Consider the following 57,671-nt stretch of genomic DNA (forward strand, 5'->3'; position numbering starts at 1 on the left):
ACTCATTGGTGCCGTACTGGTGGCCACGGGCGCATATGCCGTGTACCAAGTCTCCGGCAAGATCCAAGAGCGTGTGCAGAACTTCCTTGATCCAGTGGCACACTATGACACCACCGGCTACCAGCTTTCCCAATCACTCTTTGGCATGAGCTGGGGTGGAATTACCGGAACTGGCATTGGCCAGGGTTATCCCAACATGATTCCGGTTGTGCACTCTGACTTCATTTTGGCTGCCATCGGCGAAGAGCTGGGATTGATCGGACTTGCTGCCATCATTGTGCTCTTCGGAGTTTTTGTTACTCGTGGTCTGCGCACCGCTACCCTAGCCCGCGATAGCTATGGCAAGTTAGTTGCCTCCGGTCTGTCCATGACCATTATGATTCAGATCTTCGTGGTAGTTGCTGGTATTTCAGCCCTAATGCCAATGACCGGTTTGACCACTCCATTTATGTCCCAGGGTGGTTCCTCCCTGATGGCTAACTACATTTTGTTAGCTATTATCTTGCGCATCTCCGATAGTGCTCGTCGTCCTGCCATGATCAAGCAGCTGGAAAAGCAGGGCATCGATCCAGAGATTGTGGGAAACACCGGCAACCCAGGAAACCAAGGCAACCCAGCCTATCCAGGCAACCCGGGGGTTAACGCATGAACCGCTCAATAAGAATCACCTCGCTATTTTCGCTGCTGTTGATTGTGGTGCTTATTGCCAACCTCAGCTGGATCCAAACCTTCCGGGAAGATGACCTGGCCCAAAACCCACTTAATGGACGCGCATTCTTGGAAATGAAGTCCACTCCACGTGGCCAGATTTCTGCTGGTGGCCAAATCTTGGCCCAATCCACCCAAGATGCCAATGAGCTCTACCAGCGTGAATATGTCACGGAGCCAGAAGCTTTTGGTCCTGTGGTTGGTTATCTCTCAGATATCTACGGTGCCGCGGGCCTGGAATCAGGGCTGAACTCCGTGCTTAATGGCACTGATTCTTCCCTCTTTACCTCGCAGTGGCTTGATGTTATTTCCGGCAAGGAAACCCAGGGTGCCAATGTGGAATTAACCCTGGACCCAGCTGTGCAGGAAGCTGCCTATGAGCAACTGAGCCAAAGTGATTATGAAGGTGCTGTAGTGGCTTTGCGCCCTAGCACCGGCGAGATTTTGGCCATGGCCTCCTCCCCTAGTTATGACCCCAATCAGATTGTTAATTCTGATACCGCGGAGTCTGCATGGGAGGAATACACCTCGGATGAGGGTGCGCCTTTGCTTAATCACGCCACCCAGGAATCGCTGCCTCCAGGATCTATTTTTAAGATCATCACCACCGCTGCTGCGCTGGAAAATGGCTACTCAGCTAATTCCACGGTGACCGCAGCCTCGGAAGTAACTTTGCCAGGCACCAACACCACCTTGACCAACTACGGTGGCCAAACCTGTGCTGGTGGCGGTACCACCACCTTGATTACGGCTTTCCAACTTTCCTGTAATACCGCTTTTGTGGAAACCGGAATTGATGTCGGAGCAGATGCCCTGCGCGCTTCCGCAGAAGATTTTGGCGTGGGTCAGACTTATGACCTCGGACTGGACAATGTCCCTGGCGGCTTGGGCGAAATCCCGGATGATGCCGCTTTGGGTCAGTCCAGCATTGGCCAGCGCGATGTGGAAATGACCGTCTTGCAGGCTGCTGTTATGGCCGGCACCGTGTCCAATGGAGGTGTCCGTATGGAACCATATTTGGTATCCCGCGTAACCGGACAAGACCTCAGTGAACTCAGCACCCATGAACCAGAATCTGTGGGTGGCATTGAGCCAGAAATCGCCGAGCAGCTCACCGAGTTGATGAAGGCTTCAGAGCGCAACACCTCCGGCTATGCTGGCGTGGAAATTGCATCCAAAACTGGTACTGCTGAACATGGTGATGAAAACACCCCACCTCACACCTGGTACGTGGCATTTAATAATGACGTTGCCGTAGCTGTGTTGGTTAAAGATGGTGGCGGATTTGGTACCACTGCAACCGGTGGCAAGGTGGCAGCGCCCATTGGCCGTGCGGTGCTTCAGGCAGCGGGAGGATTTTAAATCATGAGTGCAGAAGACAACACCGGAATCGAACGCCTCCAACAACTCATCGGCGATGACTATCGCCTGCAGTGGATTATTGGCCATGGCGGCATGTCTACGGTGTGGTTGGCTGATGACGTGCTCCACGACCGCGAAGTAGCCATTAAGGTGCTACGCCCTGAGTTCTCTGACAATAGGGAGTTCTTAAGCCGATTCCGCAATGAGGCGCAGGCAGCGGAAAATATTGATTCTGAGCATGTTGTAGCCACCTATGATTATCGCGAGGTTCCAGACCCCGCCGGCCACACCTTCTGCTTTATTGTGATGGAGTTTGTGCGCGGAGAATCCCTGGCAGATCTGCTGGAGCGCGAGGGCAGCCTGCCCGAAGATCTAGCCCTGGATGTGCTGGAACAAGCAGCCCATGGACTCTCGGTGATTCACCGCATGGACATGGTCCACCGCGATATCAAACCGGGCAATATGCTCATTACCGCCAATGGCATTGTGAAGATTACGGACTTCGGCATTGCCAAAGCTGCAGCTGCCGTTCCGCTTACCCGCACCGGCATGGTGGTGGGAACTGCGCAGTATGTTTCCCCGGAGCAGGCGCAGGGCAAGGAAGTAACGGCTGCCTCTGATATCTATTCTTTGGGTGTAGTCGGTTATGAGATGATGGCGGGCCGCCGTCCTTTTAGTGGAGATTCTTCAGTCTCGGTAGCAATTGCGCATATTAACCAGGCACCACCGCAGATGCCCACCAGTATCAGTGCTCAATCTCGTGAACTTATTGGTATTGCGCTGCGTAAGGATCCCGGTCGCCGCTTCCCCAATGGTAATGAAATGGCACTTGCCGTTTCGGCAGTGCGGCTTGGTAAGCGCCCACCGCAACCGCGCACTGAGGCCTTGATGGTGCAGGCGGAGGCGCCGTCGCCAAGCGCCTCAACGGCAATGCTGGGCAAGGTGGCCCGGCCTGCCACGATTACCCAAGAAGCAGCCCCGCAACGCGGTTCGGGTGTGGGCATTGGGCTTTTTATAGCTGCTTTGCTGGCAATAATTATTGGTGCTGTAATTTATGCTGGTGCCACGGGTATGCTTTTCCAAGAAACCCCAGAGGAAACAACAACTCCGCAAACGGTTACCCACACCATTACACCAACGGTGGAAGAAACCACCTCAGTGTATGTTCCACCCAGCACCACCTCACGGGTACCAAGCAGTGTTCCAGCCCCAACAACCCGTTCCTCAACTACAAGTGAAGAGCCCACCACCCCAACAACCTCGGAAGCAGAAAGCCCATCTACCACAAGTTCTAGCCCCCGGTTTACTACCTCCATCCCGCGTACCAGTGACAATGCGCCAGATGAGACTAGTGCTGCCATTGAGGACTTGAATGATGCGGTGAGTCAATTAATGGAAGTAGGAGAAGCGCAGTGACCTTTGTGATCGCTGATCGTTATGCGCTCGGTGCCAATATCGGCTCCGGCGGCATGAGCGAAGTGTTCGCGGCCACCGACACCCTTATTGGGCGGGAGGTCGCAGTGAAAATGCTGCGCGCTGACCTGGCCAAAGATTCCAATTTCCGGGAACGTTTCCGCCGCGAAGCCCAAAATTCCGGGCAGCTGAGCCACCCTAGTATCGTCGCAATTTTTGATACCGGCGAGGTGGAACGCGATGGAGTTTCTGTTCCTTTTATCGTGATGGAGCTGGTGCAGGGCCGAAACCTGCGCGATATTGTGTCCGAGGATGGCGTTTTTAGCCCCACCGAAGCAGCTTCTGTGATGATGCCAGTGTGTGAGGCACTGCAGGGTTCCCACGACGCAGGCATTATTCACCGCGACGTCAAGCCCGCAAATATCATGATCACCAATACTGGTGGCGTGAAGGTGATGGATTTTGGCATCGCCCGCGCGCTTAATGATTCCACCTCTGCTATGACTCAGACCTCTGCGGTTATTGGCACGGCGCAGTATCTTTCCCCGGAACAAGCCCGTGGCAAACCTGCCGATGCGCGTTCCGATATTTATGCCGCTGGCTGCGTGATGTATGAACTTGTCACCGGTAAACCACCTTTTGAGGGCGAATCTCCCTTTGCGGTGGCTTATCAACATGTCCAAGATGATCCCACTCCGCCCTCGGATTTTATTTCCGATCTCACGCCTACGGCAGCCCTCAACATTGATGCCGTGATCCTCACCGCCATGGCTAAGCACCCCGCGGACCGTTATCAAACAGCCCGCGAGATGGCCTCTGACCTGGGACGACTTTCCCGCAATGCGATTTCCCATGCAGCCAAGGCGCATGTGGAGAAGCCTGAAGAGCTCAACGATTCCGCACCAACACGCGTTGCGACGCGCACCTCCACGGCCATCGCCGCCGGTGAGGCGGCTGCGGCTGGTGGTGTGGCTGGCGCTTATGGTTCTGGTTATGGCTCCGGTTATGGTTCCGGGGAGCCAGGTTTTGAGTCCCGCACGGAATCGCGTTCAGAGGCCCGCGCCCGCAAGCGTCAAAAATCCCAGCGCAGAAACCGTTGGCTGGCAGCGCTTGCCTTGGTTTTGGCGCTGGGTGCGGTGGGTATTGCAGCTGCTTTTACCTATGATTTCACCAAGGAAAGCGCTGCTCCCACCACTCAAACCATCCCCAATGTGCAGGGTCTGCCCCAACAAGAAGCGCAGGCACAGCTGGAGGCAGCGGGCTTTAAGGTGAGCATTGTCCAAGAGGCCAATGCCGATGTTGCCAGCGGTTTGGTCATCCGCACCAACCCCAATGTGGGTTCCGATATCCGCATTGGCGCGACTGTTACCTTGACTGTGTCCACTGGCCGCCAAATGGTGGAGGTTCCTGATGTATCCCGGCTTTCTTTGGAAGCTGCGGCTCAGGCCATTGAGGCTGCCGGGCTGACGCTGAACCAAAATGTCAGCGAAGAATACTCAGACAGTGTGGCTGCCGGCGATGTCATCGAACAAAACCCAGCACCAGGCCAAGAGGTTTCCATTGGTACCGCCATTACCTTGACGGTGTCCTCCGGCGTGGAAAGTGTGCGAGTGCCCATTGCCACCGGCATGAAATGGGATTTGGCTAACCAAAACCTCACCTCCTTGGGCTTTGTTACCCAGGTGACCGAGGTTGATAGTTCCCTGCCCGCCGGCGAAGTAATTTCTGTCTCCAACGAAGGTACCGAGATGCCAAAGGGTTCCACTATTTCGGTGCAGATCTCCAATGGCATGCTTATCGACGCGCCCGACCTGGCACGACTCAATACCCAAGAGGCGCTTGCGGCTCTGCGCGCCGCAGGGTGGACTGCCCCTGATCAATCCTTGATCATTGGCGAACCAATCCCCACCGGCGCTTTGGTGGATCAAAACACCATTGGCTTCCAAAGCCCAACGCCCAATACGGAATTCCGCAAGGATGCAGCAGTGACGATTAGGCTCTATCAATTTAATCTCACTGCGCTGGTTCCTAGCCCTTAAGCTACCCCTCCCGGTAGCTGGTGCATTAAGCTCACAATGAGAAAGTACCGGTTGCCGGGCTCCGACTAAATCAAGTAAAAGAAACATGAAGGTGTGAACAATGCCAAAGGCAAAAGTTACCAATAACGCAGCAACTCCGGTTTCCAGCAATCCCAGTGCTAACCGCACCCCAGTAAAGATCAACTCCACTGGTACCCCAATGTGGTACAAGGTGATCATGTTTGCCTTCATGATCGTTGGCTTAGCCTGGTTGATTACCAACTACCTAGTGGGCGAAGACATCGCATTCTTGGCACAGCTTGGCGCCTGGAACTACGGCATTGGCTTTGGTCTGATGATCATCGGCCTGTTGATGACCATGGGTTGGCGTTAACCCACACCTTAAATGATGGACTTCCACTACGGTGGGGGTCCATTTTTATGCGTTTTTATTGCGCTTTGAGAACTTGCCTAATGATCTCCAGTCCACGTACGAGTTCGGTCTCAGAGATAATCAGAGGCGGGGCAATGTGGATGCGATTTTGCTGAATCATAGGCCACAGACCTGCAGCTTTAAGAGCCGCCCCAATCCGCAACATAGGAGCATTTTCCTCCGAGCTGGGATTAAAAGGAACCAATGGTTCCCTAGTGGTACGATCTTTCACCAACTCAATTGCCCAAAAAAGACCCAGCCCTCGCACCTCACCAACCAGCTCCACCTCGCGAGCCAATTTTTCAAGGAAAGGCCCGACTATTTCCCGGCCCAAATATTGAGTGCGCGCCAAAATATCTTCATCCTCAAACACTGCAAAGGTTTCCACTCCTACTGCACAAGCCAAAGGATGCCCGGAATAGGTCAGTCCACCTGGATAAACAGTATCGGCAAATGTAGCGACGATAGCATCAGAGATAATTACTCCACCAAGTGGCACATAACCGGAGTTCACACCCTTGGCAAAGGTAATCAGATCCGGTTCCACCCCGAAATTCTCCACCGCGAACATAGTGCCTGTTCTACCAAAACCGGCCATTACTTCATCTGCGATATAAACAATTCCGTACTTATCGCACAGTGCCCGCACTCCCGGTAAGTACCCTGCCGGCGGCACTAAAATTCCGTTGGTTCCCACCACAGTTTCAATAATGATGGCAGCAATCGTAGCTGCACCTTCCAGCACAATCTGTGCTTCTAGATGCGCTAAGGCTCGTTCACATTCCTCTTTTTCACAGCTTGCCCAGAATGCTGAACGATAAGTATAAGGACCGAAAAAGTGAACTACCGAGCTATCGCTTGGTTCATTTGGCCACCGCCTGGGATCTCCCGTCAAACTAATAGCAGTTGCAGTTGCGCCATGATAAGACCGGTACATTGACATGATTTTCCTGCGCCCGGTATGCAGACGAGCCATCCGCACTGCATGTTCGTTAGCATCGGCACCGCCATTAGTAAAAAAGACGTGATTGAGCGCTGGCGGTGCCGCTTCTGCGATAAGTCGTGCCAGCTCTGATCGAGCATCGTTAGCAAACGCTGGTTGAATTGTTGTGAGTGTCTCTGCTTGGGTTTTGATCGCTTTAATGAGTCGCGGATGCTGGTGCCCCAGATTAAGGTTGACCAGTTGGGCTGCGAAGTCGAGGTATTCTTGCCCTTTATCATCTTGAAAACTTGCGCCTGAGCCGGCGACAGCGTGTAGCGGATCAACGTGTTCTTGGGCCGACCAAGAATGAAAAACATGAGAAGTTTTAGTGGCTACCGATGTCATGTGTGTGCTCCTTTGTTGATTACCGGGGCTACCGAAAATGACAGTGTGTTAAATCTTTAAATTCACTGCCTTAAAGTCCCCTAAAAGCTCACCTCAGAGCGTTTTTAAGGAAAGGTATCTGGGGCTGGGAGGCTCCATAAATCCCAGTATGTCAGCTATTTTTGTAGCTTCATAGGTTCATACTGTGGCTGGTCCTTGGCGGAAAGTAACACTTTGTTCACCCTTTTGGGAGGTAATATTCGACAGCATTAATCTTTTTCTATTGGTTGACAGTTAAGATGGTTTTTAAAGGCACCACTAGCTGATGCTCAACCTTGATTCCGAAAGTGAAGTCCATGCCTGTCCCAATGAATTCTTCCTCCGTGGGCCGAAGCACCGGGCAACAGCCTAAACTCCATCCTCGTGCACGCACACCTCTTTCCGCTGTGGACCCACTGTCCACTATTACCCTGAAAGAAGTACTGGAACTGCCCGTTTTAAGACGGTCCCAGGTGGAAGTCTTATATGGTCATGAGCAGTTAGATCGCAATGTGCGCTGGGTGCACGTAGCCGAATCACCTCGGGCTGGAAAACTACTCAGAGGCAATGAGCTCTTATTAACCACGGGACTCGGGCTCGGCGATAATGACACCGAGATCCGCATGAATATTGACCTCTTTGCACAAGCCGATGCTGCTGGCCTTCTGGTGGAATTAGGTATGCACTGGAAAGAACTACCTCCAGCGGTTCTTAAAGAATGTGAAAGGCACCGTCTTCCGCTTTTTATTACTCACCGGGAACTGCGCTTTGTCAGTGTTACTGAAGAGGTCCACACCCGCATTTTGAATGAGCAGTTTGCGCAAACTGCTGCCATGCGCGATATTTCAGAATCTTTTTGGTCACTAATGTTTAATGGTGCTCCCACTGAACAACTTGTTATTCATGCCTCCCGTTTGCTTGGTTGTCCCGTGGTTTTAGAGGATCTTTCCCACCGCGTGATTTACTATGCCGAAGGCCATGAACTACCTTCGGACCTTTTAGCCGACTGGGAAAAGAAGTCCCGTTTGTGGTCTTTGGAAAACCGCCACCAGGGTCTCATTGCCGAGCCTATTCGCGTATGTGATCCTATGGATCCCACCATCACCTGGGACTTTATTGATATCCAAGCCCAAGGCAGTCATTGGGGTCGGCTCTATTTCCGTGGAAATACAGAAAACCCAGCCCATGGTTCCTATATTTTGCGCCATGCCGCGATGGCCTTAGCAATTGAAAGAGTAGCTTCAAGCAATCCACACTCATGGAATGAGCTGGTTGATCGTGTTTCTTTACAAAGGCTTATGGATAATCGCTTCACCACAGTTGATGGGGAAAGAACGGTCCTTGAAGCAGCAGGTTTCCCAACTCGGGAAAGGCAGATTCTTGCACTAGATATCCGATTTCACGGCACCCGAAATTCAGCGGAGGATGTACGCCGAATTTTGGAATCTACAGCACCGCGTTCATTCGCACTAGCAGCAGTATCTCCTGAATATCCCGATCGGATTAACTGCGCATGGTCACTGACTGCCGATACCAATATTGCACAACGCTGCACTCAGTTAATGGAACGGTTGCGATCTTTAGCTATTCGGATATCCATCATTTTGGCCAGTGATTTAAGTGGCCCAGTTGACCTTTCTTCTGCTTTACACCAGGTCAGACGCTCCGATTTTCTTAGCAGTACTGATGGTGTGCACCTGTTTAGGGTTTCCCGTGACCGTATCGATGGGCTTATGCACTCCCTAAGTGGCGATGTGCGGGTGCAAGCATTTGTGGATTCCACTCTAGAACCACTGTTGGTTCATGATTCCCGCCATGGCTCAGATCTGTTGGAAACGCTGGAAACTATTCTGCGCTTCCCCACTTCTCGCTCTGCAGCTGCTGATGCAATGTATCTCTCCCGCACTGCGCTTTATTCACGTATTGCCACCATTGAAAGATTATTGGGAGTTGATCTTAATGATGGTGATACCCAATTCACGCTTTCTTTAGCGGTGCGCGCGCGAACATAGCTATGAAAAGTGCCACCTCCAGTAAAGGAGGTGGCACTTTTGTCATTTCTAAAGGTGGTTTTAAACCTGTGCAGGTACTGTTTCTGCCACAAAGGCTGATTCAGGAGCTGAATCCTCGTGTTCTTCGCGGAATGGAACATCCTTTACGGTTTTGAAGGAACTGAGGTTTGGTACGTTGAGCAGCAGGTAGACGGCCATACCGACGATAAAGCTAACAACCCAGTTGTAATCATAAAGTGGCTGGAAAATTGGGATGAAGCCATGTTCTGGGAAAGGTCCGGTGGCTACGCCGTCCACAATCTCGGAATAAGCTCCGCCTACGGCAGCAATTGCGCCGGCAAAGAAGGCGATAACTGCTTTGTAATTCCAGCCCTTGTTGTAGCTATATTCACCTTCACGTTGGAAGAGTGCAGGTACATTGAGCTTGGTCTTGCGCAGCAGCCAGTAGTCGGCGATCAAAATACCGCCGATGGCGCCGGTGACGCCGCCATAAAAACCGAGCCAAACGAAGATATAGGATTCTGGGCTGGCGAGGAGTTTCCAAGGCAGCATGCAGGTTCCGATGACCATAACCAGGATAACGCCGGTGCTGCGGCTGATGTGGCGAGGGAAGATATTTGTAAAGTCCAGTGCTGGGCCCACCATGTTGGCAGCCACATTGGTGGAGAAGTTAGCCAGGGTAATAATCAAGGCGCCGATGACAACAACGATCGGGTTGCCCAACACAGCGACCAAGGCGTCAGGGCTCCAGAGGGTATCTGGAAGAGCATCAAAAACATAAGCTGCGATGGAGGTGGTGAGTACTGCCAGCAGGGAGAAAGCCAGCATCGAGGTAGGAAGGCCCAAAATCTGGCCACGGATTTGGGATTTCTGGTCCTGTGCAAAGCGCGTAAAGTCTGGCATATTCAGAGAAAGTGCAGCCCAGAAGGCGATATTAGCCATGAGGCCGGGAGGGAACGCACCGAGCCAGAATTCCTTGCCCCAACCAAGTTGAGAAGGCTGGCTAACAACTGGACCGAAGTTGCCACCACTGCGGATGAGCAAATAGACCAGAAGGATAACGATGGCGGCGGTGATAATCGGGCCGGAAATCTGCTGGATTTGCTTCACTGCTTCAAAGCCCTTGGCGATAACGATGACCTGCAGGATTGCGGTAACGAAGAAACAAGCCCAAAGGGTAATTCGCATTTCGCCAAAGAAACCTAAAGATAGTGTTGGTGCATCGGTCCAGGCTGAACCAACAACTACGCCGATGGCGAGGTCCAGAGCTAGTGCAGTGAACCAGGTTTGAATACCAGCCCAACCGCAACCGACAGTGGCACGAAGTAGCGCGGGCAGGTTGGCACCGCGAGTACCAAAGGCAGCGCGGGAGAATACGGGAAAACAGATTCCGTGTTTGGCGCCAGCGTGGCTATTGCACACCATGGGAATGAGGATGATCATATTTGCCACCACAATGGTCATGACGGCTTGGATCCAGTTCATGCCCATGGCGATTAGGGCAGCTGCAAGTGTCCAGGTAGCGGCGTTAATACACATGCCGATCCAGAGTGCCATATATGCCCAGCTATTCCAGGTGCGGGCCTTCTTGGGGATTGGACGTAGATCAGCGTTATATAACGTGCTGTCATAATAAGTGCTCGTCACAGTGGTACTCATGACAGTGGCTCCTTCGGGTGCGTTTTAAGAATGTGGTGGGACTCAAGCGGTATGAGAAATTCAAGGTTTTAGGTGTTTCCAATGTTGAGAGGTAATCATTTTTAGAAGCGCATACTCAGCCACTGGCCTCAAGGAGGCAGGGACAGCTGAGTGACATCAATGGATTTCAATGCCAACCTCCCTTCGCCATTTCTCCATAACATCCCAGTCATTGGCGATCTCTGGGTTAGCGGCAGTGAGTTGATTCCAGGTCACGGACTCGCGACCCGAGGGCACGGAAACCATGTCAATGCAGTCAGTTACGGGGCACACATTGGCGCAAAGGGCGCAGCCCACACAATCAGATTCCCGAACCTGTGGGGTGGGCCTGATATCGAGGGTGATTTTGCCGTTGAGATCAGGGTTAAAACCAGGATTAACCACGGTGCCATTGGGTTTAACCAGGTCAATGCACTGGTGTGCGGTGTCATGACAGGCTGTGACGCAAAGGTTGCAGCCAATACATTTGGAACTGTCAATGCGAGCAACTGATTTAAAGGCAAGATCCAGATCATTAAAGTCACCATGGACACCCAGGGCTTTTCCGCGGAATTCGCCAATCGTTGAGAATCCTTTGGAATCCATCCAATTGGAAAGGCCATCACAGAGATCGTCAATAATGCGGAAACCGTAGGTCATGGCTGCGGTACAAACTTGCAGCGAGGTCGCGCCCAAGAGCAGGAATTCAGCAGCATCTTTCCAGGTGGAAATTCCGCCCATACCGGAAATCGGTACACCATATTCACCGATGGCAGGATCGTGCATTAACTCTGAGAGCATATGTAGAGCAATGGGCTTTACAGCTGGTCCAGCATATCCGCCGTGGGTGGATCGACCCCCGATTGTTGGCGATACGGTGAAGGTATCAAGATCCACGTGAGTAATGGAATTAATGGTGTTGATCAGTGATAATCCCTGTGCTCCACCTCTGATGCCGGCGCGCGCGGCCAGCCTCACATCGGTGATATTGGGGGTTAGTTTTTGAATCACCGGAATGCTGGAATACTCGGTTGCCCAGGCAGTATTCATTTCACAGGCTTCTGGGGATTGCCCCACTGCAGATCCCATGCCACGCTCGGACATTCCCTGCGGGCATCCATAATTTAGCTCAATGCCATCAGCGCCAGTATCTTCAATTTGTTTAACAATGGTGCGCCATGCATCGGGGTCTGCGTCCACCATGGCTGAGACAATGACAGCGCGGTCAGGCCAACGCTTTTTCACGGCGGCGATTTCAGCAAGATTGGTTTTAAGCGGACGATCGGAAATTAACTCCACATTGTTAATGGCCATCATGCGCTGGCCATTCTTGCTAAATGAGCCATAACGGTTGGAGATATTTTGTACCGGTGGACCAATGGTTTTCCAGACGGCTCCACCCCAACCAGCCTCAAAAGCCTTATCAACTTGGTAACCAGAGTTGGTGGGTGGCGCAGAAGCTAACCAAAAAGGATTCGGGCTCGAAATTCCCTGAAATTTAATACTCAAATCAGCCATTGTCTCGCTCCTTGTCCAAGAAGGCGCTAATAGAACGCGCTGCAATTTTTCCGTCTTGTACTGCCATAACGGTGGAGGCATCGCCCGTAATGCGGGTGGCGTCACCGCCGGCGAACACATTGTCCAGCTCTGTGGCAATTACTGCTAATTCTTTGGTGACATCCATATATCCTGCGTTAAGGGGCAGGCCAAAGCCGGTTTCCGCATCGAACTTTTCTTGACCGATTGCTGCGATCACGGCATCACAGGGCAGGATGAGGTCGGCTTCGTCTGCAGGTATCGCTTGTCGACGTCCCTCCGCATCAGCGGGTCCCAGTGTCATTCGGGTGCACCGCAATCCGCTTACCTGGCCATTTGTAGTGATAACTTCTGCGGGACTTGCCAAAAATACAAAATTAATTCCTGCTTGCGCCGCAAAAAGATATTCATCTTCAAATGCAGTCATCTCGGCAGCGGTTCGTCGATAAGCAATGGTTGCCTGCGCACCCTGGGTGCGCGCGGTGGTGGCGGCATCAATTGCGGTGTTGCCCGCACCAATAACCACCACGTTGTGGAACTCAGGTGCCTGTGGCGAGGCCGTTTTCACATCTGCGATATAACGCAAACCATCCATGATGTGCTCCGCACCGGGGATATTGAGCGCGGGCACCGCACCCAGTCCGAGGGCCAGAAATACGGCATCATAATGCTTTGCGACGTCGCGCAGCTGCTCCCCGTCTTTTAAAGCGGTATTAGTTTCGATTTGAACGCCCAGCTCACGCACCATATCTACTTCCCTTTGCGCAATCTCAACTGGTTCGCGCAAGGTGATAATTCCATAAGTAGACAGGCCGCCGGCGAGTTCGCGACGCTCCCATACCGTAACCTCGTGACCGGTTTTGGCCAGTTCCGCCGCAGCCGATAAACCTGCTGGTCCAGAACCGACAACCAGTACCTTCTTGCCAGTTTTTGGGCCTGCTTGAAAAGGCTTAATTCCCTGCTCAATGAGGTGATCGGTGGCAAAACGTTGGAGTCGTCCGATCTCAATGGGTTTCTCCGCCATCTTGTTCATCACACAAGCACCCTGACAGAGTTCAGCGACCGGACACACTCGAGCACAGGTAGCACCTAAGAAGTTTTCTTCCAAAATGGTGGTGGCTGCGCCCGTGGTATTTTCCGTAGAAATTTTGTGGATAAACTCCGGAATATCAATATGGGTGGGGCAAGCTTGCACACATGCGGCATCTGCGCAGTATAAGCAGCGATTTGCTTCATTTATTGCTTCGGCAGCCGTCATTGCGGGATGGACTTCCCCGCTGCTTAGGAATTTTGGTATTGGGAGAAATGTCGTCATGGTTTACTCCTCCTTTCAAATGGGCTGGAGGTGATGGAGTTTCCTCTTATATGAGTGAAGACCCTTTTAGTAAACCAATAGAACGACAGGTATTAAAGATTCAAAGTGTGTCTTTAAGAGCCGAGTTATGGACACAATGCTGCACCGGAATCAAAATGGAACAAGAAAACCCCCTTCCTGTGTGGACTGCTCCCCGGAAGTTGGACTGAGAAATCAGCCACCACCTTACGGGGAGCAGTTTCATGCGAGCACGAAGCTCACTAACTCAGAAGCAACGAGAACAACTCATCGACTACTTCGAACAAGGCCTCGGTGCCCAAGCCGTGGCCACACTCATGGGCGTGCACCGCGACAGCGTCCGAGTTCTGTACCGTCGGTGGACACTACATGGCAGGCTATGCCTTATGGACAAACCAACCAAGCAGACCTACTCCTTCGAGATCAAGAAGGAAGTCGTTGACCGGTTCAACGCCGGCGAATCCAAGATGGAACTGGCCGCACAATTCCAATTATCCTCCGATCAATTGGTCACCGGCTGGGTCTGAGCCTGGCGCCAGGGCGGAGACGAGGCACTCATGCCCAAGCCTAAAGGGCGACCCAGGAAATCGGTGGAGCCGACACCTGAATCCGAGGAAGACAAACTCCGCCGCGAATTACGCCTGCTCAAGGCCGAAAACGCCTACCTAAAAAAATTGCGGGACTTCAGGGAGCAGGGACACGCCTGAAAGCACAGGCGATCGTCACGCTCAAGTCCGAACACCGGCTGGCCGACCTACTCACCGTCGCCGGCATCGCCCGGTCGACCTTCTTCTACCACCAGGCGAAACTCGACGGGCCCGACAAGCACGCTCAGCTCAAAGCGGTCATCCATGAGAAGTTCACCGAGCACAAACGCTGTTTCGGGTACCGGCGTATCCGCATGCTGCTGCAGGCAGAAGGTTGGGTCGTGTCCAACAAGCTGGTACTCAAACTCATGGGCCAGTTGGGCTTAAAGTCCAAGGTCAGGCCCCGACGCAGGTACTCCTCCTACCGCGGTACCATCAGCCACATCGCCAAGAACATCCTGGCCCGTGATTTTGAGGCGGATGCACCGAACACCAAGTGGGTCAGTGATGTCACTGAATTCCGGGTCACCGGCACGAAGATCTACCTGTCACCGATCATGGACCTCTACGATCGCTCGATCATCTCCTATGCGGTGTCCCCATCGCCGTCGACCGCATTGACGGCACAATCCCTGTCGGACGCGCTGGCCCTGTGGTCACCTGATGCCGGTCTGCTGGTGTACACCGACCAGGGATTCCAGTACCAGCACACCTCATGGCGCAACCTGATCGACCGGTGCGCGGGTGTGCAGTCGATATCGCGCAAGGGCAACTGCTACGACAATGCCGTGATGGAGAACTTCTTTGGGCACATGAAGGCCGAGATGTTTCACGGTGAGTACTTCGCGACCGTGGAGGATTTCCTCGCCGAGGTCAAGGACCATATCGACTGGTACAACACACAACGGGTCCAGCAACGACTCAAGGGCCTGACTCCGATGCAGTATCGGAATCAGACCCTTGAGGCCATACCCGCCTAGAATTTAACTAGTCCAACATTCGGGTACCAGTTCAGTGAAGGGGGTTTTCTTGTTATGCAATTTTAGAAGTAAAACTGTGAGGTTGACCAGGTTTGACCATCGGCATCAACCACAATACCGACACCAATAATGCTGTAGTCAGCATTGAGCAGGTTCGCATTGTGGCCGGGTGAATCGATCCACATTTGAACGATTTCCTGAGGGGTCATCTTGTAGTTAGCCCAGCCACAGTTTTCACCCAAGTTAAGACCAGAGTGGAATATGCGGTTTTCATTAGCCATGCGCTCAGACCACTGTTTCGCAGAAGTGGAAAGTTCAGAGGTTACAGCCAGCGGTGCCAAGCCATTGTTTGCGCGGTGCTGGTTGATGAGTTTGACCACTTCCGCCTCCTCGGCTGCGAGGTTATTTGTGCGAGCAGCAGAGTAGTCAGCGGTAGCACGGGAGGAGCTAAGCATTCCTGAGACATCATAAGCACTAGCCTCAGGTGCATTTAAGCTAAATAGACCAAAACTTAAGCCTACTACAACAGATAGGTTGACCAGTTATTTTGCATGAAACGGGCGGGTTTTCATGGCCTTCTTCCTTAGATGATTTCTTACCTTCTTCTTACAAAAGCTCCTTCGCCTCATTAGGAATTTCTAATGTAAAACACAGGTACTACCTGTGCAAGTTGTTTTGAATAAATATTTGTTGTTTTGGGCTTTTTGAGGCGAAGTTCACTTTTTGCCCCTTTTTGCCAAAACCACTAATTTATAGTTGTGTGAGCAAGTAATTAGGTGGGAAAACCGAAAAAGGCCGTACTGCGTGATGCAGTACGGCCTTTTGAAAGCTTTTGAAATTAGGAGGCGACTCCCCTAGTCTCAGGCACCTTGGTGAGCCAAATGGTTAGAAGCACAACTATAGCGAGAGCTAAAATATAGAACGCAGGAGCGTATCCGACTCCTGACTCCTCCACCATTAGAGCTCCGATAAATGGAGCAGTACCTCCGAAAATTGCATATCCGACGTTGTAAGAGAAAGCTGCAGACGTCATTCTGGTTTGAGTATCAAAAACCTCAATAAAGAAGGCGTAGCATCCGCCTCCATAGCTAGTAATTGCCAGCACAAAAACTACTTGGCCAAGTAGCGCTAGCCACACATTTCCGCTTGAGACCAGCATAAATGCGGGAATGATAGTCACAGCTACTGCAATGCTTCCACTTATTAGCATTTTTCGGCGGCCAACCTTATCGCCAAGAAGCCCCCACAGCGGCAATGCAACTGTATAGAGAGTCATCGCACCTGCATTAATTGCTAATGCTTGAATTCCGCTGAGGTTACCTGCAGTTTGTACATATGGAATGAAGTAGCCAGAAAGGAAATAAAATCCCATCGCAGTAAATCCCATGATGACAATAACTTGGAAGATCTTTTTGCCATTCACCCTAAAAGATTCTCTAAGCGGGCTTCCCTTTTCGTTATTCTCATTTTCTTCCATCATCTGCAGATAAGCTGGCGATTCCTCCGTTTTCCGTCGAATCCACAATCCAAGCACCGACAGTGGAACCGCTACTAAGAATGGGATACGCCATCCCCATTGCATAAAGGTTTCTTCTCCAAGCCACCCCTGGAGTAATAGAACCAAAAGTGAAGCGAAAACTGCTGGCAGTGCAGTTGCCGCGATCGTGATAGCGATAAAGAATCCTCTGCGGTCTTTAGGCGCATGCTCAAACGCAAATGCAGGGGATCCTACGGATTCTCCACCTGCTGAAAATCCTTGCATTAAGCGACAAAAGATGAGAGCAATAGTTGCGGAGATTCCCCAGGTCTCGGCGGTTGGAAGTAAGCCGATTAATCCAGTGGCAAATCCAATTAACAAAATAGAAGCGCTCAAAACTACTTTTCGTCCATAGCGATCGCCCAACGATCCGAAGAATAAGCCACCAACTGGTCGGATGAAAAAGGAAATGCCATAGGTTGCAAAAAGCATAAGAAGTCCTGCAGCTGCGGAGCTTGCGGGAAAGAAATGATGTGCTAGAGAAACTGACAAGATGCCATAAAGGGCGAAATCATAAAATTCGATGAACTGCCCTACGCCCGCACCGAGTAGTGCACGCTTTTGCATCTTTGTAATTGGCTGCCGAGTTGTTTGCGTAGTGGATGGTGCTGAAAGAACTGTTGTAGTCATGAGATTCCCAATCCAATGCTTAATTTGGGGTTTTATCCAGTGCGGTCTTTTATGTCATTAGTTAAGAGAGTTATCCTCGTCTGCCCCTAATGCCCCACCAACCAGCTGAAATGCAATTTCTTTTAGAACTTTAAGTCCGGCTACCAAGTCCTCATCTTTGGAAAATTCCCTTTCACAATGGGATACCCCGTCGACCGAAGGCACAAAGACCATGACTGTAGGGACAATTCGGTTGAGAGGTACTGAATCGTGGCCTGCCATCGTTTCAATGCGCATACAGCTTCGACCTACTTCAGCTGCGGCTTTTTCGGTGAGTTCAATACCTTCGAGTGGGTAGTACTGATGGTCTCGAATATCAAAGTCTTGGGCTAAAACAGTGAGGCCACGACGCTTCTCTACCTCCTTAAATTTACTCAGTAACGTTGCCCGGGCCTCTTCCACCTGGCTACGTAAATGTGCACGGAGATCAATGACCATATTCACCTGTCGCGGTACCACAATTGGTGAATTTGGTTCTACCGTCAACTGTCCCACCGAAGTGACGATTTCCTCCCCGGGAAATCCTTCCACCACTGCTTCCGTCATGAGCACAATTTCAGCAGCAGCTATGAGTGCATCATGGCGGTCTGCCATATACGTTGCTCCTGTATGTGATTGTTCACCACTTACTGTGACCAGCAGCTTTTGGGTATACCAGGACTGAGTGACTGCTCCGATTTCAATTTCATGACGTTCCAAGAGACGACCTTGTTCAATATGGATTTCGGCATATGCCACCGGAATAGGAGCCTTGTCTGTGCCTAGGTAACCGATTTCTTCCAAAGCCTCCCGAACTTTAATCCCCTTGGAGTCCTTGGTATCGAGAATTTTCTTTTCATCCATAAATCCCGCATATACCGACGAGCCCATAATTGAAGGCTGGAATCTGGCACCCTCCTCATTGAACCAATCAACAACACAAATATTGTGCTGTGGTTCAATCTTGCCCGCCTGGACTTCTTCATTTAGCTGCTGAGCTGCATGCAATGCGGCAATCACGCCATAACATCCATCAAATCGACCACCCAAAGGTTGGGAATCTAAATGTGATCCCAGCAGTGCATAATCTGCATCGGGGTTCCAGGTATAAAGCGCAAAAAGATTTCCAACTGAGTCGACACGGACTTCCATTCCGGCAGCGTGGGCCTTTTTAGAAAACCAATCTCTGATTTCCCCATGCTCTTTAGTTCCAGCTTGGCGATCCACTCCATTCGCCGGTGTTGCCCCAAATTGATAAGTATCGTGAAAATCCTCAAGAAAAAGCTGTTCTGGTGTGATCGTAGTAGTCATGATTTCGCCCCTTTTGGCTCTCAATTTTTTGCTGTGAAGGTGATTTTTAGATGAGGTATTGGCAGGCCTCGCGCTTGATGTACTTTCCATGACCTTTGCTTCCTAAATAAGTGTCATTGTCGACAACAACACGCCCACGAGAAATCACTGTGTCCACATGTCCATCAATTTCGAATCCTTCCCATGCGGAGTGATCTATATTCATATGGTGGGTTTTCTCAACCCCTATAGAGGTATGACCAGCAGGGTTATAAATGACAATGTCAGCGTCAGCATTGGGTGCGATAACACCTTTTTGCCCGTACATGCCAAACATTCGCGCCGGTGTGGTGGAGGTTATTTCTACCCAACGTTCCAGCGAGATCTGTCCATCAACAACACCCTGATACATGAGATCCATGCGGTGTTCTACAGAACCAATGCCATTGGGAATCTTGGAAAAATCTCCAATTCCCATTTCTTTTTGGCCTTTAAAGCAAAATGGGCAGTGATCAGTTGCCACCATTTGGATGTCATTGGTGCGCAATGCTTGCCACATATGATCTTGATGATGTTCATGCTTGGAGCGCAAAGGTGTGGAACAAACCCATTTGGCACCTTCAAAACCTTCGGCCCCCAGTTGATCTTCCATGGATAAATAGAGATACTGCGGGCAGGTTTCTCCAAAGACATTTTGTCCATTGTCCCTGGCAGCGGCTAGTTGAGCGACTGCCTGTTTAGCAGATACATGGACCACATAAAGCGGCGCATTGGTCAAGTTCGCCAGCATAATAGCGCGATGGGTGGCCTCTTCTTCCATCTGCCAAGCTCGTGCAACTCCGTGATAATAGGGATCTGTTTTACCCTGCGCGAGTAGTTCCTCCACCATCGCGTCAATAGCTGGCCCATTTTCTGCGTGAATCATGGACAGCAATCCAGTATCGGCCGATTTTCTCATAGCCTTGTAAATTTGCGCATCGTCGCTATAAAAAACGCCTGGATACGCCATAAAAAGTTTAAAGCTGGATACTCCTTCATCCATGAGGTGATCCATAGCGTCGAGGGAATCACGATTTACTTCACCAATAATCTGGTGGAATCCATAATCAATCGCACACTCCCCGCGAGCTTTATCGTGCCATGCTTCCAAACCGTCAAAGACTCTTTCGCCATGTTTTTGAATGGCAAAGTCCACGATGGTGGTGGTTCCGCCCCAGGCCGCCGCCCGCGTTCCGGTTTCAAAAGTATCTGATGCTTCGGTTCCACCAAAAGGCATCTGCATATGGGTATGGGCGTCAATTCCTCCTGGTACCACGTATTTTCCAGTGGCATCGATGAGCTTGTCTACATTCTCGCTGAGGTTTTCCCCCAATAGTGCGGATCCAGGAGCTAAAAGAGCCACGACCTTTTCATCTTCTATAAGAACATCGGCGGCTCCCCGACCAGTTGAGCTAACTACTGTGCCACCTTTAATAAGTGTTGTTGGCATTGTGAATATCTCCTTCGTATTGCCCACTTGAGAATTTCTAATGACCTATAGGAATTAAATCCCGTGGGGGGTGGGCATACAATGCCAGAACTGTCCGGCATATGAAGTCCAGGTGCACACTGTGTCAACTACCCCACTTCACCTCCTATCCACTTCCAGATAAGGACTCAAACGGAATCCCTCCCCTTAAAGTCCTATTAGGTTAAAAAATCCACTACCCCCGAACGGTTCGATAAGGTATTCGATTAGCTAATTAATCACCCCGACAGCATTTACCCGTAGTTATCCACAGCAATAGAGAGTTTCCCACACTTACCTGTGGATAAGTTTCCGCCCATCCTTGACTTTGTAGTTATCCACAATCTGTGGAGAAAAATGTGAAAGGCTTGTTTTGAGAGTCGATTTTCCACTATCCCCACTCATTCCACAGTCTGTGGATAACTCTGTGAACAGTTTCCACTGCCTTGTCTTGTGTTCGAATAAGGCTCTGGGCGATGATAAATTTCCACATTAACTCGATGTTCGAATTTCTTGGTCACAAAAACAGCCTTTAAATTACAAGAATGTGACTATCCACAGTGTGGATAACTTCTGTGGATAGTTTTGTGAGGTTCTAGTTGTCCACAACTTTCCCCAGGATTGTGCACAAGCTTGTTAGATTGTTTAAGTCTCCTTGTGTATAACTACAAGATTCTTCACTGCACATCTTGTGGACAACTCTTAATGAACCTTAAAACTCCCTAAATTACATTTTTGTAATTTCATTGGGTTCCTATTCATTTATAGATACAGAAAATGCCCCCGCTTCGCTGTTTGTTAAACGCAAAGTAAGGGCAAATCTGCTTAACGTTAATGGGCTTTAGGGATATGGAATCCCCAAAAAGAGCACTATGACAGCCCCAATGAGGCTTGCGATCGCAATAAACCACCTTGTGCGCTCCTGCGTTGCCTTCATTAACGGCCACGCCAATATCGCTCCAGTAATTAATCCGCCCACATGTCCCCAGAGTGAGACATTGTCAGCCAGGAAGGTATAGCCCAGGTTGACTGCAATCAATGTGAGTGGAGCTCTAAGGTCCGCACCACGACGAGCAAAAAGACCCACCAAAATAGCCATCAGCGCATATATCGCGCCGGATGCTCCTGCGGTGGGTGACAAAGGATCCATCCACACCACCGCGGCGGAAGCGCCAATGCCACCAACGAGGTAGACCATCGCAAAGAGCCCGGCACCGAGGTACTTTTCAAGTTCTCGGCCCAAAAGCCAGAGGAGCATGAGGTTAAGCAGCATATGCCCTGGTCCAATATGCAAAAATGTTGCGCCGACAGCGCGCAGTGGCCCCCACCCATGGGTCATTGCTGGGGCATAAAGCATCCAGGAGTCGCCTAAGGAACTAGCACTGAGATTGTTTAGCAGGGAGTGCGATTGAAATGCAGTAAGCAAATAAACCGCCACAATGGCTAAAACAATAGTGTTGGTTGCCGGTGACTGGCGAAAGCTGCGTTCAAGATTCATCAGATTGGGGTCTTCTCCACGTAGTGGTGTTCACTGCCCACATCAGGGCAGATAGTGCCCTCAATTCTAGGTGGAGGCATAAAAAATCAGGCCGTGCCAACATGTGGCAGGCCTGAAATTTGGACCAGAAATTATGCGACGATCTCGATGGATTCGATAACTACTGGCTCGGTTGGGCGATCGGAGTAATCGGTGGCGGTGGTAGCGATAGCATCCACAACCTTCTGGGACTCAGGATCGGTAACCTCACCAAAGATGGTGTGAGCGTTGTTGAGGTGAGGGGTTGGGGTCACAGTAATGAAGAACTGGGAGCCGTTGGTGCCTGGGCCGGCATTAGCCATAGCCAGCAGGTATGCGCGGTCAAAGCGCAGCTCTGGGTGGAACTCATCACCGAACATGTAACCGGGGCCGCCACGGCCAGTGCCGGTTGGGTCTCCACCCTGGATCATGAAGCCATCAATAACGCGGTGGAAAACTGCGCCATCGTAGAATGGGCCTTCGGTTTCGCCCTTGGCGTTGGTGGAACGGTACTCTTTGGTGCCCTGAGCCAGACCAACAAAGTTGGCTACGGTCTCAGGAGCGTGATTGCCGAAGAGCTCAATGGAAATGTCTCCGCGATTTGTATGCATGATCGCGGTTGCGGTCTTTAAAGTCATAGTCACCATCATAACGCCAACCACATGTCCCGTGGTTTCACTAGTGTGGAGTTTAAGAAAATCTACCGATCTAAGGAGAGTAGAACATGAGTGCTTTTGCCAATCTCAATCTAGCTTTGGCTGCAGGTCGCAAGGCTTACGATGCCTATACCGACTACCGTGATCGCAAAGTTGCACAAAGCTATGATGCTTTGTCCACTGCCGCTGAAACTTTTGTTCCTAAGGCTGACCAGGCTGTCGAATCCGCCAAGGATCTTTATTCTGAGTCCCGCGATAAGGCTGGAAATGTCACCAAGGCAGCACGTGTACGCCTGGAAAAGGCTCTGGAGCAGGCCCAGAAGCAAAGTGCAGAGACCTTGAAGGACGCTCGCAAGTCCGGCAAGAAGCTCAGCAAGAAGGCTGCAAAGGCGCAGGATAAGGCCCTAAAGAAGGTCAAGGGCGAGCCAGAAACCCACTGGGTTCGCAACCTTTCCCTGGCTGCTTTGGCAGCATCTGGTGTGGCAGCTATTGCCTATGCAGTGTTTAACAAGACTAAGAAGGATGCTCCTGGCACCCAGCCTCCACGCGTGGAAGTTCAGCTGAAGAAGGCTGCTGACCTGCCAGAAACCCCTGTGCAAACCGCTGCAGACGATGAGCCAAAGCTGGTCTATTCCACCCAGACCCCAGTTGCTGAAGAAGCCCCAAGTGCAGAAAATGACGTCCCCGTAGAAGAGGACGCCACCGCAGAAGAAACTGCAGCTGAGGAACTCACCGAAGCTGAAGAAATTCAGGCGGAGTTCGATAAGAAGGGTGACAAGTAGCTCACCCTTGCCGGTGGGCACCGGACGGTGCGGGGAGGCGTGGAAAAGCAGCTTTTTAGCGCTGTAATTCGTGACTGAGGGAGCCCAGCTCCCCGCCACCGGACATCTGTACGGTCAGCTCCTCGAGCGTGACACCCACGCGGGGCACGTCGAGGATCTGCTGGCCGAGGTTAAGCAGGATGAAATGATCGCCCACCAAATAGGCGTGGTGGGGGTTGTGGGTGATAAAAATGACGCCGATGCCACGGTCGCGGGCGGCGGCAATAAAACGTAGCACCATGCCGGATTGCTTCACGCCGAGCGCAGCGGTGGGTTCGTCGAGGATGAGCACACGCGCGCCGAAGTAAATGGCACGCGCAATGGCCACCACCTGGCGCTGACCACCGGAAAGAGAAGCCACCGGCACCTCCACATCGCGCAGCTCAATGCCCATTTCGCGCAATTGCTGCTCGGTGATCTGGCGCATCTCGTCCTTTTTGAGCACCCCAAAAGCGCCGGTGAGTTCCTGGCCGAGGAAGAAATTACGCCACACACTCATCTGCCCCACCACTGCCAAATCCTGGTAGACGGTGGCAATTCCGGCATCCAAAGCCGCGCGCGGAGAATCAAATTTATGCTCCTCCCCCTCCAGCAAAATCTGCCCGGAGCTGGGCTTATGCAAGCCTGCCAGGACTTTAATGAGGGTGGATTTGCCGGCGCCGTTATCGCCGAGCACGCAAGTAACTTCCCCGGCGCGCACCTTCAGATTGATGTTTTTTAGCGCCTGGAAACTGCCGTAATTTTTGGAAATTTCCTGTAATTCAATGAGTGCGGTCATGCTCGCTCCTTATTGAAGTTTTCGAAGCGGTGGTTTAACAACACGGCGAGCAGCAGCGTGGCGCCGAGGAAGAATTTGAACCAATCTGGGTTCCAACCTGCATAAACGATGCCTTGGTTGGTCATGCCAAAGATCAGCGCGCCAATCATGGTACCAATGACGGTGCCGCGGCCACCGGTCATGGAAATGCCGCCGATTACTGCTGCGATGATGTAGAGAAACTCATTGCCAACGCCCTGACCTGCTTGAATGGAATCAAACATAAAGAGGTTGTGCATGCCCACAAACCAGGCGGCAAAACCCATAAACATAAATAGCGTAATTTTTACGCGGCGCACGGGGACACCCACGGCGCGTGCTGCGTCTTCATCGCCGCCAACTGCGAAAATCCAGTTGCCAAAGCGAGTTTTAAAAAGCACAAAAGTTCCAAGGGCGACAAAAAGCAGCCACCAAAAAACGGTGATCCGTACATTCACCCCAAAAATAGGGATTGAGCTGGCAAAAACCACGCGTGCAGAGGGAAAACCTTCCATATCGGCAATGGTGGGAGTGGCCACCGTGCCCGAAATCAATTTGGTCAGCGCCAGGTTAATACCCTGCAACATCAGGAAAGACGCCAAGGTAATAAGGAAGGAGGCAATCTTGGTACGCACCACCAAATAGCCATTAAAAAAGCCGATAGCCAGGGAAATCACCAATGCGATCAGCGCGCCGACCCAGGTATTTAGCCACAAATTATAACTAAACATCGAGGCCGCCAGTGCCGCGGTAATCACGGCCACACCGGTGGATAGATCAAATTCATCGGCGATCATAAGCAGGCCCACGGCCACCGCCATAATGCCAATTGTCGAGCTGGCGTACAGCACCGTGGCCATCGCATCCCAGGACCTAAACGCCGGCGCCACCGACATAAAAAGAATAAAAACAATAACCGCGCCAAGTGCGCTGGTCAGTTCGGGGCGCTTAAGGGCGCGCTCAAAGACGCTTGTCGACGCACCCCTGCTTTTAGTGTTTATGCTCATCGCAGACCTTCCTTTACGGCTTCGGCGATAACCTCAACATTGCTGGCATCCACAAAGCTTGGTCCGGTATAAACGGGGCGTCCGCCACCTACTGTGGTGCCATTTCGGTGTGCTAACCACAAAGAATCCACGGCCATATAGCCCTGCAAATAAGGCTGTTGATCAATGGCAAATTGGATCTTGCCGGTGCGGATGGCATCCATTAGCTGGGCATTGGTATCAAAGGTGGCGATCTTAGCTGCGGAATTTGCAGAGGCTGCAGCATCGGCGATGGTCATAGAGACCGCCGCATTAAGCCCCATCACCCAGTCAATATTGGGATCTTGGGCAAGTTTTGCCTGCAAGGTGGAGTTCACCGAGGTCAGATCCATGCCATTGACATAGAGGTTCTCCACATTTTTGCCAAGGCCCTGAGCCACACCGGCGCAGCGTGCTTCCTGGGAGGCATTGCCCTGCTCATGAATTACACAAAGTACATCCTGCGCATCCTCAGCAGCTAGGCGTTCTCCAGCCTTGGTACCAGCGACGGTTTCATCCTGGCCAAAGAATCCCGACATTCCATATTCTTGATAATCCGTCATGCCAGCATTAAGCCCCACCACGGGAATACCCGCGTCCACAGCCTTTTGCGCAGCTGGTCCCAGGGCCTGGGAATTGGACATCGTCATGGCGATGCCGTCTACCCCGGAATCAATGGCATTTTGAATGAGGTTGGCTTGTTCCGGAACCTCTGGGTTGGAGGAATAACGCAGCTCAATATTGTCTTTTTGGGCCGCATCTTCTGCACCCTGGCGCACCAAATCCCAAAAGGTGTCACCGGGAGCGCCGTGGCTCACCATGGCAACAACCAGACGGGGCGTATCGACGGTTCCCCCGCCTCCTTCCCCCTGGGTATTCCGCGGGGCTCCACCGGTTGCCGAACAACCTGTTAAGAGGAGTGTTGCGCCAACTATTAACGCAGCGATTTTTGGAAGCTTCATTTGCTTAAGTCAACGCAGGTCAGAGGCACAAGTCAAACTTTTCACAGGTGTCATTATCGATTCAGAGCCTGTGTACTGGAGTTTTAGCCCACCCCTGAAATAATACTGTGACCTCCCTTGGGTAGGCCATGAGCACATTAACTTATTGACAAAGAATGTCATTAGTAGACTAAGCTCCCTTTTGGGTTATTGAAATAAGTTTTCAATAACTGGCCCTTTGCCCCGACCCATCCACAGGAGAAGAACATGAAGCCTTCCCCCAAGTTGCTGGCTCTCGCCGCAACGACGTCCATTCTGCTTGCTGGCTGCAGCTCTCAACAGGCTGAAACTGCCAGCACCGCATCGTCGACAAGCACCACCGTGGCGGCCGCAGAGGCCGACTCCCCGCAGGCGCGGCTGGTGACCACCTACGATGGCGGCATTCTTACCCTTGACGCCACCACCTTGGAAGTCCTGGGGAATACCCAGTTGGATGGCTTTAATCGGCTAAATCCTGCCGGCGATGGCCGCCATGTTTTTGTATCAACTGCTGCCGGGTTCCAGGTTTTTGACCCGGGCGCGTGGACGGAGGCGCATGGCGATCACACCCACAGCTACACGGCGTCTCCGGAACTTACCGACACGGTTTATGACACCCAAAAGCCTGGTCACGTGGTGAGGCACGCGGAAAAAACCGTGCTCTTTGGTGATGGCGACGGCAAAATTCAGATCTTTGACTCCGCCGACCTGCTCTCTGGAAAAACTATCGCACCAGAGGTGAAAAAGACCCTCGAACCGCACCATGGCGTGGCCTTGGCCTTGGAAAATGGCGATTTGCTGCACACCTTGGGTAACTCAGATTCTCGCAATGGAGCGATTGTTTTTGATAGCGCTGGCAAGGAAGTTGTGCGCAATGAGCAATGCCCCGGAGTTCATGGTGAGGCCGCGGCTGCCAATGACGTCATTGCGCTGGGCTGTGAGGACGGTGTCCTGATTTATAAGAATGGGCAGTTTACTAAGGTGCAAGCTCCTGACGCTTATGGGCGCATCGGTAATCAGGCTGGCAGCGAGATGTCGCCAGTGATTCTCGGCGACTACAAGGTGGATAAGGACGCCAAGTTGGAGCGCCCGGAGCGGATTTCACTAACCAATACCGAAACCGGCGAGCTGAAGCTTGTTGACCTAGGCACTTCTTACTCTTTCCGTTCCCTCGGACGCGGTCCCGCCGGCGAGGCAGTAGTGCTGGGAACCGATGGTCAGCTGCATATTATCGACCAAAACACCGGCAACGTCCTGCATACCTACCCCGTTGTCGCGCCGTGGATGGAGCCCGAAAAGTGGCAGGAACCGCGTCCCACTCTCTTCATTCAGGAAAATCACGCCTACGTTTCCGAGCCCGCCAGCAATACACTCCACGTTGTTGACCTGGGCACAGGCAAGGTGCTCACCTCCGCAGAGCTGCCCGCCGCCCCCAATGAGCTCACTGGCGTGAGCGGCTAAAACGCTTTTCGACGTGGCTATGGAAGAATTCCTTAAATGACAAATCCTTTAGCTCATGCCCGCTCTCAGGCTCTTGAAGTGCGCAAGCTCTATGAGATCCTCGAAGAGCGCTTTAATGGCAAAACCTGGTCTATGCACGAACTTCAAATCGGCTTTGCCAACGACGTCGGATACATCGGTCGACTCCTCCTCGCCGAAGAAGGCACTTGGAATATCGATGGCGATGCCCGCGCCGAGCTCGAACACAAACTCTCCGAAACCTTATGGTGGGTTTTTGTCCTTGCCGACAAACTCAATATCGACATGACCACTGCTTATCCCCAAACCATGGATAAGATCAAGGCTGCCTTGGAAGAGACTATCTCCAAGACTGCTTGATGGCTTGGACTTGGAGCTTGGGGCGCGAAAAACCTCCTTGGAAGATTTTCCAAGGAGGTTTTTCGTCTGAGCATTCCGTCTCACACCCAGGCTTTCACTCTGCTCAGTGTAGAAACTGACGCCCTCAGTGTAGAAACTGACGCCCTCAGTGTAGAAACTGACGCCCTCAGTGAACTACACTGAGGGGTGATACCCAACTTCTAAAAGCGTAAGGCTACCAACAGTATGGAACCATCAGTTTTAGAAAGTCACCTAGAACGCCTCAGGAAGAATGGTAAAGATGACGAACTTGTAGAAGTTAAATCTTGGGGCAAAGTTCCATCAGGTGGAAAAGCGAAAAGTGTCTGGGAATCCATTAGTGCATTTGCTAATACAAATGGTGGATTCATCATCTTGGGATTGAGTGAACCAGATTTCAAGCCTGTGGAAGGATTTGACCCCCACGCAAGTATTCAAGTCATTCGCGCAGGATTAAATCCTCAAGACCGTGATGCTCAAAAAGTTGAACCGATACCTCGCCATGAAATCGAAGTCATGAGTGTAGATGGCGCAGACGTGGTAGTAATTACTATTTCACCTCTTGAGGTGAATGGGCCATGCTATTACCGTCCTACTGACATCAAAAATGGCAGTTTCAAGCGAGTTGGCGATGAAGACCAAAAGCTAAATCACCTTGAAATCTATGAATTACAAAACCGATTTACACGGACTAAAACCGATAGAATTCCCGTTCCAGACTCAAGTACATCGGATCTTGACGAAACCCTTGTAGAAAAATTTCGACATCGCTTAATCAACCTCGGTAGCCGTGCAATAAGTCCTGATGGCGATTGGCTAAAGCGTAAAAATATTACTTCCTCAAATGGAGAACTCACCCTAGCTGGGGTCCTAGCACTCGGTAAATATCCACAAGAATTTTTTCCACGAATCTTAATTGACGTAGCAGTACACCCAGGTCTTCACAAATCTCCGATTGGTACATTAACGCGCTTTGAAGACCGCCAAATCTGCGAAGGAAATATTCTAAGCATGGTCCAAGAAGCCATGTCAGCAATCAAGAGAAATCTTCGTGTTCGTCGAATTGTTGAAGGTCTCAGTGGAAGAGATGTCTTAGAAATCCCGGAAGAAGTACTAAGAGAAGCACTCGCAAATGCAGTTCTTCACCGCGATTATTCTGAATTAGCTCAAAATGAAGCCATTTACGTCGATATCTACAAAGACCGTATTGAAATTATTAGCCCAGGTGGACTGCCTAATGGACGACGCCCTGAGTCGATCCAAGATGGCCAAGATGGCTTTTCTGACCCGAGAAACGATGTATTATCGCGAATCCTCATGGATATACCTTGGTCAGATGAAACTCCAGGAGTCCTTGCTGAAAACAATGGTTCGGGCATCCCCAGAATGTTCAACTTGATGCGCGAAGCAGGGCTACCTGTACCTGAATACAAAGTCGATATCGCTAGCGTGACCGTCAAGCTCAGTCGCTATGGCCTTCTTGATCCTCAAACAAATGCATGGCTCGTCGAGCTACTTGGTCCTGGTTTTTCCACTCCTCAAGGAATCGCACTTCTACTGACCAAAGAACTCGGAACTGTAACACCTCGAGATCTTCGTACACAAACTGGCCACGACTCAGAAGACATGCGTGCCATGCTTGAAGATTTAGTGGATAAAGAGATTTTGCACCGTAGCTCACAAGACCACTATCAACTCCTTCAGTCCGGCATAAAGCCGTCATCAAGCGAACAGGAAGTCTTAGAAGCCATTAATACTTCAGTTCCAGTGTCAATCCATGAAATCTCATCAACAACTGGAAAAACTATTGGAACTCTGCGTCCCTTACTCAGAGCTCTCATTGATTCTGGTCTCGTAACGGCTACTGCTCCACCGTCAAGTCGTAACCGCGCCTATTTAAAAGTGGAACATAAATAAAAATCCCGGTTCACCGCGAAGGTGAACCGGGAAACTGTGGAGCATAGGAGAATCGAACTCCTGACATCCTGCTTGCAAAGCAGGTGCTCTACCAACTGAGCTAATGCCCCTTGTTGCTCTTATCATGTTACACCTGCCCACCCATTGAGAAAAAATCGCCTGCCTGGGCCTCATTTTTGCCACTGCCCCGGCGCGAGTGTGCGAGAACCTACAAGCTCATGAGGTATGGAGCCGAATTTGTAGGATCTGGCACAAAAATGGGTGCGATATTGTGCGAGAATCTACAAAACCCCTTGGGGTGCGGAGCGTTTTGTAGGTTTAGGCACAAAGGGTGAATAAAACCCTTTTTAGCCCTCAAAAGTGCAAGATCTGTATGCCATCCTAAGCGGTCGAAAAGGCTTTGGGAAGGGTAAAGGCCATTGGAGAATTTCAAGGCCTTAAATCGCGAAAATCCCGAACCTTTTTAAGGCCCGGGATTTTCATTTTGTGGAGCATAGGAGAATCGAACTCCTGACATCCTGCTTGCAAAGCAGGTGCTCTACCAACTGAGCTAATGCCCCATTGTTCCTGGTGGGCCTAGCAAGAATCGAACTTGCGACCTCATCGTTATCAGCGATGCGCTCTAACCGACTGAGCTATAGGCCCTAATGGGAACACTGAAAGACTCTACCGACAAGCTAAAGAACTACCAAAACGGCAGCTTAACACCTCTTTTTAAGGGAATGGGAAGCAAAAAAGAACCACTCCCCTGTGCGGAAAGTGGTTCTTTATATTTTGTGGAGCATAGGAGAATCGAACTCCTGACATCCTGCTTGCAAAGCAGGTGCTCTACCAACTGAGCTAATGCCCCATTGTTCCTGGTGGGCCTAGCAAGAATCGAACTTGCGACCTCATCGTTATCAGCGATGCGCTCTAACCGACTGAGCTATAGGCCCCTTGGGAACGAGGTAAGACTTTACCCATTAGTTAACAAACAAACAAATCCCCTGCTTAAAGGCTATTTTCATGGCCTTCAAACAAGGGACAGTTTTAAGCACCTAAGCGGGCTTAATCAACTTCTTCTTGGAGCTGAATGGACAGCCCGCCAAAAAGGTCAACAATTGCGTTGTAAATAATCGCAGACAAAGGAGCCAGAATCGCAATGGTGATTGCAGCGATGGCACCGAGCAGTGCGGAAACGCTAAGGACCAGTCCGAAAGTGATGGTCTGTTCAGCACCAACACCGCCGATGACATTGTTTAGGTTTTGCCACACGCCAGCTGCGTTCAGTCCGAAATAAAGCAAAGACACGCAGATGATCCACGCCACGAGTCCGATGATGGACATGGCCAGTGCCACGCGAAACGCGGCTAGTGGCGAAATTCGGGTGATGGATACTTCTCGGGATGCCAAGGTTTACTCCTCGTCGCTATCGTCAGTGCTTTCTACGGCGCTGTCTACAGTGTTATCTGCAATTGCCTTAGGTGATGGTCGGGAAACCTCACCCTTTGCCACTGCTTCGGCGGTTTCTTCGCCTTCATCTTCGACATTCTTGTCGATAGCGAGCAGCTCGACGCCTTCTTCTAGGTTAACCAATCGCACGCCCATGGTGGCACGAGAAGATGGACGAATCTGGTTAACCTCGGTGCGAATTACGCCGCCGGCAGAGGTAATAGCGAAGATCTCGTCATCTTCCTCTACAGCAAGAGCACCGATGAGGCGTCCGCGCTTCGGGGTGTACTTGAAGGTCACAACGCCTAGACCGCCACGGCCCTGGGTGGAGTAATCCTCAAGTGGGGTGCGCTTGCCATAGCCACCAGAGGTAGCAACGAGCAAGAACTCACCATCGCGAACAACACACATGGACAGCAGCTGATCGTTTTCACGGAAGCGCATGCCCTTAACACCAGCGGTAGCACGGCCCATTGGGCGCAGCTGCTCGTCGTCGGCAGTAAAGCGGATGGATTGGCCGTACTCAGAGACCAACAGTAGGTCATCCTCTTCGCCACACAGTGCTGCGCCGATGAGGCGGTCATCCTCGTTGAGGTTGATGGCGATGAGTCCACCGGAACGGGCGGATTCATAATCCAGCAGGCGGGACTTCTTCACGCGGCCGTGGGCAGTTGCCAAGACCAGGTAAGGAGCGTCCTCGTAGCTTTCGATCTGGATAACCTGGGCGATTTGCTCGCCGGGCTGGAACTCCAGCAGGTTGGCTACGTGCTGGCCACGGGCAGTACGTGAGGTCTCTGGCAACTCATAGGCCTTGAGGCGGTACACGCGGCCATAGTTGGTAAAGAAGAGGATCCAGTCGTGGGTGGAGCTGACAAAGAAGTGACGCACAATGTCGTCTTGCTTCAGCTCGGCGCCACGCACGCCCTTGCCACCGCGCTTTTGGGACTTATAAGCGTCCACCTTGGTGCGCTTGGCATAACCGGTGGAGGTGATGGTGACCACGACGTTTTCGCGGGCAATGAGGTCTTCTTCAGAGACATCGCCGGTAGCGGCAATGATCTTGGAACGACGCTCGTCACCGTACTTGTCCACAATCTCTTTGAGTTCATCGTGGACAATGTTGCGCTGGCGCTGTGGGTTGGCCAGGATGTCCTTGAGGTCAGCGATGGTTTCTTCGAGATCAGCCAATTCCTTGACGATCTTTTCTCGTTCCAGGGCAGCCAGACGGCGCAGCTGCATTTCCAGGATGGCGTCAGCTTGGATCTGATCAACATCCAGCAAGGACATCAATCCGGTACGAGCTTCTTCCACGGTGGGGCTACGGCGGATAAGGGCAATGACCTCATCGAGCATATCCAGGGCCTTAACCAGGCCGCGCAGGATGTGTGCACGCTCTTCAGCCTTGTCCAAGCGGTACTGGGTACGGCGGACGATAACTTCAATCTGGTGTGCCACGTAGTAGCGCAGCATCTGGTCCAGGCGCAGGGTGCGAGGCACGCCATCAACGATGGAGAGCATGTTGGCACCGAAGTTGGTTTGCAGCTGGGAGTGCTTAAACAGGTTGTTAAGCACCACACGAGCAACGGCATCGCGCTTGAGGGTAACCACAATGCGCATGCCCACGCGGTCGGAGGATTCATCTTCAATCTTGGAGATGCCCACGAGCTTGCCATCGCGAACCTGCTCCGCGATGTTGGAGATCAAATTATCTGGGTTGACCTGGAAAGGCAGCTCAGTAATAACGATGACGGTGCGGTTGCCCTCTTCTTCGATGGAGGTCACGCCACGCATGCGGATGGAGCCACGGCCGGTGGTGTAGGCATCGTGAATGCCCTTATCACCAATGATCAGGCCAGCAGTTGGGAAGTCTGGGCCCTTCACAAAGCTCATGCAGGCTTCAAGCGCCTCAGATTCTTCTGCATCTGGGTGTTCCAGAATCCAGAAGATGGCGTCGGCAAGCTCATTGAGGTTGTGTGGCGGGATGTTGGTGGCCATACCAACAGCGATGCCGCCGGAGCCGTTCATCAGCAGGTTGGGAACGCGGGATGGCAGAACATCTGGTTCCAGGGTCTTGCCATCGTAGTTTGGAGAGAAGTTAACGGTGTTTTCGCGGATGTCGCGGACCATTTCCATCGCCAAAGGAGTCATGCGGCACTCGGTATAACGCATTGCTGCGGGACCGTCGTTGCCGCGGGAACCGAAGTTACCCTGGCCGTCTACCAGCGGGTATCGCATGGACCATGGCTGTGCCATACGCACCAAGGTGTCATAAATTGCGGAGTCGCCGTGGGGGTGGAAGTTACCCATGGTGTCTGCCACTGGCTTTGCGGACTTCACATAGCTGCGGTCGGGGCGATAGCCATTGTCATACATTGCATAAAGCACACGGCGGTGAACCGGCTTCATGCCGTCGCGAACCTCAGGGAGGGCGCGACCAACGATGACGGACATGGCGTAGTCGATATAGCTCGACTGCATTTCCTCATTGATATCAATAGGATTAATGCGGTCAAATTGTGCGGTATTGTCGTCGCTCACTGATCACCTTTCTTCGTGTCAACCCACCCGATTTTAGTCCACAGGTCTTTTTAACGCCTTCAACCCCCTCAAAGTGGTATCAAAGCGATACCATTTCCCCTATGGCAATGACTTTAAGGCTTAACGACGCCCAGGACCGCGCACTCACCCTGCTTGCCCGGGCACAAGGCTGCAGCAAACAGGAGGCCACTATTCGCGCCATTATTGCGGCCGCCGGCCGCGCTTTAGAAGACGCTGAGGTCGCCGAACTGGCACGCAATTACGTGGCTGAGTATGCAAGCGTCGAAAAGCGTATTAGGCAAAACCGATGAGGGGTTTAAGTCCGGAACAACTCCTGGTTATCGCCGATGAGGTGGGCGCGGTGCACGGCGTGGTGGTGCGCGATTTTGCGGCGCTGGTGGCGGTATCAGCGGTGAGTACGGCCAGTTTTTATGGTGTTGAAGTGCATGGATCTGCGGAGTCGATGGCTGCCCGTGTCTCGGAACTTATTCGCCTGCTGGAGCCTTTAAGCGGACGCAATGAAACCTTCGCGGCGGTAACTCAGCGCATCCTCCTCACTAGGAATATATAGACCGTACGGTCTAGTAGAAATACATTTGAGCAGTTTAAAGCCATGAATTTTAATAATGACTTTAAAGACCACTCTGTCTAGCATGTGCCTATGCTCACACAGCAAACCAGACCAATTCACATCTGCGCCCCGCAACTGCCGGTGGCCCGCGTATTTCATCAAATTCGCGCAACAGATGCCGACCGCACCTCGCTGCAACACGATCTTGGACTCTCCCAAGCAGGCATCACCAGGCACGTTTCTGCACTTATTGATGCCGGTCTAGTCGAGGAAACCCGTCCCCAAAATGATGACGGCACCCGCTCCGGCCGTCCACGTACCAAGCTGGGCATCGACGGCCGCCACCTCACCGCCTGGGGTGCACATATTGGTGTGCGCAGCACCGAAATTACCGTTTGCGACCTGGCCGGACGTGTGATTAGGCACCAAAAACTCGACCATGATGTCACCAAATTCTCCGCTGAAGAATCTCTGCACATCATCGCTGAGCAGCTGCAAACACTGAGCGCCGGACTTCCGGATCCACGCAATATTGGTTTTGCCTTTTCCGCCCACGTGGCCAATGACGGCACCGTGACCTCCCCCGTTTTCGGCTGGGACCACGTTGATATTCAGCGCCACCTCCCCTTCCCTATTTCGCTGGGCACCGGCGTGGCAGCGATGGCCGGCACTGAGATCATCAATACTCCACTGAATACCGACGCCCATTTTGAGCCCTCTACCTTGTACTTCTATGCGCGCGAGGTGGTTTCCCACGCCTGGATTTTTAACGGCGCCGTGCACCGCCCCAATTCCGGACGTACTCCCCTCGCCTTTGGTAATTCCAATACCCTTAAAGAAGCTTCTCGACGCGGCATTGCTGCCCGTACTTTCGCCGAGCTGGTCAGCCGAGCGCGGACCGAAAAAGTCGCGCGCGACATTCTCAACGAACGCTCGCATAAGCTCGCCGAAGCTGTGATCGCCGCCGTTGATGTGGTCGATCCCGATACGGTGGTTTTTGCTGGTGAGGCCTTCACCTTAGATCCCGAAGGCTTGAAGATTGTGGTAAATCAACTGCGTGCATCCACTGGTAGCCAATTGCGCATTCAACGTGCCGATGCCCATATTCTGCGCACCGCTGCCATTCACGTGGCTTTACATCCAATTAGGCAGGATCCTTTGGCATTTGTTGCAGCATAGTTGTGAAGAAATGTAAGCTTTGTGACTGTTGTGATTACAGAGACTGTTGTGGTTTCAGTTTCTGATGGTGGAAGGATTGCAACGCTGTGTGTATAAAGGTCGGCTCCCATTAGTCCCAAGGGAACACCGACCTTTTGTCATTCCCCTAAGATGATGCCATGACCACTCTTAAAGAACTTCTTGTCTCCGATAACTTCGACAATGCCGTCACTGATATGGCCAGCTTCATCACTAGCACCGTCGAAAAGCAGTCTGGCTTGACCGGTATGGCGCTGAAAGGCGCGCTCGGGGCCGCAACCAAGGTGGACGCCGATATTGTCACTAAGGGCTCACGCCGCCTACTGCCCGAAATGGCCGACTCCCTCGATGGTCTGTGGCAGGAATACACCGCTGGTGGCACCGGCGATTTTGGAGTCTTCCTGGCCACCAATAATCAGCGTGCGTTGGATGCAATTCTGAGCGTTGCCGATCGCAATGCCGAAAACATCAATGTTCCCGGCCTAGCCAAGGTTTATAAGGGCGTGCGCGGCAAGGCTTCCAAGGTTATTACTGAAGAACTTCCTGCAATCGGCGCACTCATCGAGAAAAACGCGCGCTAAGTGTCCAGCTCTAAAAAACCGCTCGACCCAGCGCAGCGCTTCAACCTACCAACCCGGTGGGCAATGTTTTTTCTTGGCATTTACCTCATGTCCTATGCCATTGCCATTACCGTCCACGTGGGACTGGGCACCACCACGATTTCTGCCATTCCGGTGGTGTGGTCGGCTGCGGGCACGCTTTCTGTGGGTACTACCACCATTTTATTTAATGTCATTTTGATCATTGGCCAGATGGTGGTGCTGCGCAAAGATTTCAAAGCAAGCATGCTGGTGCAGATCCTCTGGGCTTTCCTTTTTGGCTTCCTTTGCGATCTCAACCTCTTAATCACCGGCTGGGCCGACACCGACAACTATGCTCTGTCCTGGGTTTTAGTGATTTTCTCGATAATGTTGATGTCACTGGGAATCTTTATCCAAGTACTCCCCGACATCACCTATATCGCCGGCGAAGGTTTTGTTAATTCCTTGGTGCGCAAATTCCCCTCCATGCAATTTGGCACCATGAAACAAATTGTCGACTGGACCCTCGTGATCACCGCCGGAATCATTTCATTCATCACCATGGGAGCGCTGGTAGGCGTGCGCGAAGGAACCATTTTCGCTGCCTTCTTCATCGGCTTTTTTGTAAAGCAGTGGCGCAAGCTCTACCTTCGCTCCATTGGGCACTAGCTCTTTTTAGGAATGGCTGAAGAGCTCAACCACAGCCGCTGGCTCCCGAGCCCACCGGTTGTGACCCAGCTCCCCTGGCACAATTAACTTGGTGAGGGGTGCATTGGGCAAAAAGCTCGCAAGCGCATCGATGGAGGCTTCTGGGCATTCTTCATCATTGGCACTTCTTCCAAAAGTCAGCGGAATGCTGACTTTTTTCATTTCCTGCACATAGTTAATGTCTTGGCCGGTGAGCCCGTCGAGTGAATTTTTGCGATTAAAGCGGCGCCACTCTTTCATATGGGTTCCAGATTGCCTGCCATAACCCACAAAATCCTTGCCGAGCACCTTGCCTGGCCAAAATCCCAAAAGATGGCCGCCAACGCCGCCCAAGAGCACTGCTCCCATTCCAAGGCGCCTGCGCTCTTTGTCTCCAAAGGCTTCTGACCAGGGAGAACCGGCTCCCACGCCGAAGATCCCCTGCAAGTTGTATTTTTCCGCTTCGGGGCGAGCTGCAAAAAGACAGGAAATCTGCCCGCCCATGGAGTGCGAAAGAAAACGCATGGGGTGATCAGTTGCCAAGTTCAGGGATTCTTTGGCGGCAGCAATTTGTAATGGGAAATCCACCGCAGCTAAATCATGGTATCCCCACTGGTTTGTCCTCGAGGCACGCGCGGAACTTTGACCCTGACCTCGAAGTTCTCCAATGGCAACGTGGAACCCTGCTTGGGTTAGCGCGGAGGCGAGGGGTCGATAATAATAGCCGCCCATTCCAAAGCCAGGCCACACCATGACAAGAGTTGCTTGTGGATCAGCAGCTTGCCAAATTTGTACGGGTGTTGAAGATCCATCTGGCATTAAAACATGGGCAGTTGTGGTGGGTTCAGTAGCTTTCACCACTCCCAGGGTATTCAATTCCCCCAAAAATGCAGAGCCAATTTAAGCGTTCCATATTAGCGAAATGAGTATTACCCTTATGAGCATTCTTTAAGTCGCTTAACGCCTCTGAATGCCTAGTGTTTTGGGGCTCTTTAGGAGTTTTATTCATCACCTGTGCCTGAGCCTACAAAAATGTGCGCGGGTGTCAGTTTTTGTAGGCTCAGGCACAAATGAGCACCGATTTTTGTGCCAGAACCTACAAACTCGAGCCCTTGCACCCAAAACTTGTAGGTTCTCGCACACTTTTCCCTTCCGGGCGCTTTCGCGACGCCTGCCCAGCCCTAAGAGGGCACCCACAGAACGCAAAACCCGCCGCGGACTCCAAAAGGAAGTCCGTGGCGGGCGTTCAAGCGGGCAATTAGGAAGGAAATCCCAAATTTTAGACGTCCAGGAAGCGGACATCCTTTGCGTTTCGGGTAATGAAGCTACGGCGGGCCACAACATCGTCACCCATGAGGATGGAGAAGAGCTCATCGGCATGCTGTGCGTCATTGAGATCAACGCGACGCAGGATACGAACGCTTGGATCCATCGTGGTTTCCCATAGCTCGTTAGGGTTCATCTCGCCGAGTCCCTTATAACGCTGGATGCCGTCATCCTTGTTGATCTTGCGACCTGCAGCAAGACCTTCTGCAAGCTGCTCATCGCGCTCCTCATCGGAGTAGGCGAAGCCTGGCTCGCCACGCTGCCACTTGAGCTTATAAAGCGGTGGCTGTGCGAGGTAAACGTGGCCTTGAGCAACAAGTTCTGGCATGAAGCGGAAGAGCAGGGTGAGCAGCAAGGTTGCGATGTGCTGACCGTCAACGTCAGCGTCGGCCATCAAGACAATCTTGTGATAACGCAGCTTGTTGATATCAAACTCATCGTGGATGCCGGTGCCCAGCGCCGTGATAATCGCCTGAACTTCGGCATTCTTAAGCACCTTGTCGAGGCGTGCCTTTTCCACATTGAGGATCTTTCCGCGCAGCGGCAAGATGGCCTGGAACATGGAGTCACGGCCGGACTTTGCGGAGCCACCTGCGGAATCGCCCTCCACGATATAGAGTTCGGACTTTTCCGGATCCTTGGAACGGCAATCGGCAAGCTTGCCTGGAAGGCCTCCAAGATCGGTGGCGGACTTGCGTCGTACCAGGTCACGGGCCTTACGAGCAGCCATACGGGCCTGCGCGGAACCAACGGCCTTGTTGATAATGACCTTAGCTTCAGCAGGGTTGGCTTCCAGCCAGTGGCCCACGTGCTCATTGGTCATACGCTGCACAAAGGACTTGATTTCGGTGTTGCCCAGCTTGGTCTTGGTCTGGCCCTCGAACTGAGGATCACCAACACGCACCGAGATAATGGCAGAAAGACCTTCACGGCAGTCTTCGCCGGTAAGGTTTGCTTCCTTTTCCTTGAGCAGCTTGTGCTCACGGGCATAGCGGTTCATCAGGGAGGTCAGCGCAGAGCGGAAACCTTCCTCATGGGTGCCACCCTCGTGGGTGTTAATGGTGTTGGCGAAGGTATGCACGGATTCCTTGTAGGAGGAGTTCCACTGCATAGCAATCTCTACCTCGTGGTCATCGCCCTTGGCATCAAAAGCCACGATGGAAGGGTGAATGACAGTTTTGCTGCGGTTGAGGTAGTTGACATAATCCTCAAGCCCATTGGGGTAGTGGAAGACTTTTTTCTTCTCCCGCTTTTTGGGCTTCTTGGGAGCGTCACCAGCGTCTTCGACAAGTTCGGTCTCATTGTCGATTTCATCTAGGGAGAGCTCGGCAGCGGTTTCACCCTGCTCAGCGATAGCTTCCAACTCAAGCTCTTGGTCGCTGGCGCGGTTATCGGTCAAGGTGATGGTCAGACCCTTGTTAAGGAATGCCATCTCCTGCAGACGTCGAGAAATGGTGTCGAAATCAAACTCGGTGGTTTCGAAAATCTCAGCATCTGGCCAAAAACGGATGGTGGTACCGGTTCCGCGAGCGTTGCCACCCTCGATGAGTTCATCGGGAACAGAGTTCACAAATTTTTGGTACCAGTGCTTGCCGTGCAGCTTAATATCAGCTTCGACACGGGTGGATAGGGCGTTCACCACGGAGATACCAACGCCGTGCAGACCACCGGATACCGCGTAGGAATCGGAGTCAAACTTACCGCCGGCGTGCAGCTGGGTCATCACGACCTGCACCGTTGGCGCACCTGATGGGTGCATATCGACGGGGATGCCACGGCCGTCGTCGATGACTTGGACGCCACCGTCTTCGAGCAGGGTGACATCGACCTTGGTGGCATAGCCAGCCATGGCCTCATCCACCGAGTTATCAACGACCTCCCAAATTAGGTGGTGCAGGCCGCGTGGTCCCGTGGAACCGATATACATGCCCGGGCGTTTACGAACCGCCTCAAGACCTTCAAGGATGGTGATCGATGAAGCGTCATAATTGTGTTCAGTGTTTGCCACTTTTAACGAACACTCCTCGCTACTTATCCGATACAGACCTTTTCATCTTACACGCTTAGGTCCCCCCACGGTGGCATCGATAACCCGTGAAACGCCAAAATAGGCCCGTTTTTGGCGATTTTGCCTAGGAAATTAGCCGTATGTGTCGCGCGGACCGCGTCCTTTTACATGTAAAGGACCTTTGCGCCAGCTGGGTGCTTGGGGGCCAAAAATCCGCAGCTCCACAATCAGGTTAGGGCCCACTTTTTCGGCGATGACCTGCAAAATCTGCTTTTGCATAAGGCGCAAATTGGTAGCCCAAGCAGTGGAATCACAGGTGATAAAAAGCTTCTTATCCTTGATCATTTCCACCCGCGTATGCTGCGCAATCTTCGGTCCGACCAGCTCAGGCCAATTTGTTGTAACCCAGCCACCCGCGATCTCTTTTGCCCAGCCCCGGTTCTGAATTTCCTTGTTGAGAATGGATCCCAAAGATTCAGCATTGCGCTCATAACGCTTGTAGCGACCATCAAGGCCGGTGGGCCGGCCCTTTTTGTGCTTTTCGACGCCACCCTGTTTGCTACGGCGCGCAGGGGTTCGTCGAAAAGCATCTTTTTGATAGAGATTAGGCACCTGACCATTGCGTTTTTGGGCCTCTTGGCGGATGCGCTCAAATGCTTGATCGATGGGGTCGGTCATGGTGCGTCCAAAAGTGAGATGCGGCCGGCGTCGGTATCGGCCACGGAGACGGTATGTTGTGCGGAAATGACATTTTTGAGGTTTTCGGGAAGGTCCTCGTCAACGGCGGCTGTGATGATGACCTGCTCGGCATCTTGGGCGATGCCCACTAGTTTTTCGCGGCGGCCGGCGTCGAGTTCGGAGAAAACATCGTCGAGGATCAGGATCGGGTCGGTGCCATCAGAGCGCAGCAAATTAAACTCCGCAATCCGTAAAGACAGCGCAAAAGACCAGGTCTCGCCGTGGCTGGCAAAGCCCTTGGCAGGTTGATCACCCAGCAATAACTCCAGGTCATCGCGGTGTGGACCGACCAGGCTCGAGCCACGTTCGATCTCGCGCTGGCGTTTGGCAGCCAGTTCTGTCAGCAGGGTGGCCTCAATATCGCCAGCATCAAATTCCGAAAATTGTGCCAGCGCCTGATCGATGGTGGTTTTGTAATTTACCTGCGCCGGCCGCGATTCTGGGGCAATGGTGGCATAGGCCTCGTGGATTTTGGGGCCGAGTTCCTCAAGTAGTGCAAAACGGGCAGCCATCACCTGCGCACCCAGCTGCGCGAGTTGACTATCCCAGGTATCGAGCGTGCTTAGGGCTGCTGCACCTTCATCGGTGCCATAGCCGCGTCGCAAAGCGATAGTTGCGGTCTTGAGCAGGGCGTTTCTTTGTTTAAGCACCTTGTCATAATCGGCCTTGACCGCTCCCATGCGCGGTTTGCGGGTGGCAATAATGTCATCTAAGTAGCGGCGGCGCTCAGCTGGTTCCCCGCGGACCAGGGCGAGATCTTCCGGTGCAAATAACACAGTTTTGATCACGCCGAGCAGCTCGCGTGGGGATTTCACCTTGGTGCGATTGAGTTGGCCTTGATTGCCAGCATGGGGCTTAATCAGCAGATGAGCTGCGAGTTCGCGGCCTTGATTTACCGCAATGGCGGAAATCCTGGCATTTGTGGCATTCGCGCGGACCAGGGGCGCATCTTGGGAGACGCGATGTGAAGAAAGGTGAGCTAAATAGCCAATGGCCTCGACAATATTGGTTTTTCCAAAACCATTGCGGCCGATGAACATGGTAATTCCAGGTTCGAGGTCAACTTTGAGCTCTGGCCATGAACGGTAATCACGTAATTCCAAAAAACGGATGTACATGAATCATGGCCTCCTTAGAAGATCTGGTGCTGCAAGTGCGCCTGCCCTGAAGTTGATTGTTGGTGCCAAGGCAGGCGCGGTCTTAATTGTGTTTTAGCAGGTGAAGGGCTCTAGCCGGGTAGACGAACCGGCATGAGCAGGTAGGTGAAATAGGTTTCCGGAGTCTGGAAAACGCCACGCTCATCAGCCGCGGGGAATTCCTCTGGCTCAGGAATCATAATCGCAGGGCGGGAAGGCTCGGTGAAGCCAAATACTGCACGCGGGGTGGGAACTACAGAAAGTCCGTCCTTAAGGTAGCCCGGGTTGAAGGCGATGGTGAGATCCTTGCCCACAAAAGCACAAGGCAGGGTTTCTTCAGCGTGTCCAGCATCGGAGCCACCAGCGGAAAGGATTACCTGGCCTTCGCTGAATTGCAGGATGACCTGGGCGTTTCGGTCTGCTACGAGAGATACACGGCGAATGGCATCCAGCAGCGGAGAAATCTCTACTGAAGCCATGGCGGTGTGCTCTTTGGGCAGCAATGGCGCGATATTGGGGAAGTCCGCGTCGAGCAAACGAGTGGTGGTTTCCCGGTTATCGGTGTGAATGCCAAAAAGTCCTTCGCGGCCAACCTGCTCGCCGGTACCAACTGCAATGTCGATGGGATCATTGATGCCGGTATCCAGGGAACGTGCGTTCTCCAGCAGGGTCTTTGCGGGGATCAGCAGCTTAGCGTTGAGCTCGGAGTCATTGGAATCCCACTCGAAGGTACGCAGTGCCAAGCGGAAACGGTCGGTTGCAGCAAGATTGATGTGATTTCCGGTGATTTCCATGTTTACGCCGGTGAGCATAGGCAGGGAATCATCCTTGCCGGCAGCTGCGGCAACCTGGGAAACAGCCTCGGTGAAAAGCTTGGCATTAATCGAGCCGGTTGCTTCTGGAAGCTTTGGCAAAGAAGGGTAGTCATCCAGCGGGATGGAAGGCAGCTCGAAGCGCGCAGTACCGCAAGTGACAAGAACCTTGGAGCCATCGATGCGGAAGTCAACGGGCTTATTGGGCAAAGTTCCGGTGATTTCGGAGAGCAGCTTGCCGGCAACGGCGATGCGTCCAGGCTGGGAGACCTCAGCTGAGAGGCGGACACGGGTGGAAACCTCGTAGTCGTAGCCTGCGAGTTCTAGTCCCTCGTCATCGGCCGTGATCAGCATGGCGCGCAGTACCGGCTGAGTCGGTTTGGTGGGCAGGTTTCGAGCAACCCAAGCTACTGCGGTAACTAGGTCCTCCCTGGCCACACGGAAGGACACGTTTTGTGACTCCATGCTGTTTTAAAGCTCCTTGGGAAAGATAGATCAAATTAGTTCAAGGTTTAACTAAATCCAGATTTTCACTGATAGGTCAAACTTCATGATCGAAGCGGTGGCCCAAAGGGTTAATCCTCTGAATTACACAAACCCAACCTACCCGGGAACTCGGTAGTTCAGGAATTTGTAAATCTCTTTGATCCAGTTGTTGCTCAATGAGCACCACCTGAATTTTTGTCATTTCTCGATGTTCTCCCCAACCCCTCTTTCTTTTAAATAACTTTTAGTAAGAAGATTGGTAGTAACAGTAAGTCCTGTTCAAACTGTGGATAGACCCTCATTAGTCAAGGTAGCCGCCAAATTCTGTGGTGTGAAGTCGCTTGTGAATTGCCTGTGGATAACTTCGGGTCCCTGTGGATGAATTGCGCGGGGTCGAAGTTATGCACATTTTCACCAAATGTATCCCCAGCTTATCCCCAATTTTTAACGGTTTGTGCACAGGGTTCACGAGAGACTTTGGAAGTTTAGAAAGTGACAAAGCTCACGGAATTACAAGTTTGTAATTACAGAGCTGTGACTAAGATTGTGGATAACTTTTTACAGCACTTCCCCACCGGTATAAATGACAAAAAGAGGAACTCCACCGCAGTTTGTGCAGCAGGGTTCCTCTTTTGTAATTACGCAGATGCTCAAAAGCACCTGCACTCGGGCTTAGTTACGCCCGCGCGACTTAATCAGCTGGGTGAGCTGCTGAATTTCATCATAAGTATCGCGCTTTTCTGTCATTTCCTGACGGATTTTACGATCGGCATACATCACCGTGGTGTGGTCTTTACCGCCAAAAACATCACCAATCTTGGGCAAAGACATATCGGTAAGTTCGCGGCAAAGATACATTGCCAGCTGGCGCGCATGGGCCACGGCACGCGTTTTCCCAGCTCCGCGCAGGGTATCAACGGAAATTTCAAAATATTCCGCGGTGACTTCCATGATCACTGGCGCGGTAATTTCCATATCTTCGGGCTCGGGGAGAATATCGCGCAGCGCCACAATTGCCATTTCTTTGTCAATCGGCTGATTGATCAGGGAAGAATAGGCAGAAACACGAATTAGCGCGCCCTCAAGTTCACGAATGGAAGACTCAAAACGGCTGGCAATGAGCTCGAGCACCTCGCGGTCCACATGGGTGCCGTCGGTTTGCGCCTTCTTCATCAGAATCGCAATACGCGTTTCCAGATCTGGTGGCTGAATATCGGTAATCAAACCACCCTCAAAACGGGTGCGCAGACGATCTTCCAGCGTGGTCAGCTGCTTTGGCGGGCGGTCCGAGGACAGGATAATTTGCTTATCTGCCTGGTGCAATGCGTTAAAAGTGTGGAAAAACTCTTCCTGCGTGCCTTCTTTGCCGGCCAGGAACTGAATATCATCAACCATCAAAATATCGAGGTTGCGATAGCGCCTTTTGAAGGTTTCTTGGCGGTCATCACGCACGGAGTTGATGTAGTCATTGGTGAATTCCTCACTGGAGACATACTTAATCCGCAGGCCAGGCTGCAATTCCTGGGCATAATTTCCGACCGCGTGCAAAAGGTGAGTTTTACCCAAGCCCGAACCACCGGAAATAAATAGGGGGTTAAATGCTTTCGCTGGGCTCTCCGCCACCGCCACCGCAGCCGCATTGGCGAAGCGGTTGAAGGGACCAATCACAAAGCTCTCGAAGGTGTACTTCGGATTGAGTGACACCTCACGATTAGGGTTGTGAGCTGGGGTTTCACGCGGAATACGCTGCGGGGTGGGCGCTTCAAATCCGGGGTCAGCGTGGGTGCGTTCCCACCCATTGCTTTGCGACGCCTCCTGCTGCTGGCCGACCTCGTATTGACCGGGCGCACCGTTGTGGCTGACTTGGCCATGCACCGAATGCTGAATTTCCGGAACCGGCGGCTGTTGTGGTTGCGGTGGCTGATATTTGAATTCCTGCTGCGTGGGAACAGGAGTTTCGGCTGGTTCCTGATCTGGTTCCACACTGACTGCCAAGCTGAAGGAACGTCCCATGCGCAAGGATAAAACCTTGGTCAAGGATTCGCTTAAGTCCTGCTCAATTGCTTGTTTTGCCATGGCATGCGGGGTTGACAACACGGCGTAACCATCCACAATGGCAATTGGTTTAGCCAAATTGAGGTAGGCCCGCTGCGTTGGGGTTAAAGGTGGAATGCCACTATCGGGCTGCTGGCTCAAAGTGGTGAGGTCAGCAACAACTTGCCTCCACGTTTCGAGCAAAGAAGATGAGTTCTGGCTCACTATTTCGGGTATCTCCTTTTGGCGAAACTTGATCTTTTTGACGTCCTCCACAAGGCGCGGAGGTATTAAATTCAGCCGTGCTTTTCTCAGGATGCGACAGCGAGAAAAACTGCTTTCTCGCGCATTGTTATCCACCAGACGTTTCATGGTGTTTCTACAAGTGCTTTCACACCTTGAAACGTCTCTCACCATTGTTTCCACAATGTTGTCCACAGCTGTGGATAACTTTCCTAAATTCGTTTATCCACAGGATAGCCTATACCTTGTGGAATTTATGCATCATTATAAAAATTGCGTCTACCTGCGGTTTTTCAAACTGAACCCTCGAGTTGAAGGTTAGTTCTCGGTGTTATCCACAGGTGGAAGTTTTCACAACCTGTTAATGATGTGTGCTGTTTTTATTGTTACTCCCAGTTCAATCCACATGTCCAACCCTTGTGAATAGTTTTTTGAGGCTGTGGCAGGTTTTGCGGGCGGTGGGCCCGCAGTGGGCGGCGTCGAAAAGCGTTTTGACGGGCAATTTGCCCTCTCACCAGTAGTTAATGCCACCTTTGTAATTATGGGTGCCCCCGTCGAATTGCAATTGCTCGGATTTGTTTTCGCAGGTCAATTTCCCGTAAGCTAAGCCAGTCTGTCGTATCGAATTGGATTAGATTTTTACCCCAAAATTTCTGATCCCAACGAATGCGCTTTGAGAGCAGCACTTCACCTGGAGTGCAGCGGCGGGTTCAACCATGAAACCGCATCTCATTTAATAAATCATCCAACGTTGGGTGATCGTTCCCCGGAATCGGGCTGCATCGAGACTATTTCAACCGGTCTTTGTCAATGTCGTCCAAACGGTGTGTCCGGTGATCTGACAACAAAATATTTAGGAGTGTTTAACGTGGCAAAGGGAAAGCGGACGTTCCAGCCGAACAACCGTCGTCGTGCACGTGTTCACGGCTTCCGTCTTCGTATGCGTACCCGTGCAGGTCGTGCAATTGTTGCTGCACGTCGCCGTAAGGGTCGCGCAAAGCTGACCGCGTAATCGCGTCACCACTTTAAGGTGTCAGCACAGTGCTTCCAGCGCAACATAAACTGAACTCATCCCTGCAATTTCGCACGGTTTTGAGAAAAGGTCGTCGTGCAGGAAGCAAAACTGTCGTGGTACACCTGTGGGATAGTGCCGAGTCGCTGGATCCTACCGAAAATCAAGGCAATGTAGCCGCTTTTGGTGGACCTCGATTCGGCCTTATTGTTTCTAAAGCCGTCGGAAATGCAGTGATTCGTCACCGCACTGCCCGGCGGCTTCGGCATGTCTGCGCACAGATCGTGGCCGAAAATCCAGAGCTGCTCTCCCCCACTCACCACATCGTGATTCGGGCGTTGGCAGCATCTGGGCAGGCATCTTCTGCGGACCTGTACCGCGACATCAGCTACGGTTTAGGAAAAGCTCAACGTGTGCGCCCACACAGCAAGCAGTGATCAGCAACCGGTGATTCCAGCACCGCAGGGAGTGCCCGCAAAGGCGGCTGCCTCTGCAATTGCCTTCTACCAAAAGTACCTTTCGGGACTTAAGATGGGTTCGACCTGTCGTTTTGATCCCGTGTGCAGCACCTATGCTTTACATGCGGTGTCTATTCACGGGGCACTTAAAGGAACTATTCTCGCCAGCGCTCGGTTAGCTAAATGTGGCCCTTGGCATCCTGGAGGATATGATCCAGTGCCCAAGCGCGGCTATTGGTCCACCGAAACCGTGGTCTAAAAACCATAAACATGGCTATTTTTCGCAGGTGGAAGCTTAAGAAACTCAGCCACATAAGTACATAGTCCCCATTAACAATCGAGGAGTATCGACTCACAGTGCTCAATTTCATCTATTGGCCGATTTCGGCCATCCTGTGGTTCTGGCATAAGGCGTTTAGCCTTGTGCTGAGCCCGGATGCCGGGCTCACATGGGCCCTGTCGATCATGTTCTTGACCTTCACCGTTCGTTTGGTGCTGGTCAAGCCTATGGTCAACACCATGCGCTCCCAGCGCAAGATGCAAGACATGGCTCCAAAAATGCAGGCCATTCGCGAAAAGTACAAAAATGACCAGCAGAAGATGATGGAGGAAACCCGCAAGCTCCAAAAGGAGATGGGTGTTAACCCCATTGCGGGCTGTCTGCCGATGCTGGTGCAGATCCCAGTGTTCATTGGTCTGTTCCACGTGCTGCGTTCCTTCAACCGCACCGGCGAAGGTGTCGGCCAGCTGGGCATGACCGTGGAGCAAAACGCCAACACCCCGAACTACATCTTCGGTGTGTCTGAGGTGCAGTCCTTCCTTAAGGCTGACCTCTTCGGTGCGCCACTGTCGGCATATATCACCATGCCAACGGAAGCTTTCGACGCTTTCTTGGGCACCGATGCCTCCCGTTTTAACACCGCACTGGTCGCTGCCCCAATGATTCTTATCATCGTGGTTGCAACTCACATGAACGCTCGTTTGTCTGTGAACCGCCAGGAAGCTCGCAAGGCAGCCGGCAAGCAGCAGGCACCTGCAAATGACCAGATGGCAATGCAGATGCAGATGATGAACAAGATGATGCTGTGGTTCATGCCAGCCACCATTTTGTTCACCGGCTTCATCTGGACCATTGGTTTGCTCGTCTACATGATGGCCAACAACGTCTGGACCTTCTTCCAGCAGCGTTATATCTTCGGCAAGATGGACGCCGAGGAAGAAGCTGAGGAAGAAGCAAAGCGCGAAGCTAAGCGCACCACCGCTCCTAAGCCTGGCGCCAAGCCAGTTAATCCAAAGAAGCGCAAGAAATAAGTTCGCTCTCAAAAACTGGCCGTCAACCTTAAACCTAAGGTTGGCGGCCAGCTTTTTGCATTGTAGACACCCTTTAAGACACCGGCACTAAGTCTTAAGCCCGGTTGTCGTTATAGTTGTAGGTTGTACCGCTAGCACTCTTTAAGGAGAGCCTTTTCCATGACAACGCCACCAGCAGCCGCTGAACTTTTTGGGGACAACCTCGACAAGGCAATTGCTTATCACGAATCACTTGCTAGCGACGGATCCATCCGCGGCTTTATCGGTCCACGTGAAGTTCCTCGTCTCTGGGACCGTCATATTCTCAACTGCGGTGTCATCGGAGAAGCCATGGATGAGGGCATTAGCGTAGCTGATATTGGATCAGGTGCTGGACTTCCAGGCATTCCCCTGGCCATAGCCCGCCCCGACCTAAAAATCACGCTCATTGAACCTCTGCTCAAGCGCTCGGTATACCTCAACGAGGTCAAAGAAGCCCTGGGTTTGGATAATGTCACCGTGATCCGCGGACGCGCGGAGGAAAAAGCAGTGCGTAAGCAAGTGGGCTTAGTCGATGTGGTGACTTCTCGTGCGGTCGCACCCTTGGGAAAGCTGGCTGGATGGTCTTTGCCGCTGACCAAAATCGGCGGACGCATGATTGCCATGAAGGGCTCCAGTGTGGCGGAAGAAATTGAACGTGACGCCAAGGAAATTCGTAAAGCTGGCGGCGCAGATGTGGCAGTCTTTGAGGTGGGAGCAGCACTTTTGAGCGAGCCCACCACCTTAATTTCAATTCGTCGAGAAAAGTAAAATTTTCACACACTCACAGTTTCACTAACTGTGGTGGAATGGATAAGGCTTTAAGCATTAATGTGGATGTAATTCCACAAGGAGATAAAGGGATGGAAAACGTCGATGGATGACAATACCTGGGAAGACACACCAATTGCTGCGGCAGCTCGTCGCGCAGCGCAGGTGATGACCCCCAATTCCCTGAGCTTGCCAAAGCCTAAGGAACCCCGGTTGATCACCATTGCCAACCAAAAAGGCGGAGTGGGTAAAACCACCTCCACCGTGAACTTGGCAGCGTCATTGGCTATTCACGGCCTAAAAGTGCTGGTTGTTGATCTTGATCCGCAGGGCAATGCCTCCACCGCACTAGGTGTGGAGCACCGCTCTGGCACCCTTTCAAGCTATGAACTGCTCATTGGTGAATGCACTGCTGAGGAAGCAATGCAGCCATCCACCGCCAATGAAAATCTCTTCTGCATTCCTGCCACCCTGGACCTTGCCGGTGCGGAAATTGAATTGGTAAGTCTTGTGCGCCGTGAGTACCGCCTGGCAGATGCTTTGGGTCGCGAATTTGTGGAACGCCACGGTTTTGACTACCTCATTATTGACTGCCCACCTTCACTTGGTCTGCTCACTATTAATGCGATGACCGCGGTGAATGAGGTGCTCATTCCGATTCAGTGTGAGTACTACGCCCTGGAAGGTGTGGGCCAGCTGCTAAACAACATCACCATGTTGCGCCAGCACCTCAACCGTGAGCTGCATATTTCGGCCATTTTGTTGACCATGTATGATGCGCGTACCAACCTGGCGGAGCAGGTCGCCACCGAGGTAAATAGCCACTTCGGTGAGGTAGTGCTTAAGAATAAGATTCCGCGCTCCGTGAAGGTTTCGGAAGCCCCAGGTTATGGTCAGACAGTTATTGAATATGATCCAGGCTCCCGTGGAGCAATGGCTTATTTGGATGCTGCGAAGGAGCTTGCACTGCGTGGAGATTTCCAGCCCAGTGCCGAATCTGGTCCGATCGGCGTAAAACCTGCCAAATAGCAGTAAACTTCTTTAGATACGAAAAATCATCATGCTGTACGAAAGGTGCGTCTAAGAGCGATGGCCCAGAACAAGGGTTCCGACAAGTCCCAGGCGGAAAAGCGTAAGGGCGGTCTGGGGCGCGGTCTGGCCGCACTTATTCCCTCAGGCCCGAGCAACTCCCCCGGCCTTGGTGGCGGAGCGGCTGACATTATCATCGGTGGCACTGTAGGTGCCCGCCGTACTGCGGAGCAGGCCAAAAAGCCGAACCCGCTGATCCCGACTGCGACCCCAAGCGCAACACCAAAGCCAGCAACTCCGGCGACCCCGGAGTCCCCGCAGACCCCGGCGCCAACCTCGGAAAGCAAACCAGAAGCTAAGGCAGAAGCACCTGCCACCCGCGCACCTGAAACAACCCCAGCGGAGGCCCGGGAGCCGCAGCGGGAGGCGTCGACAAGCGAATTTGGTGCCACCTATCTCGAGATCCCCATTGATCAGATTCGCCCCAATCCACAGCAGCCAAGGGTCGAATTTGATCCGCAGGCGCTGGATGAGCTGGTGCATTCCATCAGTGAATTTGGTCTTATGCAGCCAATTGTGGTGCGTAAGGCGGCTGAGGGCTATGAGCTCATCATGGGTGAACGCCGTTGGCGTGCATCCAAACGCGCTGGTCTAGACGTTATTCCTGCCATTGTGCGGGAAACTGAAGATGGCGCCATGCTGCGCGATGCGCTGCTGGAAAATATCCACAGGGTACAACTTAATCCTTTGGAAGAAGCCGCTGCCTACCAGCAGCTGCTCGAGGAATTTGGCGTAACACAGGCAGAATTGGCCGATAAGCTGGGCCGTTCCCGTCCGGTGATCACCAATATGATTCGTCTTTTGGGCTTGCCCCTCAATGTCCAGACCAAGGTTGCTGCCGGTGTCCTTTCTGCAGGTCATGCGCGTGCGCTGCTGGGCTTGAAGGCCGGCGAGCAGGCGCAGGATGAGCTGGCCACCCGCATCATTGCAGAGGGTCTGTCCGTGCGCGCCACCGAGGAAATTGTGCTCCTGCACAACCGCGGTGACCAGGAGGAACAGAAGAATCCACGCGTAAAAACTCCGACGCCTGAGGTATTTACCCGCGCGGCGGAATCGCTGGCCGATAATCTGGACACCAAGGTGTCTGTGATGATGGGTAAGCGCAAGGGCAAGCTTGTGGTGGAATTTGGGGATAAGGATGACTTTGAGCGCATCATGTCCCTTATCCAGGGACAATAATCTGCGAGCGAGCTAAATTATGCACGCTGCCCTCTTCCCCCTCACTCAAGAACATCTTGAGGTGGTGCATCCCCAGGCCCGGAAATCGGTGTTCTGGGAGTTTGCGCCTGCGACCGTCGCCAAAACCGACGCCGCCTTCGAAAAAGAGGCCTGGCTGTCCAGCACCCTCCTCGAAGAAGGCATCTGCGGTTATAACATCGGCTACCGCAACGGCACCGCGGCGATCGCCACCACCATCTTCTGCGACCGCAGCTCCGCACCAGGCGCCGCGGCCCTGCCCACCGCCCCCATTTCTGAGGACGCTGCCATCATTAGCAGCCTCTTTATCGACGAGGTCTTTCGTGGCGTGGGCATGGAAGCAGCGCTTCTCGACGCGGCCCTCATGGAGCTTATTAAGCGGGACTACCCCGCCGTCGAGGCTTTTGGGTTGCGCGCTGACGCGCCCCTGCCAGAAGCTGGCCCTTTAAGAAAAATTGTGAAAAAGCGCGCCAAAATTGGCCTCATTGATTTTGAGGCTCTGCGTTCTGCTGGTTTTGAGGTGGTTGCCGATCACCCTGTGCTGCCGCGTCTGCGTATGGAGTTGCCACCGGCAAATAGGTTATTGAGCGCTAAAGCAGCTGATACTTTGCTCGCCGAGATGTACGCCATCTAAAAAACCCAGCACCAAAAGGTGCTGGGTTTTAAATGAGCTTAAGAAGCGTTTTCGGACTTCAGTAGCTCGCTGAACTTAAAGGAGCCGGTCTTTGGCTGCTCGGCCTCATCAAGGAGGTAGAGGCGCTTCACAGCCACCACAATGGCCTCTGCGATACGATCACGCATCTTAGGGTCAGTAAGCACCGCCAGATCACCAGGATTGGTGAGGTAGCCGGTGACGATCTCCACCATGGGCATGCGGGTGAGGCGCAGCAGCTCCCAGGTGCGGGCATGGCTACCACAGTTGGTGAGCGGGGTACGAGCCACGATCTCCTTTTGCACATAGCCGGAAAGTGTTTCACCGGTAAGTGAGTTGGTGCCATTTTCCGAACCAAAATAGAAGCTGGCGACGCCATTGGCTTTTTCATTTGGATAGGAATCGCATTTGAGGCTGAGCATAAGATCAGCGCCAAAGGCATTGGCAATGGAGGCGCGGTCACGGCTGCTGGGATCATCCATATGCGGACGCGAGAGGATGGTTTCCATGCCCGCTGCGATCATGCGGCCTTCGAGGCGGGTGGCCAAATCCCAGAGGATTTCCGACTCTGAGATTTCGCCATATGGTCCCTTAACGATCTGCCCCTTATTAGCGCCGCCGAGGGCAGGATCAATCACCACACGCTTGCCAGCAAGGCGTGGACCAGCGCTGCGCATTCGTTCACGCTCGCGGATTGCCTGGGCGGAGCCGCCCTTAATGCGCAGACCCAAACGAGACAGCGCCCGGATGGTTTCTGGGCCACAGATGCCATCAGCTTGCATGCCGTAGTTGAGCTGGTAGTTCATCACGGCTTTGTGGGTGATCTCGCCAAAGTGGCCGTCTACCCGGTCGGTATAGAAGCCCAGCTCTTGGAGTTGGGTTTGGATTTCGATGACGTCATCGCCCACCAGCTGATTGCCGGGCTGGTAGGACAAAACGCGGGTACCCAGGGTATAAGAAGCTTCGCGCAGGGTGCGCAGGGTGAGATCGTCAATTAGTCCAGAGGGCACGATTCCGCGAGCCTGCTGGAAAGACTTAATGCTTAGGCTGAGTTCCTCGTCGAAAAGTGTTTCTTCTTCGTGGAATTTGTGGGACTCGGTCTTGGCAGAGACATCCCGGGCATAGCCTTCAATCACGCCAAGGCGTGCGAGCGTAGTGCGAACTTCGGCTACGCGTGGGCTGCGATCGCCAACACTCAGGACGTTTGACACCCTGCTCCTTTCATACTTCTTTGGAAAAAACCCGTGGGTGGTGGGCTTTTGTGAAAACTTCATGTTGGAGTTACTTTCCAACGGAATTAAGACAGATTACCAGTTAGAGGTGCTGTTCTAGTTTTTCCACAATTTCACCCTTGGGGCGCAATCCGACAAACTCATCAACCTTTTGGCCGTTATTAAAAATGAGCACGGAAGGGATGGACATAATCTGGAACATTGCCCCCAGGGTACGTTCTGCATCTACGTCAACGCTAGCAACAACGGCTTTATCTCCGTATTCGCCAGCGATTTCCTCGATGATTGGGCTGAGCTTCTTGCAAGGGCCACACCACTCTGCCCAGAAATCTACAATAACTGGCTTGTCGGAATCAATGACGGTGGACTTAAAAGTCTCTTCGGTTACGGCAACAACGTTGCTCATGGGGTTTCTCCTTTAGTGGTGACAATCAATAATTGGAACAGCCTAAACTATCCCATTAGTCATTGATACACGGTTTCAATTAAGGCTAACTGTGAATTTCTCAGCCAGGCCTTAAGAATGGCAACGAAATGGCCACAGGATGGCAACATTTTGCCTCCCTGTGGCCACTGACTCAGGGTTAGCCTAGGGCTGCGAGGTAGTGCTCAGCATCGATTGCAGCGCGACAGCCGGAACCAGCAGCAGTAATAGCCTGCTGGTAGTGGCTGTCAACGAGGTCGCCAGCAGCAAAAACGCCAGGCAGGTTGGTGCGGGTGGAAGGCTCTTCAACCAGCACGTAGTTAGCAGGATCCAGGTCAACCTGGCCCTTGAGCATTTCAGAACGTGGATCGTGGCCAATTGCTACGAACATAGCAGTGACATCAAGAACAGATTCCTCGCCAGTGACGGTGTCCTTGAGCTTCAGGCCACTAACCTTGCCGGAGCCCTCAATAACCTCTTGGACGGCCTTGTTGGTAACAAAACGGATCTTCTCGTTTTGCTGTGCACGCTCAAGCATGATGGCGCTGGCGCGGAACTCTTCGCGACGGTGCACGATGGTGACGCTGCGGGCGAACTTGGTCAGGAAGGTAGCTTCCTCCATTGCGGAGTCGCCACCGCCGATGACGGCGATATCCTGATCGCGGAAGAAGAAACCATCGCAGGTAGCGCAGGCGGAAACGCCACGGCCCAGCAATTCCTGCTCGCCCTGGATGCCCAGGTAACGAGGAGCAGAACCCATGGCCAAGATGACGGCACGAGCCTGGAATTCCTCATCGCCCACCCAGAACTTCTTGATGTCACCGGTAAGGTCTACGCGGTCCACCAGTTCCATGTGCATATCGGTGCCAAAGCGCTCGGCCTGGGCGCGCATATTTTCCATGAGCTCTGGGCCCATGATGCCGTTTTCAAAGCCGGGGAAGTTTTCAACCTCGGTGGTGGTCATAAGAGAGCCGCCGAATTCATAACCCTCAAACATGATGGGCTTGAGGTCAGCGCGGGCGGCGTATACAGCTGCGGTGTAGCCAGCTGGACCGGAGCCAATGATGGCGACATCGTGAATGGTGGGGGTTGCTGCGGATTGTTCTTCAGACATTGATTTCCTAATTCCCTCTTTGTGCATTTCGCTAGTGCAGGTTCTCTGCACCACTCACCATAAATTCTAGGTGCTTCAATCAAACCACCCTATTTGTGGAGTTGTCTTGATCAACGCTATGACGGGTCAAAATGGTTCCCAGTGGACTAAATCTCACAGGCTGGGCATGGTGTTTGCTATCTCACACCTGGGTTTCCCGCCCTCCGAAAAAATCGGCATGCAGCAGTTCCCGCAGTATTTTGCGAGCCCTGCCCCGGCGCGATTTAATGGTTCCCACTTTAACGCCCTCAATTTCGGCGACCTCCTCAATGCTATAGCCTCCGAGGTCGACCATAATGAGCGCGATTCTTTGATCTGGATGCAAGGTATCAATGGCTTGGCGGATGCTTAAAGCAACATCGAGGTAGCCCAGGGGATCAATGGCTAAGCGTGGATCATCATCAAGGTTGGCGGTGGGTTCATCGAGTACTGCCATTTCACATTGGCTGCGGTGTTTGGCCCAATCCCATCCAGAATTAAGAACAACTTTATGCAGCCACGTTCCCAGTGCTGCCTCGGCGCGGAAGTGGTGCATATTGTGGCTGGCTCTAAGAAGAGCTTCCTGCAAAATATCTTGGGTGTCTTCGGGTTTGCGACCATATCTTTGGGCTGCATGCAGCATATGGCGTTGATGTCTTTTAACAATGCTGGCAAAGGCGTCGGCATCGCCGGACACAAAATTTCTTACTAGTTGAGCGTCACTAGGTTCGGCTCTGGTAGCTGTCGTTTGCGGTAACTCCGGCATGCTGTCCCCCTGGGCATGCTTTGGGATACGCCCCCGTATCCTTTGTCATTGTCACTGTGGGTTTTAGTATGAGTGTTACTCCCTTAGCTCAAATACCCACCACAGTGGGAGGTGTAGAAGATTACCTACACAACTAAGTGTCTCGCAGTTTTAAGCAACGCTTCATGCAGGCTAAATGGTGCCCTTTCTTGGGGAGTTTTAAGTTGGTCTCAGGAGCTGCTGCAACTAGAGGGCCATGGAGAGTTGCACCCATGAGGGGGTCAATAAACCACCATGAATTACAAAAAACCGGCCACCCAACTTTTATTAAGTCAGGCGGCCGGCCAAAACCGAGCGGGAGGGTATTTACCAGCCCACTACTTCAACCTCGGCAATCTGCGCGGTGGGATCAGCAGTGGAATCGCTGGCGGAATTGTTGTCGGTGACATCATCAACCAGGATCACAAGTGAGTTCACCTCGCCCGGCAGCTTGGTGCCATCTCCAAGGTCGTGGCTGACACTGTCGCCGGTGTAATCCGCCTCGCCGATCGCAATACCTGCAGACAGCGCAGTGGGCTTTGCATCTTGGAAGGCATAGAACTTCACCGTGGAGCTCACACCAGATTCAGCGTCGGTTCCGGCATGGAGAATAATGCGGTCCAAGGTGGCGGGATCATCAAGCTGCACCAAAATGCCGGTACCTCCGGTGGAGGTCCAAGCAGTATCGAAGTCACCATCAACAACCTCGGCTTCGGCATCCCCTGCACCCTCATTCCAATTGAAGGCCTGAGCCACAGGCAAATACACTGGCGGACCAACCGGAGCTGTGGTGGCAGCGCTGGAGCTTTCCACCGTAGCCAAAGGAGATTCCTCATTATTGCTGCCCAAGAAGCTGGTGAGGAAGGCGGTAACCGCAGCGACCATAGACACCAGCAAAATAACTACGAGAGCAATAACAGCCATACCCTTGGTGGAATAATCGGAGGATCCAAAACCTGCGCGCTTCGCGGGCTTTGGTGTCTTTTCCTTCTTCACCACCAACTGGGCAGGTTCTTCAGTGAAGAGTCCACAGGTGCGCATGGCCACTGCCAAGGCGCGGAAGTTATCGGAGGATTCGGCTCCTTCAGCAGTGGTCAAGGTGCGAGCCTGAGCTACCAAATCTTGAACGTCGGAAGGCGCGGTCTTTTCGTCGATAAGCATCTCCACTGCGGCGGCCAAGGAGCGCGCATCGCGGAGGTATGAGGCCTCCGGCAAAATGGCCGGGAAGGCCAAGACGGCAACGCCGTCGGTGTTAATGCGGATGCGGGACTTATTGTCCAGGCCGAGCGCAATGCCGGCGTCGTGGGTGGCACCGGTGGCCTCGGAGAGCTCAGCCAGGGCGTAGGCGGCGGCGCGTGGATCGGCGCCGTCGAGGGCTACTGCGCTGAGGCTGGAACCAGGCACCCAATCGGCCATGATCAAACAACCGTTGCGGTAGGCCTCGGTGCGGATATTGGGCGCAATGGCTGCGCTGTTGAGGTTGGCCAGCTTCTTGGTGCGGCGCTGCACCTCATAGGCAATGCCGGCGGCAGCTGCTGGGGAGAGCGCAGCAAAAGGTGCGTTGCCGGAGGTATCAACAAAGACCAGCGCAACTTCCTTGCCGGTGGCAATCTCGCGGGCCTGCCAGAAACGTGCACCCTGGACACCACCGTGATCGGCCAGCAGGCGGAAGCGGCCGTCGGACACCGGCGCGCCGGGCACCAGGCGGGGGCCGCGCACAATACCGGCGGACATTGGTGGTGGCACTGGGGTGGCGGCGAACTCGCTGGAGGCGGCCAGCTGGGTGGAGAAGTCTTGTTCTGATACCTCGCCCACATCCAGGGACATCTGTGCGTTGGGGCGAATGAAG

Annotated in this window: 50 protein-coding genes, 5 tRNA genes and 2 pseudogenes (2 of these 57 cut by a window edge); 26 read left to right on the forward strand and 31 right to left on the reverse strand. The window is 52.6% G+C overall.

The features are described 5' to 3' along the window. The 5 genes from SFC07_RS05990 to crgA all read left to right on the forward strand — a co-directional run. On the forward strand, positions 1–649 hold the 3' portion of the coding sequence (locus SFC07_RS05990; protein ID WP_411207322.1) for an FtsW/RodA/SpoVE family cell cycle protein. It extends 758 nt beyond the left edge of the window; only the last 649 of its 1,407 coding nucleotides appear in the window; the start codon falls outside the window, past its left edge; its stop codon occupies positions 647–649. Further along, positions 646–2,070 carry a penicillin-binding transpeptidase domain-containing protein gene (locus SFC07_RS05995; protein WP_411207323.1) on the forward strand — a complete coding sequence of 475 codons (1,425 nt, stop codon included), beginning with the start codon at positions 646–648 and terminating at the stop codon, positions 2,068–2,070. The genes SFC07_RS05990 and SFC07_RS05995 overlap by 4 nt, the downstream gene beginning before the upstream one ends. A 3-nt stretch (positions 2,071–2,073) precedes the next feature. Beyond that, positions 2,074–3,486: a serine/threonine-protein kinase gene (locus tag SFC07_RS06000; protein WP_411207324.1), complete on the forward strand. Its 1,413-nt coding sequence runs from the start codon at positions 2,074–2,076 to the stop codon at positions 3,484–3,486. Beyond that, complete coding sequence (gene pknB / locus SFC07_RS06005; protein WP_411207325.1) at positions 3,483–5,522, forward strand: Stk1 family PASTA domain-containing Ser/Thr kinase; 2,040 nt, start codon at positions 3,483–3,485, stop codon at positions 5,520–5,522. The genes SFC07_RS06000 and pknB overlap by 4 nt, the downstream gene beginning before the upstream one ends. 100 nt (positions 5,523–5,622) lie before the next feature. After that, positions 5,623–5,895, forward strand: coding sequence for a cell division protein CrgA (crgA, locus tag SFC07_RS06010; protein WP_411207326.1), 273 nt, complete (start codon positions 5,623–5,625; stop codon positions 5,893–5,895). Positions 5,896–5,950: 55 nt separating this feature from the next. Here crgA and SFC07_RS06015 read toward each other — a convergent pair whose 3' ends face one another. After that, positions 5,951–7,300: an aspartate aminotransferase family protein gene (locus SFC07_RS06015; RefSeq protein WP_411207481.1), complete on the reverse strand. Its 1,350-nt coding sequence runs from the start codon at positions 7,298–7,300 to the stop codon at positions 5,951–5,953. 296 nt (positions 7,301–7,596) lie between these two features. On the opposite strand from SFC07_RS06015, the gene SFC07_RS06020 reads away from it, so the two are divergent. Further along, positions 7,597–9,291 carry a PucR family transcriptional regulator gene (locus SFC07_RS06020; RefSeq protein ID WP_411207327.1) on the forward strand — a complete coding sequence of 565 codons (1,695 nt, stop codon included), beginning with the start codon at positions 7,597–7,599 and terminating at the stop codon, positions 9,289–9,291. 60 nt (positions 9,292–9,351) lie between these two features. On the opposite strand, the gene SFC07_RS06025 is transcribed toward SFC07_RS06020, so the two are convergent. The 3 genes from SFC07_RS06025 to SFC07_RS06035 all read right to left on the reverse strand — a co-directional run bounded on the left by SFC07_RS06025 (position 9,352) and on the right by SFC07_RS06035 (position 13,819). Further along, positions 9,352–10,950, reverse strand: a complete 1,599-nt coding sequence (locus tag SFC07_RS06025; protein WP_411207328.1) for an NCS1 family nucleobase:cation symporter-1 — start codon at positions 10,948–10,950, stop codon at positions 9,352–9,354. A 156-nt stretch (positions 10,951–11,106) separates the two neighbouring features. Then, the gene (gene preA, locus SFC07_RS06030) at positions 11,107–12,486 is read right to left on the reverse strand and encodes an NAD-dependent dihydropyrimidine dehydrogenase subunit PreA (protein ID WP_411207329.1); all 1,380 of its coding nucleotides are present in this window, start codon (positions 12,484–12,486) and stop codon (positions 11,107–11,109) included. After that, positions 12,479–13,819: an NAD(P)-dependent oxidoreductase gene (locus SFC07_RS06035; RefSeq protein ID WP_411207330.1), complete on the reverse strand. Its 1,341-nt coding sequence runs from the start codon at positions 13,817–13,819 to the stop codon at positions 12,479–12,481. Before SFC07_RS06035 ends, preA begins: the two co-directional genes overlap by 8 nt. A gap of 242 nt (positions 13,820–14,061) precedes the next feature. On the opposite strand from SFC07_RS06035, the pseudogene SFC07_RS06040 reads away from it, so the two are divergent. Then, a pseudogene (locus tag SFC07_RS06040) lies at positions 14,062–14,151 on the forward strand (hypothetical protein); the annotation flags it as partial. After that, a pseudogene (locus SFC07_RS06045) lies at positions 14,132–15,404 on the forward strand (IS3 family transposase). The pseudogenes SFC07_RS06040 and SFC07_RS06045, both read left to right, overlap by 20 nt. Positions 15,405–15,466: 62 nt before the next feature. Here SFC07_RS06045 and SFC07_RS06050 read toward each other — a convergent pair. The 6 genes from SFC07_RS06050 to SFC07_RS06075 all read right to left on the reverse strand — a co-directional run bounded on the left by SFC07_RS06050 (position 15,467) and on the right by SFC07_RS06075 (position 22,552). Beyond that, the gene (locus SFC07_RS06050; protein ID WP_411207331.1) at positions 15,467–15,859 is read right to left on the reverse strand and encodes a CAP domain-containing protein; all 393 of its coding nucleotides are present in this window, start codon (positions 15,857–15,859) and stop codon (positions 15,467–15,469) included. 383 nt (positions 15,860–16,242) lie between these two features. Next, the gene (locus SFC07_RS06055) at positions 16,243–17,571 is read right to left on the reverse strand and encodes an MFS transporter (protein ID WP_411207332.1); all 1,329 of its coding nucleotides are present in this window, start codon (positions 17,569–17,571) and stop codon (positions 16,243–16,245) included. A 57-nt stretch (positions 17,572–17,628) separates the two neighbouring features. After that, positions 17,629–18,900, reverse strand: coding sequence for a M20 family metallo-hydrolase (locus tag SFC07_RS06060; protein WP_411207333.1), 1,272 nt, complete (start codon positions 18,898–18,900; stop codon positions 17,629–17,631). Positions 18,901–18,946: 46 nt separating this feature from the next. Continuing rightward, the gene (hydA, locus tag SFC07_RS06065; RefSeq protein ID WP_411207334.1) at positions 18,947–20,368 is read right to left on the reverse strand and encodes a dihydropyrimidinase; all 1,422 of its coding nucleotides are present in this window, start codon (positions 20,366–20,368) and stop codon (positions 18,947–18,949) included. Positions 20,369–21,227: 859 nt separating this feature from the next. Next, positions 21,228–21,884, reverse strand: coding sequence for a rhomboid family intramembrane serine protease (locus tag SFC07_RS06070; protein WP_411207335.1), 657 nt, complete (start codon positions 21,882–21,884; stop codon positions 21,228–21,230). A 131-nt stretch (positions 21,885–22,015) separates the two neighbouring features. Further along, complete coding sequence (locus tag SFC07_RS06075) at positions 22,016–22,552, reverse strand: peptidylprolyl isomerase (protein ID WP_411207336.1); 537 nt, start codon at positions 22,550–22,552, stop codon at positions 22,016–22,018. A gap of 74 nt (positions 22,553–22,626) precedes the next feature. On the opposite strand from SFC07_RS06075, the gene SFC07_RS06080 reads away from it, so the two are divergent. After that, positions 22,627–23,340 carry a hypothetical protein gene (locus SFC07_RS06080; RefSeq protein WP_411207337.1) on the forward strand — a complete coding sequence of 238 codons (714 nt, stop codon included), beginning with the start codon at positions 22,627–22,629 and terminating at the stop codon, positions 23,338–23,340. A gap of 55 nt (positions 23,341–23,395) precedes the next feature. Here SFC07_RS06080 and SFC07_RS06085 read toward each other — a convergent pair whose 3' ends face one another. From SFC07_RS06085 to SFC07_RS06095, 3 genes are read right to left on the reverse strand one after another with little or no spacing between them, the layout of a single operon-like run. Then, on the reverse strand, positions 23,396–24,157 hold the full coding sequence (locus SFC07_RS06085; RefSeq protein WP_411207338.1) for an ATP-binding cassette domain-containing protein: 762 nt from the start codon (positions 24,155–24,157) through the stop codon (positions 23,396–23,398). Then, positions 24,154–25,182, reverse strand: a complete 1,029-nt coding sequence (locus tag SFC07_RS06090) for an ABC transporter permease (RefSeq protein ID WP_411207339.1) — start codon at positions 25,180–25,182, stop codon at positions 24,154–24,156. Before SFC07_RS06090 ends, SFC07_RS06085 begins: the two co-directional genes overlap by 4 nt. Then, a complete protein-coding gene (locus SFC07_RS06095; protein WP_411207340.1) occupies positions 25,179–26,162 on the reverse strand; it encodes a substrate-binding domain-containing protein in 984 nt (327 codons plus the stop codon). Before SFC07_RS06095 ends, SFC07_RS06090 begins: the two co-directional genes overlap by 4 nt. Before the next feature lie 246 nt (positions 26,163–26,408). Here SFC07_RS06095 and aztD point away from each other — a divergent pair, with 246 nt between their 5' ends. From aztD to SFC07_RS06110, 3 genes are all read left to right on the forward strand, one after another. Further along, positions 26,409–27,641: a zinc metallochaperone AztD gene (gene aztD / locus SFC07_RS06100; protein WP_411207341.1), complete on the forward strand. Its 1,233-nt coding sequence runs from the start codon at positions 26,409–26,411 to the stop codon at positions 27,639–27,641. Between the two features lie 36 nt (positions 27,642–27,677). After that, positions 27,678–28,019: a hypothetical protein gene (locus tag SFC07_RS06105; RefSeq protein WP_411207342.1), complete on the forward strand. Its 342-nt coding sequence runs from the start codon at positions 27,678–27,680 to the stop codon at positions 28,017–28,019. Between the two features lie 225 nt (positions 28,020–28,244). Then, positions 28,245–29,954 carry an ATP-binding protein gene (locus tag SFC07_RS06110; RefSeq protein ID WP_411207343.1) on the forward strand — a complete coding sequence of 570 codons (1,710 nt, stop codon included), beginning with the start codon at positions 28,245–28,247 and terminating at the stop codon, positions 29,952–29,954. Positions 29,955–29,991: 37 nt separating this feature from the next. Here SFC07_RS06110 and SFC07_RS06115 read toward each other — a convergent pair. The 7 genes from SFC07_RS06115 to gyrA all read right to left on the reverse strand — a co-directional run bounded on the left by SFC07_RS06115 (position 29,992) and on the right by gyrA (position 33,923). Continuing rightward, positions 29,992–30,064 (reverse strand) — tRNA-Ala (locus tag SFC07_RS06115). 377 nt (positions 30,065–30,441) lie between these two features. Further along, positions 30,442–30,514: transfer RNA gene (locus SFC07_RS06120), tRNA-Ala, on the reverse strand. Positions 30,515–30,522: 8 nt separating this feature from the next. After that, a tRNA-Ile gene (locus tag SFC07_RS06125) sits at positions 30,523–30,599 on the reverse strand. A 132-nt stretch (positions 30,600–30,731) separates the two neighbouring features. Beyond that, positions 30,732–30,804, reverse strand: a tRNA-Ala gene (locus SFC07_RS06130). 8 nt (positions 30,805–30,812) lie between these two features. Then, positions 30,813–30,889: transfer RNA gene (locus tag SFC07_RS06135), tRNA-Ile, on the reverse strand. A gap of 112 nt (positions 30,890–31,001) precedes the next feature. Continuing rightward, positions 31,002–31,346, reverse strand: coding sequence for a DUF3566 domain-containing protein (locus SFC07_RS06140; RefSeq protein ID WP_411207344.1), 345 nt, complete (start codon positions 31,344–31,346; stop codon positions 31,002–31,004). Positions 31,347–31,349: 3 nt separating this feature from the next. Then, entirely contained in the window at positions 31,350–33,923 is a 2,574-nt protein-coding gene (gene gyrA, locus SFC07_RS06145) for a DNA gyrase subunit A (protein ID WP_411207345.1), read from the reverse strand. 101 nt (positions 33,924–34,024) lie between these two features. On the opposite strand from gyrA, the gene SFC07_RS06150 reads away from it, so the two are divergent. The 5 genes from SFC07_RS06150 to SFC07_RS06170 all read left to right on the forward strand — a co-directional run bounded on the left by SFC07_RS06150 (position 34,025) and on the right by SFC07_RS06170 (position 36,941). Beyond that, a complete protein-coding gene (locus SFC07_RS06150; protein ID WP_411207346.1) occupies positions 34,025–34,234 on the forward strand; it encodes a CopG family transcriptional regulator in 210 nt (69 codons plus the stop codon). Next, positions 34,231–34,494: a TetR family transcriptional regulator gene (locus SFC07_RS06155; protein ID WP_411207347.1), complete on the forward strand. Its 264-nt coding sequence runs from the start codon at positions 34,231–34,233 to the stop codon at positions 34,492–34,494. Before SFC07_RS06150 ends, SFC07_RS06155 begins: the two co-directional genes overlap by 4 nt. Positions 34,495–34,584: 90 nt before the next feature. Further along, on the forward strand, positions 34,585–35,673 hold the full coding sequence (locus tag SFC07_RS06160; RefSeq protein ID WP_411207348.1) for an ROK family protein: 1,089 nt from the start codon (positions 34,585–34,587) through the stop codon (positions 35,671–35,673). Between the two features lie 158 nt (positions 35,674–35,831). After that, positions 35,832–36,272, forward strand: coding sequence for a DUF6918 family protein (locus SFC07_RS06165; RefSeq protein WP_411207349.1), 441 nt, complete (start codon positions 35,832–35,834; stop codon positions 36,270–36,272). A gap of 63 nt (positions 36,273–36,335) precedes the next feature. Further along, complete coding sequence (locus tag SFC07_RS06170; RefSeq protein WP_411207482.1) at positions 36,336–36,941, forward strand: YczE/YyaS/YitT family protein; 606 nt, start codon at positions 36,336–36,338, stop codon at positions 36,939–36,941. A 6-nt stretch (positions 36,942–36,947) separates the two neighbouring features. Here SFC07_RS06170 and SFC07_RS06175 read toward each other — a convergent pair whose 3' ends face one another. From SFC07_RS06175 to dnaA, 6 genes are all read right to left on the reverse strand, one after another. Then, the gene (locus SFC07_RS06175) at positions 36,948–37,817 is read right to left on the reverse strand and encodes an alpha/beta fold hydrolase (RefSeq protein WP_411207350.1); all 870 of its coding nucleotides are present in this window, start codon (positions 37,815–37,817) and stop codon (positions 36,948–36,950) included. A 421-nt stretch (positions 37,818–38,238) separates the two neighbouring features. Next, positions 38,239–40,293, reverse strand: coding sequence for a DNA topoisomerase (ATP-hydrolyzing) subunit B (gene gyrB / locus SFC07_RS06180; protein WP_411207351.1), 2,055 nt, complete (start codon positions 40,291–40,293; stop codon positions 38,239–38,241). 132 nt (positions 40,294–40,425) lie between these two features. Beyond that, complete coding sequence (locus SFC07_RS06185) at positions 40,426–40,971, reverse strand: DciA family protein (RefSeq protein WP_411207352.1); 546 nt, start codon at positions 40,969–40,971, stop codon at positions 40,426–40,428. Further along, the gene (gene recF, locus SFC07_RS06190; RefSeq protein ID WP_411207353.1) at positions 40,968–42,149 is read right to left on the reverse strand and encodes a DNA replication/repair protein RecF; all 1,182 of its coding nucleotides are present in this window, start codon (positions 42,147–42,149) and stop codon (positions 40,968–40,970) included. Before recF ends, SFC07_RS06185 begins: the two co-directional genes overlap by 4 nt. Positions 42,150–42,259: 110 nt before the next feature. Further along, positions 42,260–43,444: a DNA polymerase III subunit beta gene (dnaN, locus tag SFC07_RS06195; RefSeq protein ID WP_411207354.1), complete on the reverse strand. Its 1,185-nt coding sequence runs from the start codon at positions 43,442–43,444 to the stop codon at positions 42,260–42,262. A gap of 693 nt (positions 43,445–44,137) precedes the next feature. After that, positions 44,138–45,724: a chromosomal replication initiator protein DnaA gene (gene dnaA / locus SFC07_RS06200; RefSeq protein ID WP_411207355.1), complete on the reverse strand. Its 1,587-nt coding sequence runs from the start codon at positions 45,722–45,724 to the stop codon at positions 44,138–44,140. A gap of 457 nt (positions 45,725–46,181) precedes the next feature. Here dnaA and SFC07_RS06205 point away from each other — a divergent pair, with 457 nt between their 5' ends. The 9 genes from SFC07_RS06205 to SFC07_RS06245 all read left to right on the forward strand — a co-directional run bounded on the left by SFC07_RS06205 (position 46,182) and on the right by SFC07_RS06245 (position 52,232). Further along, on the forward strand, positions 46,182–46,349 hold the full coding sequence (locus tag SFC07_RS06205; RefSeq protein ID WP_411207356.1) for a hypothetical protein: 168 nt from the start codon (positions 46,182–46,184) through the stop codon (positions 46,347–46,349). Positions 46,350–46,610: 261 nt separating this feature from the next. Beyond that, positions 46,611–46,754: a 50S ribosomal protein L34 gene (gene rpmH, locus SFC07_RS06210; protein WP_003855320.1), complete on the forward strand. Its 144-nt coding sequence runs from the start codon at positions 46,611–46,613 to the stop codon at positions 46,752–46,754. A 29-nt stretch (positions 46,755–46,783) separates the two neighbouring features. Beyond that, positions 46,784–47,191 carry a ribonuclease P protein component gene (gene rnpA, locus SFC07_RS06215; RefSeq protein ID WP_411207357.1) on the forward strand — a complete coding sequence of 136 codons (408 nt, stop codon included), beginning with the start codon at positions 46,784–46,786 and terminating at the stop codon, positions 47,189–47,191. Continuing rightward, positions 47,166–47,471, forward strand: a complete 306-nt coding sequence (gene yidD / locus SFC07_RS06220; RefSeq protein WP_411207358.1) for a membrane protein insertion efficiency factor YidD — start codon at positions 47,166–47,168, stop codon at positions 47,469–47,471. Before rnpA ends, yidD begins: the two co-directional genes overlap by 26 nt. Before the next feature lie 98 nt (positions 47,472–47,569). Then, the gene (yidC, locus tag SFC07_RS06225; protein ID WP_411207359.1) at positions 47,570–48,523 is read left to right on the forward strand and encodes a membrane protein insertase YidC; all 954 of its coding nucleotides are present in this window, start codon (positions 47,570–47,572) and stop codon (positions 48,521–48,523) included. A 159-nt stretch (positions 48,524–48,682) separates the two neighbouring features. Further along, positions 48,683–49,312 (forward strand): 16S rRNA (guanine(527)-N(7))-methyltransferase RsmG, encoded by a 630-nt coding sequence (gene rsmG, locus SFC07_RS06230; protein ID WP_411207360.1) that lies wholly within the window; start codon positions 48,683–48,685, stop codon positions 49,310–49,312. A 105-nt stretch (positions 49,313–49,417) separates the two neighbouring features. Beyond that, positions 49,418–50,341 carry a ParA family protein gene (locus SFC07_RS06235; RefSeq protein ID WP_411207361.1) on the forward strand — a complete coding sequence of 308 codons (924 nt, stop codon included), beginning with the start codon at positions 49,418–49,420 and terminating at the stop codon, positions 50,339–50,341. A gap of 60 nt (positions 50,342–50,401) precedes the next feature. Then, entirely contained in the window at positions 50,402–51,580 is a 1,179-nt protein-coding gene (locus SFC07_RS06240; RefSeq protein WP_411207362.1) for a ParB/RepB/Spo0J family partition protein, read from the forward strand. 16 nt (positions 51,581–51,596) lie between these two features. Continuing rightward, positions 51,597–52,232: a hypothetical protein gene (locus tag SFC07_RS06245; RefSeq protein ID WP_411207483.1), complete on the forward strand. Its 636-nt coding sequence runs from the start codon at positions 51,597–51,599 to the stop codon at positions 52,230–52,232. 38 nt (positions 52,233–52,270) lie between these two features. Here SFC07_RS06245 and SFC07_RS06250 read toward each other — a convergent pair whose 3' ends face one another. The 5 genes from SFC07_RS06250 to murJ form a co-directional block, all read right to left on the reverse strand. Further along, positions 52,271–53,461: an N-acetylmuramoyl-L-alanine amidase gene (locus SFC07_RS06250; RefSeq protein WP_411207363.1), complete on the reverse strand. Its 1,191-nt coding sequence runs from the start codon at positions 53,459–53,461 to the stop codon at positions 52,271–52,273. Between the two features lie 103 nt (positions 53,462–53,564). Further along, positions 53,565–53,888 (reverse strand): thioredoxin, encoded by a 324-nt coding sequence (gene trxA, locus SFC07_RS06255; RefSeq protein WP_411207364.1) that lies wholly within the window; start codon positions 53,886–53,888, stop codon positions 53,565–53,567. 178 nt (positions 53,889–54,066) lie between these two features. Continuing rightward, complete coding sequence (gene trxB, locus SFC07_RS06260) at positions 54,067–55,020, reverse strand: thioredoxin-disulfide reductase (RefSeq protein WP_411207365.1); 954 nt, start codon at positions 55,018–55,020, stop codon at positions 54,067–54,069. A 181-nt stretch (positions 55,021–55,201) separates the two neighbouring features. Then, positions 55,202–55,804, reverse strand: coding sequence for a sigma-70 family RNA polymerase sigma factor (locus SFC07_RS06265; RefSeq protein WP_411207366.1), 603 nt, complete (start codon positions 55,802–55,804; stop codon positions 55,202–55,204). Positions 55,805–56,149: 345 nt separating this feature from the next. Continuing rightward, positions 56,150–57,671 carry the end of a murein biosynthesis integral membrane protein MurJ gene (gene murJ / locus SFC07_RS06270; protein WP_411207367.1) on the reverse strand. Its footprint extends 1,907 nt past the window's final position, so 1,522 of the gene's 3,429 nt are visible here — the last part of the coding sequence; its start codon lies beyond the right edge, outside the window — the gene reads right to left on this strand; it ends in the stop codon at positions 56,150–56,152.

Source organism: Corynebacterium callunae, assembly GCF_046592015.1.
GTDB classification, from domain to species: Bacteria; Actinomycetota; Actinomycetes; order Mycobacteriales; family Mycobacteriaceae; genus Corynebacterium; species Corynebacterium callunae_A.

Excerpts from the sequence above, each read along its gene's own strand:
- SFC07_RS05995 (WP_411207323.1), top strand. The coding sequence starts at position 646 with ATGAACCGCTCAATAAGAATCACCTCGCTATTTTCGCTGCTGTTGATT.
- SFC07_RS06000 (WP_411207324.1), top strand. The coding sequence starts at position 2,074 with ATGAGTGCAGAAGACAACACCGGAATCGAACGCCTCCAACAACTCATC.
- crgA (WP_411207326.1), top strand. The coding sequence starts at position 5,623 with ATGCCAAAGGCAAAAGTTACCAATAACGCAGCAACTCCGGTTTCCAGC.
- SFC07_RS06020 (WP_411207327.1), top strand. The coding sequence starts at position 7,597 with ATGCCTGTCCCAATGAATTCTTCCTCCGTGGGCCGAAGCACCGGGCAA.
- SFC07_RS06025 (WP_411207328.1), bottom strand. The coding sequence starts at position 10,950 with ATGAGTACCACTGTGACGAGCACTTATTATGACAGCACGTTATATAAC.
- preA (WP_411207329.1), bottom strand. The coding sequence starts at position 12,486 with ATGGCTGATTTGAGTATTAAATTTCAGGGAATTTCGAGCCCGAATCCT.
- SFC07_RS06035 (WP_411207330.1), bottom strand. The coding sequence starts at position 13,819 with ATGACGACATTTCTCCCAATACCAAAATTCCTAAGCAGCGGGGAAGTC.
- SFC07_RS06050 (WP_411207331.1), bottom strand. The coding sequence starts at position 15,859 with ATGCTTAGCTCCTCCCGTGCTACCGCTGACTACTCTGCTGCTCGCACA.
- SFC07_RS06055 (WP_411207332.1), bottom strand. The coding sequence starts at position 17,571 with ATGACTACAACAGTTCTTTCAGCACCATCCACTACGCAAACAACTCGG.
- SFC07_RS06060 (WP_411207333.1), bottom strand. The coding sequence starts at position 18,900 with ATGACTACTACGATCACACCAGAACAGCTTTTTCTTGAGGATTTTCAC.
- hydA (WP_411207334.1), bottom strand. The coding sequence starts at position 20,368 with ATGCCAACAACACTTATTAAAGGTGGCACAGTAGTTAGCTCAACTGGT.
- SFC07_RS06070 (WP_411207335.1), bottom strand. The coding sequence starts at position 21,884 with ATGAATCTTGAACGCAGCTTTCGCCAGTCACCGGCAACCAACACTATT.
- SFC07_RS06075 (WP_411207336.1), bottom strand. The coding sequence starts at position 22,552 with ATGATGGTGACTATGACTTTAAAGACCGCAACCGCGATCATGCATACA.
- SFC07_RS06080 (WP_411207337.1), top strand. The coding sequence starts at position 22,627 with ATGAGTGCTTTTGCCAATCTCAATCTAGCTTTGGCTGCAGGTCGCAAG.
- SFC07_RS06085 (WP_411207338.1), bottom strand. The coding sequence starts at position 24,157 with ATGACCGCACTCATTGAATTACAGGAAATTTCCAAAAATTACGGCAGT.
- SFC07_RS06090 (WP_411207339.1), bottom strand. The coding sequence starts at position 25,182 with ATGAGCATAAACACTAAAAGCAGGGGTGCGTCGACAAGCGTCTTTGAG.
- SFC07_RS06095 (WP_411207340.1), bottom strand. The coding sequence starts at position 26,162 with ATGAAGCTTCCAAAAATCGCTGCGTTAATAGTTGGCGCAACACTCCTC.
- aztD (WP_411207341.1), top strand. The coding sequence starts at position 26,409 with ATGAAGCCTTCCCCCAAGTTGCTGGCTCTCGCCGCAACGACGTCCATT.
- SFC07_RS06105 (WP_411207342.1), top strand. The coding sequence starts at position 27,678 with ATGACAAATCCTTTAGCTCATGCCCGCTCTCAGGCTCTTGAAGTGCGC.
- SFC07_RS06110 (WP_411207343.1), top strand. The coding sequence starts at position 28,245 with ATGGAACCATCAGTTTTAGAAAGTCACCTAGAACGCCTCAGGAAGAAT.
- SFC07_RS06150 (WP_411207346.1), top strand. The coding sequence starts at position 34,025 with ATGGCAATGACTTTAAGGCTTAACGACGCCCAGGACCGCGCACTCACC.
- SFC07_RS06155 (WP_411207347.1), top strand. The coding sequence starts at position 34,231 with ATGAGGGGTTTAAGTCCGGAACAACTCCTGGTTATCGCCGATGAGGTG.
- SFC07_RS06160 (WP_411207348.1), top strand. The coding sequence starts at position 34,585 with ATGCTCACACAGCAAACCAGACCAATTCACATCTGCGCCCCGCAACTG.
- SFC07_RS06165 (WP_411207349.1), top strand. The coding sequence starts at position 35,832 with ATGACCACTCTTAAAGAACTTCTTGTCTCCGATAACTTCGACAATGCC.
- SFC07_RS06170 (WP_411207482.1), top strand. The coding sequence starts at position 36,336 with ATGTTTTTTCTTGGCATTTACCTCATGTCCTATGCCATTGCCATTACC.
- SFC07_RS06185 (WP_411207352.1), bottom strand. The coding sequence starts at position 40,971 with ATGACCGACCCCATCGATCAAGCATTTGAGCGCATCCGCCAAGAGGCC.
- recF (WP_411207353.1), bottom strand. The coding sequence starts at position 42,149 with ATGTACATCCGTTTTTTGGAATTACGTGATTACCGTTCATGGCCAGAG.
- dnaN (WP_411207354.1), bottom strand. The coding sequence starts at position 43,444 with ATGGAGTCACAAAACGTGTCCTTCCGTGTGGCCAGGGAGGACCTAGTT.
- rsmG (WP_411207360.1), top strand. The coding sequence starts at position 48,683 with ATGACAACGCCACCAGCAGCCGCTGAACTTTTTGGGGACAACCTCGAC.
- SFC07_RS06235 (WP_411207361.1), top strand. The coding sequence starts at position 49,418 with ATGGATGACAATACCTGGGAAGACACACCAATTGCTGCGGCAGCTCGT.
- SFC07_RS06240 (WP_411207362.1), top strand. The coding sequence starts at position 50,402 with ATGGCCCAGAACAAGGGTTCCGACAAGTCCCAGGCGGAAAAGCGTAAG.
- trxA (WP_411207364.1), bottom strand. The coding sequence starts at position 53,888 with ATGAGCAACGTTGTTGCCGTAACCGAAGAGACTTTTAAGTCCACCGTC.
- trxB (WP_411207365.1), bottom strand. The coding sequence starts at position 55,020 with ATGTCTGAAGAACAATCCGCAGCAACCCCCACCATTCACGATGTCGCC.
- SFC07_RS06265 (WP_411207366.1), bottom strand. The coding sequence starts at position 55,804 with ATGCCGGAGTTACCGCAAACGACAGCTACCAGAGCCGAACCTAGTGAC.